Origin of the sequence: Micromonospora zingiberis (genome assembly GCF_004331455.1) — a bacterium.
GTDB lineage: Bacteria > Actinomycetota > Actinomycetes > Mycobacteriales > Micromonosporaceae > Micromonospora > Micromonospora zingiberis.
The window spans coordinates 1-55,746 of sequence record NZ_SJJR01000026.1 but is presented as its reverse complement, the minus strand read 5'-3'; the positions used below and the strand labels follow the sequence as shown (position 1 = coordinate 55,746).

Genomic DNA, 55,746 nt, shown 5'->3' with positions numbered 1-55,746 from the left:
CGGCAGCCCTCGGGCCTGCCGGTTGCACGGCGGCGTCCGCCGCACCGTCTCCACCTGACCCACTGCCGGGCACCGGCCCGCTCTGATCGGCCGAAGACCGGCCCGCTCTGGTCTACCGGCCCACACAGCGCCCGGCCACTTCGAGCGGCCGGGCGTCGGCCGGGCGGCGCGGTTGTCCTACTCGGGCGCGTGGCAGACGGCCTCGACGTTGTTGCCGTCCGGGTCGCGGACGAACGCGCCGTAGTAGGTCGGGTGGTATTCCGGCCAGACCCGGGGGGCGTGCAGCACCTGGGCGCCCGCCGCCACCGCCGCGTCGTGGAAGGCCCGCACCGAATCCCGGTCGACGGCGGTGAACGCGATGTGGCTCTCGGGCCCGGCGTCGCCGCCGGCCGGGCTGAGCCAGAAGTCCGGCTTGTCGCTGCCGTAGCCGACGGCCTGCGGATATTGCAGCATCCGGCGGGCGCCGAGGGCGGCCAGAACCGCGTCGTAGAACGTGATGCTGGCGTCGAGGTCACGGACCTGGATGCCGAGATGGTCGAGCATCTGCTGCCTCCGGCGGAGTGTTGCGGGAGTGGGGCTGTCGCCGAGGCTAGGACCAGGGTGTGACAGATCCGGCGGGACACCTCACGGCGGCAGGTCGTTGCCCCGACGCGAGTCGCCTGGTCTGATGCGCCCATGGGAGTCGCCGAGGTCAACCGCACCATCGAAGCCGCCGACTGCGCCGCCGGGGTGCCGCCGAGGCGGTGAGAAAACCTTCCCGAAAAAATCCCGCCGTCGTGTCGAATCCGGGTCGGGTCGCCCGAAGCGTCAGTGACAGTCGGTCCGAGAAGCGGCCCGGCACACCGGCGGACGGCCGGCAGGCTTCGCCTGATCGAGGAAACCAGGAAAGGCACGACGATGCGCTTCATGCTCATGCACAAGCTGGACGACACCAAGCCCGAGCTGTGGAACCCTGACCCGGCGTTCATCGCCCGGATGGGAACCTTCATGGCGGAGGCGAACCAGTCGGGCGTGCTGCTCGCCGGTGAGGGCCTGCGCCCGAGCAGCGTGGACGCCGGCCGGATCACCGTCACCGATGGCAAGAAGACCGTGACCGACGGGCCGTTCGCCGAGACCAAGGAACTGGTCGCCGGGTTCGCACTGCTCCAGGTCCGCGACAAGGCCGAGGCCATGCACTGGGGTCAGCGGTTCGTCGACCTCTTCGTCGAGTCCGGCGCCGAGGTCGAGGTGGAGATCCGCCGGGTGGCGGAGTGGGAGGACCTGGTGCCGCCGGCCTGACCGGCGAGCCATCGCCGATCGTCGGCGCACGGGCAGCCCGCGATCAGCTGTCCCGGCGGCGACGATCGGCGGCGCTCACCCTGGCCCGCCGCCGCTGACGCCCGGTTCGCCGGCCAGTTCGGCCGAGAGGCGATCCAGGTACGCGTCGACCTCGGCGGTGTAGTACCCGCGCAGGGTGGGGGGCAGCGCCGTGCGGGCCGTGTCGATCTGCGTCTTGATCGCGCTTCGTTGCGCCGGTACGCCGGAGGCGAGCGCGGTCTGACCCAGCTCGACCAACTCGTCCACCCGACGCATGTCGTAGCCACGTAGCGAGATGGTGAACGACGGCAGCTCCAGCCCCGTCGGATGCTGACGGGCGTCGAGGAACCGGCGACCGCCGAATCGGGCCAGGGCCGCCGCCACCTCGGCGGCCGGCTGCCGCACCGTGCCGAGATCGAGCAGGGCCAGCCCTTCCCGCCCGTCGATCGGACTACGCCCGGTGAGCGGCCGATCGACGGCGCCGGTCGCCGGCACGAGCAGTAGCGACGGCGACGAGCCGGCGACCGCTGCCGGTTGACTCAGGACGATCGCGTCGATCTCGTGCCACGGCACCATCCGGTTGAGGCCGGCGACCCGTAGGTCCAGCCCGTCGGCACCGATCCGGAACCGGAACGGTCGGAGCGCGGCGGTGACCATCCGTACACCGAACACCACCGCGGCCACGGCCACCGCGGCCGTCATGACAGTCGGCGAGTCCGCCCACCACAGCAAGGCCGGGCCGAGAAGAAGAAGTATCACGCCGAGCGGCAGCGAGGGACGGATCCGGGTCAACTCCATTTCGGCAAACTAGCCGAGCGGCACCTGGACCGCGACGTCGTGCTTCGGGTAGTACGACTCGAACTGGTCGGCGCCGTACTTGTCGCAGAACATCGCCACGATGTTCGCTACCTGGTCGGCGTCGGTGATCGGGGTGGCGCTCGAACTCAACGCGGTGCCGTCGACCGCCAACTGCACCATCGGGGTCTGCCGGACGTTCTTGTACCACTGGCTGTCCGAGCCGGTCACCGGCACCAGGAACACGTTGTCGTCCGCCTGCACGAACCACACCGGGCGGGCGATCTGCCGTCCGGTCCTGCGGCCGGTCACGGTCAGTTCGACCTCGCGTACGCCCGACAGTGCGTCACCCATCGCGTTGGTCATGGTGTCCTCCGGCAGCTTGCCCCCGACGATGCCCTCGTCAGTCAGGGTAGGGAGCGTGCCGGGCGGGCGTCGTCGGTTCCGGGACCTCATCCCCGAAACGGAAACTCCCGGTGCCGCGACGCGGCACCGGGAGTTCCTGTCAGCCGTGGGTCAGCTCAGCGGTGCGCCGCCGGGCTGGACCACGTTGTTCACCGTCAGGGTGTACGGCGCGTACTGGGTCACCTGCTCGGTCGGCTCGTCGTAGGCGACGATCGCGACCACCTTCGGGAAGGCCAGCAGGGCCAGCGTCGGGGCCGCACCGAGGGTGAAGCTCGACTTGCCGTTCACCTCGTACTGGTAGGCGATCTTGTTCTTCTCGTCCAGACCGACGAACCGGACGTTCCAGTTCGCCACCGGCGTCGGGAAGACCTCCGACGGCGAGTCGAACGGGGCCAGGCTCGACCCGTCGCTGACCAGCGTGCCGCCGACGGTGACGTCGTCGACCAGCAGGCCACCCTCGTTGACCCCGCCGTCGCTGACGTACCGGAAGCTGAGCAGGATGCTCTGCCCGGCGTACGCGGACAGGTCGAACGAGTGCGGCTCGAAACCGGCGGTGGTGCCGTTGAGCGCCGGGCCGAGCGGACCGCCGACCGTCTTGTCACCGGCGATCGGCGTGTACGACTTGCCACCGTCGGTGGAGACGCTGACGTAGCCGTAGTCGTAGCCGGCCTCGGCGCCGTACTTCGCGAGGAAGGTCAGCGTCGGGTTGGCGGCCGGCACGGTCACCGGAGTGACGGCGGCGACGTCGAGGCTGTTGCCGTTGCCGGACCAGAGCACCGAGTTGCCCGGACGGTCCGGGTCGTTGGCCACCGTCTGCCAGGCCAGCGGGATCGCCGGCAACGTCTTCGCGCCCTGGAACTTGACCGAGCGCAGGTCACCCCGGCCCAGCGGAGTGCCGTTGGCCTTGCGTAGCTGGACGTAGTCGGCGCCGTTGGGTGCCGCGCCCGGCGTCGCGTAGGAAGCCGGGTTGGCCAGGTTGACCGTGGCGTTGAGGCTGGCCGTGGTCACCCGCCGCTTGTCGACACCGAGCATGATGCCGAGCTTCGAGTTGCCCACGACCCGGTCGACCAGGTTCATCGTCTGGTAGTCGTGGATCACCTTGTACATGTCCTTGACGCCCTCGTCGGCGAGCGCCGCCTTCAGGCTGGCCAACCCCTGGAGGTCACCGTCGCGGTGCAGCCGGGAGATGAAGTCCAGGCCGTACCGGTCGTAGAGGAACAGGATGAACGAGTAGACGTTGCCGTAGTCGGCGAGCACCCCACTGGACGTGCTGCCCTCGTTCCACAGGTTGATCGAGTTCTCTGGGCCACCGCAGTCCCGGGGATTGGTGTTGTAGTCCGTCTGGACCGTACCGAAGCCCTGGAAGCAGTGGATGTGGCTGTCCGTGCCGGGCTGGTCGACCCGGGCCCGGGTGTCCACGTAGCCGGCGAGGGTCTGGACGAAGTCCGACAGTCCCTCGTTCAGCCACACCGTCTCGAACGGGTCGGCGTAGTAGTGCGCCAGGTGCTGCCACTCGTGGATGAACGTGCCCTCGTAGAGGTTCGGCCGCGCCGGCCGGGAGGTGCACAGGTCGTCGGTGGGCTCGTTCGGCGGGTTCGCGCCGGTGCGGTGCGCCCAGTCGAACGCGTCCACCGTCATGATGTTGCGGTCGAGTAGCTCGTTGAAGAGCGAGAAGTGGAACCCGGCGATGTAGCTGGGCGCCGCCGGGAAGTCGTAGAAGTTGTCGTCCCGTACGTTGTCGACCAGGGTGACCGTCCGGTTGCCGGCACCGCTGTAGTCACCGGCGATCTGCGCGTTGCTGCCGTCCCGCTCCGGCGGGGTGCTGAACGCGGCGACCGACTTCGGGTACATGTTCGTGTCGAACTCGTTGACCAGGTGCGCCACCTGCGCGTCGGTGACGGTCGTCGAGTTCGGAATCTGCCGGCGGCAGTCACCCTCCGGGAACTCGGTGTCGTTGGCGACCCACACCTCGATGTTGTCGCCCACCCCCCGCAGCGTGTACGGCTTCAGGTAGATGATGCCCTGGTAGTCGTCGAGCGCCAGCCACTGGCGTACGGTCCCGACCGGCGGCGTGTCCGCGGCGGCCTGCGTCCGGCGGGACTGCGCCTGCGGCTGGTACTGGGTCGGCAGCTCGACCGGCTTGCCGTTGAAGGTGAAATCCTTGCGGGTCAGCTCGCGGATGTCATTCGCGAGCCCGGTGGCCGGTGCCGGAGCGGGCTTGGCCGCTGCGGTGACCGGGCTGGCCGCCGCCGGCTGGGCGACGACGAGGAACGGTAGGACGATGGCGCTGGCTGCTATCCCCGCAAAGCGGCGTCGTGCCACGAAACCTCCTCATGAGTGGGAGAGCCGGGCCCTGGCTGAGCAGGCGCACCGGATCTACGCACGCTGATCGAGCGTCTTCGTATCCTCAACACACGGGCATCGATCAGGCAAGGGGTACACGCCCCTGGATGGCGTTCCGGCTGCTGCCGGCATCCACCCGGCGATCGGGTCGGCATCGTGCGCACGCCTCCGGCCCAGGACACCAGGGCCCTGGGCCGGAGTCATGCCCGGACTGTCGGTCTTGCGGATCAGCCGAAGTTCACGTCACTGCACCACATGTACGCCTGGTCCAGGTGCGATGCCTGCCAGATGACGAAGAGAATGTGGTGTCCGGTGTAGCCGGAGGTCGAGACGTTGAACGAGATGTTCTGCGCCGGTGCGTAGCGTCCGGTCTGCGTGATGAAGTCGAGGTTTCCCCACCCGAGACGCTGGGTGGTGGGGTTGAACCCCTGCTTGCTGACGTAGACCCGGAAGTAGTCGGCGCCGTGGCTGGCCTGGTCGTACAGCTGGACGGTGAAGTTGCGACTGATATTGGTCACCTTCCAGGCGCCCGGCTGGTTCAGGCTGTTGTTCCTGGAAAGGCCGTTGCTGCACAACTGGCCGTCCGGAGTGCGGGCCTGGAATTGCCCGCCGAGGCCGTCCCGCAGGGCGCTCATCCAGTTCCACATGGTGTCGGGGTTGGCCTGGAACGCCTGCCAACACATGGGGTCCTGTTGCTGCATGGCCGGGTTCATGTGATTGTTGCCCCAGGTCTTCCAGCATTGGTATGCACGAGACTGCGGGTTGATGATGGTGCCGTGGGCTTGGGCCGTGCCGGCCCAGGGCAGCATGCCGACCACCATGGCGAGTAGCAGGACGAGCGCTCGGACGGGCTGGCGGATGGCTGACCGGGATTGCCGGCCGGATTGATCGGGCTTGTGTGAACGCACGGTTCATCCTCCGTTCTAGGGCCTCCAAGGTCGAAATGGGAGCGCTTCCAACGCAGTATTGCACCTATCGCCCGAAACATCAACGATAGTCAATTGATATTGAGATGGGGAGAGTTTGGCCCGGCTCGTCGGCATGGGCCGGTCGTCATGGAATGTAGATTGACCAGCCTCAATGCGTAGTTCGTGGCTGATCTCCGCTGGTCGGACCGCGATCGCTCGTCCGCGCGCGGAGGGACGACACTGTGGACTTACCCTGGCTGGCTCGTATTCATGCGCCGACCGGTCCACCATCCCCACCGTCCGATCGATGAGACCTCGCCGATTGTCGATGGCCGGACCGGACCTTCGGCTGCCATCAGGGCCATTCAGCGGAACCTCCGGCGGGCCCGAATGCGGCATCGTGCCAGAGGTCGTCACGATCGCGGGACATCCGGCGGGTTCATCGGAGGGGGCTGCTGATGGCAGAGCTGCCGAACACAGGATCAGATTGGCGTACGCGCTGGGCGGCACGCGAGAACGCCAAGCGGCAGAACGCGTACCGCATGATGGCTGACGGGTGGTCCCGGCGAAACAGCGATCTCGCGAGCATGCGGTCCGCGGCGGTGAACTATCAGGCGCATTCACAGGCGCCGGCAGGTGTGCTGATCGATCTTCGTCGGGGCGAGGCGGTGTACCACACCATCCCGGCCGCCCAAATGATCGAGGCGCCGCAGTTCGCCAACCTGCCGGCGGTGACGCCCGATCTGGTGGCAAGCCCCGCCGAAGCGCTCACTCGGCCGTTGCCGGAGGGGATCAGGCTGATCGACGCCGGCACGGTGGTGGTCACCGACCGCCGGGTGGTCTTTCTCGGCGCCAGGGGCAAGCGCGAGTGGGCGTACGCCAAACTGGCCGGGCTGCTGCATGACCGCAGTTCGCCGTACACCCTCATGCACGTTGTCAACCGGCAGCGGATATCCGGCCTGTACCTGCCGTCCGCCAGCGCACCCGGCTTCCGCTTCAACCTGGCGCTGGCGCTGGCCGACGCCCGTAAGCAGCGGCCCGCCCTCATCGCCCAACTCGACGGCATGTTGGCGCAACATCGTCGTGCGCAGCCCGCGCCGCCCGCCCTCGTCACTCCGGCTGCGGCTCCCGCGACGGCGCGGATTCCCGGCGGTATGGCGAGCATTGCCGCGATGGTGCTGTTCGCGCTCTGCGCGTTCGGTGGCGTACTCCAGGTGGTCGCCGGGACCTCGGCGCCGCAGACCGCGTCACCGAACTCCTCCGCCGCCGGGGTTCGCATCGACGCCCTGCCGGTGCCTTCCGTGACCCCGGAGGCCGCCTCGGGCCTACCCACGCCGACGGCCCCCTCGTCGTTGTCGGGTTCCCCGACGCCGATCGATTCGCTGCTGCCGACGACGACCCCGACTTTGTCGGCGCCGACCAGGTCGCTGCCGCCACCGACCAAGGCGTCCGCGGCGCAGACCAAGGCTCCGGCCACGCCGACATCGGCTACGGCTCCCGCCGCCCCGACCTCAGCCACGCCGCCGGCGACCAGGAGCCCGAAGCCCAAGCCGACGACCGCGTCACCAACGCCAAAGAAGGTCGACCTCTGTGGTGCCCCGCAGAATCCGTACGGCTACAACTTCTGCGGCGGCTCGTACATCTACTCTCCGGCGTCCGGTGTTTGCTCGTACTTCAGGTGCATCGACAACTTCTTCAACGGCAAGGGTTACCTGATCCAATGCAACGACGGCATGGTCAGCATGTCCGGGGGCCGGCGCGGTGCCTGCTCCTACCACGACGGCGTCCGGCGCCCGGTCTACAAGTGACGGCCGGCGGTTGGCAGCGCGGCACTAGGTTCTGTCTCGGATCTTGGTACGAATCGGCCCCGATGAGGGCCGATTCGTACCAAGATCCGCGAGACAGAATCTAGCTCGACCCGTTCAACCGGGCGGCGACCGATCGCCAGTCCAGCGCCGCGGGCAGCGGTGCCAGGGCGACGCCGGCATCCTGGAGTATCCGTAGATGCCTTTCATAGCTCGGATGACTGGCCAACTGCGCTTTGACGTTGGGGAAGGCGTAGACCGGGATGCCGGCGCCGAGTGTCTCGTTGAGGATGCCGAGGGCGAGCGTGTCGTTGATGCCCTGGGCCCACTTGTTGATGACGTTGAACGTCGCCGGCACCACGACAACGGCATCTGCCGAGGGGTGAGGCTCGGGCTCGCCCGGCTTGCGCCACTGGACCCGAACGGGATAGCCGGTCTGCTGTTCGAGCGCCTGTCGCTCGATCCAGGTGGCGGCGGTCGGTGTCGCGGTCACGCAGACCGTCCAGCCATCCGCTTGCAGCAAGTCGACCAGTTCGCCGATCCGAAGGACGGGCGGAGCAGCGCAGACGACCAGGGCCAGCACCCGTCCGGTCATGTCAGCAGCCCGGCTCGCTCCGCCAATGGCCGCAGCCCCGGCGTCGCCGTCCGGCGCTCCTTGGCCAGCAGGTCGAGCAGCACCGTACGGGCCTGAACGTTCACCTGGACACATTCGGCGGCGACCCGTTCCGCTTCGAGGAGGTGAAGCACCGAGATGGCTCGGTCGCCAGCCGAGCCCAGCACAGCCTCGGCCATGTCGATGTGCACCTGAGCCCGCCGACCGGTCAACACGGTCGGCAGCCGGGACGTGTCGAGCCGGCTTCCGATCTCCAGGGCGAGTTCGCCGTTGCCGGCCCTGTTAGCGGTGGAGACCTCGTGAATGACGACATTCGTCGGGCCGAAGCCGGTCCAGAGCCGGTTCCGATCGGTTCCAAGAATGCTCGCCAACGTCTGGGCTCTGGTCAGGAAGTGTGCTGCCTCCTGCGAGTTGCCCTGGCCAGCGGCCATGACCGCCGCCAAGAGGAGCAGCGCACCATGGGCGGAGAGGAGATCGGGGCTGGTTACCTGGCCCGTGGCGGCCAGGTGGTCGATGCTCGTTCGGACGATCTGGTCCGCATCGGCGCTCCGGCCCGGCAGCCGCATCAGTCCGCAGGCCACCTGGTAGGCGGCGACCGCCGCCAGTGGCCTGTCGTTGGCGATCCGCGCGGCGGTGGAGGCACGGTCGGCGGCGAGGATTGCGGTGTCGCCGTCGCCCACCTTGACTGCCAACTTCGAGGCGGCGACGTAGGCGGCGGCCAGCATTCGGAAGGCTCTCGTGCGGTGGATCCCTGCGCTGCTCTCGGCGAAGGCTGTCGCTTGACTGAGTACGTCCGGCAGCAGTAGCGCAGCGGACGCGTAGCTCGCCCGCTGGTACTGGTTGTGCACCCTGCCGACCGCTCGTCGTACCTCCACGGCGGACAGCCCTGGTGGCGTGGCTGGGGCAAGGTATTCGGTGAGGAAGGTGCGCAGTCCGGTCAGCAGGTCAGATCTCATGGCGCCAGTGGCTGGGTCATGGCTCCGGTCTCGCATGGCCTGTCCTCGATGCCTAGCCACTGACACGTCGGCGAGCATGCCGTCGAGTTCATCCAGGCTTGAGCGCCACGATCGGACCTCCCTGCGCCTTTGTCGTCACTGTAGTAACGGTCTGCTGACGCGGCGAGTACGCAGATGCCTCATTCCTGCGCCATGGTGGCCTCGCGAACGCTGTAGTACCTGGTCAATGCGTTGTCAAAGCTTCAGTGAGGCCCGGGACGGGTGCTGGGCTCCGGTGACGTCGACCCGAGCGGCGTACGCCGTCCCCGCCCGTCTCGGTGCCAATAGCCAGGGAGGGACAGTTTCTGCGTACCTGCGTGTGGTGTGACGCCCGGGGCGACGGCGCCGGTCGCTGCCGTCGTCGCGACGCGCACGACGGACCGTGCGGGGGTGGTGCGGACCAGCTCGGATGCGGGCGAGATTTGTGCGCGCGGTGACGGGTCGGGTGCGGAAGGTTGCCATATTCTGATTGCTCGATCAGCGGCAGCGATTGGGTGGAGAGCGGATGCGTGACCTGCTCAGGTCGGCGGTGGGGGAGCGGTTGGGGCTCGCCGGGTACGACGCGGACTTCGCCGTGGCGGTGGACGCGGTGGACGGTCCGATCCTGCGGACCCAGCGGTTGCAGACGCTGCGGGAGCCGGGCAATCCGGCCTGGGAGGCGTTCGCCGAGGGGGCCTGGGACGAGGCGTTGCGGCTCGCGGCCGAGCCGGATCCGGAGACGGTACGGTTCTTCGACCAGCTCGACAAGGCCGGCTCGGGGCTGCGCCGGCTGCGGGTGGTGGACCGCCCGCTCAGTGCGTACCTGCTGTGGGAACTGCACGTGTTGCGGCATCGGGCCGAGGCGGGTGAGCGGATCCGGGTGCTCGGCGCGGACCGGCTGGCCGGGTTCGAGGACAAGCATGGCCGGATCCCCGAGCTGATGGTCCTCGGTGACCGCGTGCTGTACGAGGTGATGTACGACCCTTCGGGTACGCCGGTCGGCGCCCGGAAGGTGGTCGAGCCGGGGGTGGTGCGGGCCTGCCGGTTGCAGATCGAGTCCCTGCTGGACGAGGCGGAGCCTTTCGAGGCGTACTTCCGGCACGAGGTGGCGGGGCGGCGACCCGGCGGGTAGCGGCCATCGGCCGTCACCTGGGAGCGCTGCTGAACTGATCAAGTAGGACGGTCCGTATGCATGGTCATGCGGACGACGGAGTTGGTGGCCTGCCAGCGCAACGCCTTCGACTGGCTCGGGCCGGCCGGCGTACGCACAGTGGTGCACCGCTGGATGCGCCTGGTCGCCGCCGACGCGGAACTGGCGCCGTACCTGCTCGGGATCGACCGGCCCCGGCTCGCCACCCACCTCGCGGCGCAGCTGACCACGGCGCTGGGTGGCCCGGCGGGCGCGGCGCGGCCGGCGGGCGGGGCGTGGCGGCGGTTGGGGTTGACCGAGGAACAGCATCTGCGGGTGCTGGACTACCTGGCGGCGGTGTTGTGGATGCTGGACCTGCCGGTCGACACGATCACCGCCGCGCAGCGCATCGCCAGCGCGGAGCAGAACTGACCGCGTGCCCGGCGTCACCAGGTCGAGGCCGCCTCCGGACAGCGCAGCCGACGTCGGTGCCGCTGAGTAGGGTGCGGGGACCGCAGGTGAGAGGGGGCGACGATGCAGACCGAGCTGACCGTGCCGCCGGGCGTCGAGGCGGACCGGGTCATCACGGCCGTGCTGGCCGACCTGCGTTCCGGTGACCACCGGGGCGTGGTGGTCGACTCTCCGCCCGGGGCGGGCAAGTCGACCCTGGTGGTGCGGGCCGCCGTGGAACTGGCCGGCACCGGCGAGCCGCTGATGGTCATCGCGCAGACCAACGAGCAGGTGGACGACCTGATCGACCGGCTCGCCCGGAAGGCTCCGGAGCTGCGCGTCGGCCGGCTCTCCGCGAGCGACTACCGGCCGTCGGCGCGGGTCCGGGCGCACGAGCAGGTCCGGGTAGCCGCGAAGGTCACCGACCTCGCCGCCGCGGCCGTCGTCATCGGTACGGCCGCCAAGTGGGCCACGGTAAGCGAGGGTCGCTGGCCGTGGGCGATCGTGGACGAGGCGTACCAGATGCGTTCGGACGCTCTGCTGCGGGTGGCCGGCAGGTTCGAGCGGGCCCTGTTCGTGGGGGATCCGGGGCAGCTCGACCCGTTCTCCACCGTGGAGGTTGGTCGGTGGGCGGGGCTGACCTGGGATCCGATGCAGTCGGCGGTGGCGGTGCTGCTGCGGCACAACCCGCACCTGCCGGTGCACCGGTTACCGGTGTCCTGGCGGCTGCCCGCCTCGGCCGCGTCGGTGGTGTCGCGGGCGTTCTACCCGTTCACCGGGTTCCGGGCCGGCACCGCCCCCGCCGACCGGGCACTGCGGCTCACCGGTGCCGGGCGCGGCGACGCCGTCGACCGGGCGGTGGAGTTGGCGGTGGAGACCGGCTGGGCGCTCTACCAGTTGCCGGCGCGGCACACCCTGCGTACCGATGCCGAGGCCGCCGCCGCGTGTGCCGCGCTCGCGCTGCGGGTGCTGGCGCGCGGCGCGGTCGCGGTCTGCGAGCAGGCACCGGACGGCGCCCCGGTCACCGCGGACCGGATCGCCGTCGGGGCCGCGCACCGTGACCAGGTGGCGGCCATCCGGGCGCAGCTGGGTGAGGCCGGAGCGGGCATCACCGTCGACACCGCCAACCGACTCCAGGGCCGGGAGTACGAGCTGACCATCGTGCTGCACCCGCTCTCCGGCCGGCGCGACGCGACCGCCTTCCACCTGGAGTCGGGGCGACTCTGCGTGCTCGCCTCCCGGCACCGGCAGGCCTGTGTGGTGGTGGCCCGGGCCGGCATCGGTGAACTGCTGGACGCCCATCCGTCGACCGACGTGCCGCAACTGGACGTGCCGGTGAAGTTTCCCGACGGCTGGGAGGCCAACCAGGCCATCCTGACCCACCTGAGCGGGGCGGCGGTGCGCCGCTGAGCCCAGGGCTCCTCGGGGCCGCCCGGGATGTCGGTCCGGTCGGCTACCGTCGGTTGCCATGGGGGATCGGTCCGGCGGAGAGATGATCGGCCGGGAACATCCGGCCGGCCTGCTACGCGCGGAGGCCGACCGCGCTGCGGCCAGTCACGGTGGTCTCGTGCTGGTCGGCGGTGAACCGGGCATCGGCAAGACGACGCTGGTGACGGCCGCCGCCGACGAGGCCCGCCGGCAGGGCGCGTTGGTGCTCGGCGCCGCCTGCTGGGATTCGGCCACCGCCCCCGGTTACTGGCCCTGGTTGCAGGTGCTGCGTGGACTGCGCCGGTCAGCAGCCGACTGGGCGGTGGCCCGGGAGTCCGCCGAGCCGGCTCTCGCGCTGCTGCGCGGCGAGCCGGCGCTGACCCGGCCGGCTGTCGAGCTGACCCAGCCGGCTGTCGAGCCGGCGCTGCCGGCGGGCGGGCAGGACGGGGTCGACCAGGAGGCGTTCGTGCTGTACGACGCGGTCACCTCCGCGTTGGTGGCCGTCTCCCAACGCCGGCCGGTGCTGGTGGTCCTGGACGACCTGCACTGGGCCGACGCGGCGTCGGTGCGGCTGTTGCAGTTCGCCGCCCAGCACACCTGGTTCGAGCGGCTGCTGTTCGTCGGCACGTACCGGGACGCCGAGGTCGAGGCGGGTGATCATCCGCTGCGTCCGCTGCTGATGTCGCTGACCGCCAAGGCCACCACGATCACCCTCACCGGCCTGTCCCGGGACGAGGTCGGCGTGCTGATGGCGCGGGTCGCCGGGCGTGAGCCGACCGCCGACTGCGTCGAGGACGTGTACCGGCGTACCGGTGGCAATCCGTTCTTCGTCGAGCAGACCGCCCGGCTCTGGCACGTCGAGGGCGTGGTGAGCAGCACCGCTCCGGGCATCCGCGAGGTGGTCCGCAAGCGGCTGGACCACCTGCCCGCCGCCGTGGTCGACGTGCTCACCGTCGCCGCCGTGCTGGGCCGCGAGTTCCACGGCGCGGTCCTCGCGGCCAGCGGTGGCCTGCCGTCGACCCGGCTCGACCAGCTACTCGACATCGCGGTCAGCGCCCGACTCGTGCTCTCCGGCGGCGCCGCCCGGTACGCCTTCGTGCACGACCTGGTCCGCGAGACGATCTACGACGGGCTGCTGGACGGCGAGCGCGAGGAGCACCACGCCGCCGTGGTCCGCGCCGTCGACGAACACACCGCGCTCGGCGAGTGGCTCATCCCCGCCGACCTGGCTCGGCACGCCTGGCTCGCCGGTGATCGCCTCGATCCCGATCGCCGCGCCGAGCTGCTGCTCGCCGCCGCCCGCGATGCCCGATGTCGGCTCGCGATGGAGGAGTCGGCCGTGCACCTGCGTCGTGCGCTCGTGCTGACGCGCAACGACACGCAACGCGTCCGGATCATGCTTGAGCTGGCCGACCGGCTCTTCCACCCGGCCGATCGGGCCGAGGCGAGACAACTGCTCGCCGAGACCGCCGCGCTGGCGTTGGCGGTCGACGAGCCGGCCCTGCTCGCCCGGCTCGCGGTCAGCCTCTACCGCCACTGGCAGCGTGACGCCCAACTCGCCGTCGACACCGAGGCGTTGCTACGGGAGGCGTACCGCCGACTCGTCGGCGATTCCGACGCCGACCTCCCGGTCGACACCCTGGAAGCCGACCTGATCGCCGCGACCGAAGCCCGCGCCCGCAGCAGCCAGGACGACGAGGCGCTCAGCCTCAGTCTGTGGGCCCGCCACGACGCCGCCTGGGGGCCGGGCACGGCGGCCGACCGGGCGGCGCTCACCGCCGAGATCCGTGAGCTGGCCCGCCGTACCGGCGATCAGGAAACCGAGCTGTGGGCGACCTCGCTGCGCTGGGTGGCGCTGCTGGAACTCGACGACCCCCGCTACCAGGACGAACTCGACGCCTTCCTGACCGCCGCCCAGACCACCGGCAAGCCGCGGCACTGGGTGGCCACCAACATCGACGGGGGGATCACCAGCGCCTTCCGGGGTGACTTCGCCGCTGCCGAGGGCTGCTACGCCGAGTTGGGCCGGATCGACGGGTGGGAGTACGACGAGCACATCGGTCAACACCTGCACTGGTCGCTGGCGCTGCTGCGGGGCCGGGTAGACGAGGCGCAGGAGTTGCTCGACGGGCTCGACCCGGCCGAGAACGAGACGGTCGACCTGCTCCAGGCGATCACCGCCGCCGAACGCGGTGACCACCAGACCGTCGCCCGGCTCGTCGCGCAACTGGAAGCCGCCGGTGCCGCCTACCCACGGGCGATCGTCGCGCTCTGGCTGCGGGTTCGTGCCCAGGCCACGGTCGGCGACCCGGCGCGCTGCGCGGACGCGCGGGAGGCCCTGCTGCCGTACCGGGGGCAGTGGCTGGTCGCCCTGTTCGGCTGTGACATCCATGGTCCGGTCGACCATTGGCTGGCCGTGATCGACGCCGTGGACCAGCGGTGGGACGAGGCGGTGGCCGGGTTCTCCGCCGCCCGCGACAGCGCGGACCGGATGGGTTCCCGACCGTGGTCGGTCATCGCCCGTACGGCGTTGGCGGACGCGCTCACGGCCCGGGGCGGCCCGGACGACGCGGCGGTCGCGGCCAGCGTGCGCCGGGAGGCCGAGCGGGAGGCCCGCAGCCTCGACATGCGACAGGTGCTGGCCCGGCTCACCACCCCCGCGCCGAGCGGATCGGCTCCGGAACCGCCGCCGCCCGCTGCGGTGCCGGCCGGATCGGGGGCGCGGGTGGCCGCAGCCGGCTCGGGGTACGAGTTTCGTCGGGACGGTGCGGTCTGGCGGCTCACGTACGGCGGCACCACCGCGTACCTGCCGGATGCCAAGGGGCTCAACGACCTGCGCCTGTTGCTCGGCCGCCCCGGTGTCGACGTGCCCGCCGTCGAACTGCTCGACCCGGCGGCCGGGCCGGAACTCGTCGCCGCCCGCCGGCTCGGCGGTGACGAGATCCTCGACGAGGAGGCCAGGAACCGCTATCGGCGGCACCTGACGCTCCTCGACGACGAGATCGACCGGGCGGCGGCCCGGGACGACGAGTCGAAGGTGGCGGCCCTCGACACCGAGCGGCAGGCCCTGCTCGACCAACTGCGGGCCGCCGCCGGCCTGGCCGGGCGTACCCGCCGCATCGGCGACGAGGCGGAACGGGCCCGCAAGACGGTCACCGCCCGGATCCGGGACACCCTGCGCCGCCTCGACCAGCAACACCCGCCGCTCGCCGCCCACCTGCGGCACACGATCTCCACCGGTGCCGCCTGCCGCTACCTGCCCACCGAACCCGTACCCTGGCGCCTCTGACCGGGATCCCCGCGCCACGGTACGGGTCGGTGTGTGGGTCAGCGGCGGTTGTAGCGGTACATGGTCAGGGTGCCGAAGACCACGATGAACAGCGCGCTCCACGCCACCATCCACGCCATGCTCGATGCGTCCGTGGTGCCGCCCATGGCGGCCCGCACCGACGACACCAGGTGCGTGATCGGATTGGCCTTCACGAACGCCTGGAGCCAACCGGGCATGGTCGACGGGTCGACGAAGACGTTGCTGAGGAAGGTCAGCGGGAACAGCACCATCATGCTGACCCCCATCACGGACTTCTCGCTGCGCAGGACGAGCCCGAAGAACGTCCACACCCAGGAGAACGCGAACGAGAAGATCACCAGCAGGCCGATCCCGGCGAGGACGCCGAGCACGCCGCCGTCGGGTCGGAAACCGAGCACCAGCCCGACGCTCAGGATCACCACCGCCGCCAGCACGTAGCGGAGCACGTCTCCGACGATCATGCCGACCAGCGCGGCGGGCCGCCACACCGGCAGCGTCCGGAACCGGTCGAAGACCCCCTTCTCGATGTCGGTGTTCAGGCCGACCCCGGTGTACATGGTGATCATGACGACGCTGGTGACCATGATGCCCGGCAGGAAGAACTGCAGGTAGTCACGCGGGCTGTCGGCGAGCGCCCCGCCGAACAGGTACGTGAACATCAGCACCATGATGATCGGGAACGCCGTCACGTCGAAGAGCTGCTCCGGAACGTGCTTGATCTTCAGCAGTGCGCGCCAGCTGAAGGCCAGCGAGGCCGCCAGTGCGCTGGGCCGGGGCGGTCGCTTGCCCGGGGCGAGGACGGTCGCCAACGCCTCGGTCGACGGGACGTAGACCGTCGGCGCCCGACCGGTCGAGGTCGCGGTGTCGCTGCTCATCGGGCTGCCTCCAGGGCATCGTCGCGCTCGGCCTCGGCCGGCACGGCGGGATGGTCGGTCAGGGCCAGGAAGACCTCGTCCAGGCTCGGCTGGCCCAGCGAGAAGTCGTCCACCACGATCCCGGCGCGGGACAGTTCACCCAGCGCCCGGGCGGCCTGCGCGCTGGCGTCCAGGTCGCTGCCGTCCCCGCCGACCCGGGCGGTGATCGCCACCGGATCCGGCTCCAACTGCACCGGTACACCCAGCGTCGTCCCCAGCAGCCGCTCGGCCTCCGGCCGCTGAGCCGCGTCCCGCAGCCGCAGGTGGACCGTGCCGGAGCCGACCGACGACTTCAGCTCGCCCGGGGTGCCCTCCGCGATCACCCGGCCGTGGTCGACCACCGCGATCCGGCTGGCCAGCTTGTCGGCTTCGTCGAGGTACTGGGTGGTCAGCAGGACGGTGGTGCCGTGCGCCACCACCGCCCGGACGATCTCCCACACCTGGTTGCGGCTGCGCGGGTCGAGCCCGGTCGTCGGCTCGTCAAGGAACAGCAGGTCGGGCGTGCTGAGGATGCTCGCCGCGATGTCGATGCGCCGCCGCATGCCACCCGAATACTTCTTGACCTGCCGGCCAGCGGCGTCGGTCAGCCCGAAAGCGGCCAACAACTGCTCCGCCCGCTGCTGGGCGGCCGGCTTGCGCAGGCCGAGCAGCCGGCCCAGCAGGATCAGGTTCTCCGTGCCGGTCAGGTCCTCGTCGACGGAGGCGTACTGGCCGGTCAGGCTCACCCGGGCGCGAACCGCGTCGGCCTCGGTGACCACATCGTGGCCGAACACCCGGGCCTGCCCGCCGTCCGGGCGCAGCAGGGTGGCCAGGACCCGGACCGCCGTGGTCTTGCCGGCGCCGTTCGGGCCGAGCAGCCCGTACACGGCACCGGCGGGTACCGCCAGGTCCAGGCCGGCGAGCGCGTGGGTCTCGCCGAACGACCGGGTCAGCCCCGCGGCCTCGATGGCGAGGCCGGTGGCGCGTCTACTCATGATCTCGTTTTCCTTCCGCTTTCCGACTCCTGCGGGGCAAGGCACCGGCGGCACGCCCATGTCCTCAGCCCGCATGCTGCCCCACCACAGCGCACGCGTACGACATAAATTCCGCAGCGTGGCCGGTCGACAGCTACAACGACGGCGGCCGGCGGTGGTGGTAACCAGCTTCGCCCTACTGGCGCGAGACGGCGGCCAGCCGCCGCTAGATCAGATCTAGCGGCGGCTGGCCGAACGGACTCACCGTCCCTGACCGGCAGTGGCCTTGAGCCGCTGCCGACCCCCGTTACGCGGCGGAAACGAGCCGACCCACCCGACCCACCAGGCTGCAACCTTGAGCGCGCTTCAGGTCAAGCCTTAAAAGCGGAGGGCGGTCAGGCCGGGACGAAGTCGAAGGTGTCCGGGTGCGGGCCGGTCCGTCCCTCCTCGCCCCGGTCCAGCAGGGTGATCCGTTCCATGGTCGCCTCGTCCAGCTCGAAGTCGAAGAGCCGGAAGTTCTCCTCGATCCGCTTCGGGGTGATCGACTTGGGGAAGACGACGTCGCCGCGCTGGATGTGCCAGCGCAGCACCACCTGGGCCGGCGTACGGCCGAGCTGCTCGGCGATGTCGGCGATGGTCGGGTCGTCGAGCACGGCACCCTGCGCGATCGGCGACCACGCCTGGGTAACGATGCCGTTCTTCGCGCCGTAGGCCCGCACCTCGTCGTTGGTCATGTACGGGTGCGCCTCGATCTGGTTGACCGCGGGCACCACGTCCGTCTCGGCGGCCAGCCGTTCCAGGTGCGGCACCTGGAAGTTGGACACGCCGATGGACCGGGCCCGACCGTCGGCCTTGAACTCCTCCAGCACCTTCCAGGTGGAGACGAAGTCACCGTCGTAGCGGGTCGGCAGCGGCCAGTGGATCAGGAACAGGTCGAGGTAGTCGGTGCGCAGCGCGTCCAGCGAGGCCTGGAACGCGGTGCGGGCGTCGTCGGGGCGGTGGAAGTTGTTGTTGAGCTTGCTGGTGAGGTAGACGTCCTCGCGGGCCAGCCCCGCCGTGCGTACGCCCTGCCCGACCTCGGCCTCGTTGCCGTATCCCTGCGCGGTGTCGATGTGCCGGTACCCGACGTCCAGCGCGCGGCGTACCGCCTCGGTGGTGTCGGCCGGGTCGATCTGGAACACCCCGAAACCGAGCTGCGGGATGGTGTTGCCGTCATTCAGCGTGATGTCCGGAATCGTGCTCGCCATTGCACCGGCATACCCGCTGACGTCGGGATTCTCACGCCAACCCGCCGGTGCCGGCCTCGATCGACCGGGTTTCGGGGCTCAGCGCTGCCGCAGGGCGGTGGAATCGAGCCGGTAGCCGATGGTGTGGTCGACGATCCGGTCGACCAGTTCCGCCTTGCGCAGCCCACCGACGCCGCGCAACTCCAGGTGCGCGGCCAACGCCCGCAACTGCCGCAGCGACCAGCCGCCGAGGTACGCACCACCGTCGGCACGGCTGGTGGTGGCCGCCAGTCGCTCGCCGGCCCGGATCGGGTCGGCGGTGCCGTCCCGGCCGTTCACCGGGGCCGCCGATCGGGCTGGAGGTTGTCGAGGAACTCGGTGGCGAGTTGGCGTAACTCGTCGCGGACGGCGGGGACGGTGACCCGGTCGCGGAGCACCACCGGCACACCGCGTGGGGTGTTGGTGGCATAGAGGGTGACGTTCTCCCGCAGCGCGGTCGAAAAGACCGGCAGACCCAGGTTGCGTACCTGGTCCATGTAGCTCTGATGGGTGGCGATCGGCTGTCGCGACAACAGCTGGATCATCGTGAAGACCACGCCGGCCACGCCGGGCGCGACCTTCTGATGCCGGCGTACGGTGGCGAACCGCCGGGCGTCGGCGTTGTACTGCTCGACCAGCTCCCGCACGTTGCCGTGCAGGTAGTCGATGCCCAGGGTGGACAGGTAGTCGGCCTTGGCCGGGATGACCAGGTGGTCGCTGGCGATGATGGCCGACTGGGTGACCACGTTGAAGTTCGGCGGGCAGTCGATCAGCACCAGGTCGTACGGATCCAGCCCGTCGGCCAGCAGGCCCTCGGCGAGCGAGCCACGCACCCGGAACAGTTCGGCGTCGTACTCCTCGCCGCCGGCGACGCTGCGGGCCAGCGCCAGGTCGATGTCGACAAGTTGCAGATGCGAGGCGATCAGGTCGAGCCGACCGGCACCGGACAGCCGGGAATTGGCGGGACCGGGCGACACCACCAGATCACCCAGGGTGACTACCGGTTCGCCCTCGCGTAGGCCGTCGTACCAACGCTTCACGGTCCGGCCGTCGCGCAGCCGTTCCCGCCAGTCGTCCGGGTCGTAGAACCCGAAGGTCAGGCTGGCCTGCGGGTCGAGGTCGATGAGCAGCACCTTCATCCCACGGTTGGCCAGCTCGGCCCCGAGGTTGGCGGTCACCGTGGTCTTGCCGACCCCGCCCTTGTAGTTGATCACAGACACGACGTACATCGACGTACCTCCCCAGACCGGGAACGGTAGCCGATGTGGATCATCTGCCGCCGCGCACCGTTGGCGCTCCGTCACCATCGGCTGTCCGTAATGGTCGGCTTTGGGGTGGGCGACACCCGTGCGGCTGCCGTCGTGGATCTTCGGCTGTTAGGGTTTCCGCACGTCGAAGGCGCTCTGTGGGGGAGGAAATCGACGGTGGTTATGGCGTTCCGTGACGCGCTGGCCCAGATGTTCAAGGCACGCTTTCCGATTCTCTACGTCGAATCATCCGAGGAACAGCGGGTCATCGCCGAGGTCATCGCCGTCGCGCACGACGCCGCGCAGGTGCGTACGCCCCGGGCCGTGTGGACCTGGTCGCTGACCACCGGGCTCGTCCAGCCCGACGGCGCGCCCCGCCAGGGCACCACCGAACCCGAGGCCGCGCTCGACGCCGCGCTGCGGATCGACCAGCCGAGCGTACTCATCTTCAAGGACCTGCATCCGTCGCTCGGCGCCGGCGGTCGACCGGGCAGTCCGGGCCTGATCCGGCGGCTGCGTGACCTGGTGGCCGCGTTCAAGTCCGGTCCGGTGCCGCGCACCCTGGTCCTGGTCTCGCCGGTGCTGCACATCCCGGCCGAGCTGGACAAGGACGTGACGATAGTCGACTTCCCGCTGCCCACCGAGGCGGAGATCCGGCAGGTGCTGGACGGGATGATCGCCGCCAACTCCGCCAGCGGCCGGATCCAGATGGTGCTGGACGACCTCGGCCGGGAGCGGTTCGCCAAGGCCGCCCTGGGGTTGACCCTGCACGAGGCGGAGAACGCCTTCGCCCGGGCGATGGTCAACGACGGGGTGCTCGACAGCCGTGACCTTGAGGTGGTGCACGAGGAGAAGCGGCAGACCGTCCGCAAGTCGGGGCTGCTGGAGTTCGTCGACGCCGACGTCAACCTCGACGACGTCGGTGGGCTGGAGAATCTGAAGCGGTGGCTGGCCAAACGTGACGGATCCTGGCTGGCGGAAGCGGCGGCGTACGGGCTGCCCGCACCACGGGGCGTGCTGATCACCGGGGTGCCCGGCTGCGGCAAGTCGCTGACCGCGAAGGCGATCGCGGCCGTCTGGGGCCTGCCGCTGCTGCGGCTGGACATCGGCCGGGTCTTCGCCGGGCTCGTCGGCTCAAGCGAGCAGAACATGCGCACCGCCATCCGTACGGCCGAGGCCAGCGCCCCCTGCGTGCTCTGGGTCGACGAGATCGAGAAGGGCTTCTCCGGAGGGGCCGGCGACTCCGGCACCTCCACCCGGGTCTTCGGTTCCTTCCTGACCTGGATGCAGGAGAAGAACCAACCCGTCTTCGTCATCGCCACCGCCAACGACATCGAGGGGCTGCCCCCGGAACTGCTCCGCAAGGGGCGCTTCGACGAGATCTTCTTCGTCGACCTGCCGACCCGCGCCGAGCGGGCCTCGATCTGGCGGGTCCACCTCGCCCGACGGCTGCGCAACCCGGCCGTCGCCGGTGGACTCACCCTCGACGACCCGCTGCTCGCCGAGCTTGCCGAACTGAGCGAGGGCTACTCGGGAGCCGAGATCGAGCAGGCGGTGATCGGCGGACTCTTCGACGCGTTCTCCGAGCGTCGCCCGCTGCGCCGCGACGACCTGGTCCAGGCGGTGGTCAGCATGGTGCCGCTCAGCGTCACCCAGGCCGAACGGATCGACGCCATCCGAAGCTGGGCCGACGCGCGGGCCGTCGCCGCGACCGCCGCCGAGGACTGGGACGGTGGTGCGCGGCCCGGCGCCGACGCCCGCCGCAGCGCCGCCGTACCGCCGGGCTATGCCGATGGCGGGACCCTGCCCGCCCCGGGGCACGGGCCCGCCGCCGGTTACCGAAACGGTCCCGCCCTGCCGGGACCGGCCGGTGGTATCCCGCCCGGTCCGCGCGGCCAGGGCGGACGGGCGGTGGAGTTCTGATTTCCGCGCCGAAGAGGACGCAGGAGCGACGATGAGTATCTCGCTGGTACTACTGCCGCTGGCCGTCGCTGCCGTGGCGGCGGCCCAGGGCGTCTCCGCTGCACGTGACCGGCAGGGCCGGATGGTCTGCCAGGTGCAGACCCGGATGCGGGACGAGACGCTGCTCGCCGCCGCACTGCACGACACCGCTGCGGTGGTCAGCGTCGACCGGGACGCGATCACCGCCGACTGGACGGGCGTGCGGGCGAGCTTCCAGCGTGGTGCGGACGGCATCTGGTCGGCGCACTTCACCGGCGAGGTGGACGAGGAGCAGGCCGTCGAGGTGGTCCGGGCCGTCGACGCCGCGTACGGGCGGCAGGTCCAGCAGGCGGTGCTGGAGCGGCTGCGCCAGCAGGCTCCCGCCGCCGGACTCCGGCTGGAGTCCGAGCAGGTCACCGAGGACGCCAGTGTGCGTCTGGTGTTCGCCGTCGAGGGCAGGTCCTGATGGCCGGGCGACCGCGAATCGTGATCACCGTGGACAGCTCGGGCATGGTGAGCGCCGAGACCCGGGACATCCTCGGCGACCGGTGTCTGGACTATGTCGGTGTGCTGGAGGACCTGCTGACGGCCACTGCGGTCAGCAGCGCCTACACCGCCGACCACGCCCGTACCACCACGACAGTGCGACAGGAGGACCGTGATGTCGAGCGCGCCTGAGCCGGGATGGCCGCATTCGCCGGCTGGCCATCCGTCGGCGGGTCATCCGTCGGCCGGTCATCCGCCGGCGGGTCATCCGTCGGCTGGGCAGACGCCACCGCCGGCCGCGAGCTTCTCGTGGCGACTGAAGCACAGTTGGTGGCTGCTGTTGCCGGTGCTCGGCCTGAGCTGTCTCGGTGGCGTCGGCTTCCTCTACGTGGGTCTGCGTGCCCGGCGACCGGCCTGGTGGATCGCCGGCATCGGCTACCTCCTGATCGGCTGGACCGCCTTCATCCTGACCGGTGAGGCCCAGCGGGGCAGTGGTCTCGCCGACTGGATGGCCGGCCTGGTGCTGGTCGTCTGGATCACCAGCATCGTGCACGCCTTCATGATCAACTCGGCCTGGCTGCGCTGGCGGGCGGGCTACCGCCCCTGGTACACCGAGCAGCGACCCGGAGGGCCCAGCGGCGCGTACCCACCTGGCACGCTCGCGCCGCCACCCGGCCTCAGCCCGGCCACCCCACCGGCCCAGCCGACCTCCCCGGGGTTTGCGCCGGTCGGGTCGGCGCAGCAGGCGGCGGCCTACTACGGGCCCGGACCGGCGGCAGCAACCGGGCCCGCGCAGGGGGCGGGGCCGGTCGGCCCGCTGGATGTCAACGCCGCCCGGCTGGACGATCTCGCCGCGCTGCCCGGCTTCGACCCGCAGCGCGCCCGGCAGGTGCTGACCGAGCGGGACCGGCGCGGCGGCTTCGGCAGCCTGACCGAGTTCACTGCCGCCGCCGGCCTGGCTCCGCACGAGTACGCCCGACTGCGTGACCTGCTGGTCTGCCCGCCGCCCGGACGACCTGCGGCGGGGCAGCCGCCGCAGGGGCGCGTACTGGATGTCTGAACCCGGCCCGGCTGCGCGCCGCGCGGCGGAGACGGTGTCGCTGGCCCGGTTCCTCGCCGCCACCCGGGCCGAGGGACCGGGCGAGCGGACCGCCATCTGGGTGCAGGGCTGCGCCATCCGCTGTCCCGGCTGCTTCAACCCACAGCTGTGGAGCTTCCGGGGCGGCACCCGGGTCAGCCCGGTCGAGTTGGCCCGCCGGGTGCTCGACGCCGGCACCGACGGGCTGACGCTGCTCGGCGGGGAACCCTTCGACCAGGCGGCGGCCCTGGCCCGGGTGGCCGCTGCGGTGAGCGCGGCCGGACGCTCGGTGATGACCTTCACCGGCTACACCCGAGCGCAGTTGGCGGCGGCGGTCGACGCCGGCCGCGACGACGTCGCCGCGTTGCTCGCGGCGACCGACCTGCTGGTGGCCGGCCCGTTCCAGGCCGACCGGATCGACACCAACCGCCCGTGGGTGGGCTCCACGAATCAGGAGTTCGTGCTGCTCAGCGATCGTTTCCCGGGCCTGTTGGATGAGCTGTCGGGCAGCCCGGACCGGGTCGAGGTCACAGTGGACCGGGCCGGGCGGATCGCGGTGAACGGCTGGGCCGAACTCGATGCCCTCGACGAGCTGTTGGCGGGCCTACGCCGGTAGCGGTGTGCCGAGGTGGCCCGGTGACGACAGTGGAGCCCGCGCCGGCCAGGGCAATCCCCGGGGCAGGTGGCGTGCTGAGCCGAACGTCTACCGGCCTCGGCTGAACAGGCACTTTGACTTGCCGCCCGGGTGCACCAGGATTGCACAAACATCCGGCGCACGGGGGTGCGGGGAGCCGGATACCCAAAGAGGAAGGACGTGGCACATCGTGGTGCCTTTCTCAGGCCGGAGGGTGTTCGCCGCGATCGCGGCCAGCACGCTCTTGGGCACGGTGGCTCTGGTCAGCCCGGCGCAGGCCAGCCCGAACAACAACACGGTCGCAAAGCTGACCAAGGCGGTGACGGTCAAGGGGGTCCTCAAGCACCTCGACAAGTTCCAGTCCATCGCCAACGCCAACAACGGCACCCGCGCCTCCGGCACCCCGGGCTACGACGCGAGCGCCGACTACGTGGCCGGGCTGCTGAAGAAGGCCGGCTACCAGGTGAGCCGGCAGCAGTTCGACTTCGCGTTCTACGAGGAGTTCGGCTCGTCGTTCGCCCAGGTCACGCCGACCCCCACCACGTACACCGACGGGGTCGACTACACCCTGATGGACTACTCCGGCGCCGGTGTCGCGCAGGGGCTCGTCGTCCCGGTGGACCTTGCCCTCAGCCCGCCGCGTGCGTCGTCGTCGGGCTGCGAGGCCAGTGACTTCGCCGGCGTGGACGTGGTCGGCAAGATCGCTCTGGTGCAGCGCGGCACCTGCGCGTTCGGCGACAAGGTCGCCAACGCGGAGGCCGCCGGTGCCATCGGCGCGATCGTGATGAACCAGGGCAACGGCACGCCGGAGGCCAACGCGGACCGCTACGACCTCTTCGCCGGTACCCTCGGCGCCCCGGTCGGCATCCCGGCCGTCTCGGTGTCGTACTACACCGGTGAGCAGTTCGCGGCGACGACCGGCCTGGTCGTGCGGATCGAGGCCGACACCACGTCGGAGATCCGCAGCACCGAGAACGTCTTCGCCCAGACCAAGCAGGGCCGCACCGACAACGTCGTCGTGGCCGGGGCACACCTCGACTCGGACCCGGCCGGGCCGGGCTTCAACGACAACGGCACCGGCAGCGCCGCGCTGCTCGAGGTCGCGCTCCAGATGGCGAAGGTCAAGCCGTACAACGCGGTCCGCTTCGCCTGGTGGGGCGCGGAAGAGGCCGGCCTGATCGGCTCGCAGTACTACGTGGACAGCCTGACCGAGCAGCAGGTCGCCGACATCGCCCTCTACCTCAACTTCGACATGATCGGCTCGCCGAACTACGTGTTCGGGGTGTACGACGGTGACGACTCGGCGCAGGAGGGTGCCGGCCCGGGGCCGGAGGGCTCGGCGGCGATCGAGAAGGTGTTCGAGAAGTTCTTCGCCTCCCGGAAGCTACCCACGGTGCCTTCCGACTTCACCGGTCGGTCGGACTACGGCGCGTTCATCGACGTCAACATCCCCGCCGGTGGCCTCTTCACCGGCGCGGAGGGTGTCAAGACGGCTGAGGAGGTCGCGCTCTTCGGTGGGGTGGCGGGGGTCGCCTACGACCCGTGCTACCACCAGGCCTGTGACAGCCGTACCCCGGTCGCCGACGGCGCCGACGCGGCGGTCTACAAGTCGCTGGGCAAGAAGTACAAGCTGCACGGCAACGTCAATGTGTTCGCGCTCGACGTCAACTCCGACGCCGTCGCCGCCGCGGTGATCACGTTCGCGTTCGACACCTCGGCCGTGAACGGCGTGCCGGGCAAGGCGCCCGGCAAGGGCAAGGGCAAGGGCAAGTCGCACGGCCACAAGCACGGCCACAAGCACCACTGGAAGTAGACATCTGCCCTGACCGGGCCGGGTACCCGTCTGGGACCCGGCCCGGTCGCGTCGGCCGGGTCACTCCGGCGGGCGGGCGGACCGGGTCAACCGCCAGTACTGGCGCTTGCCCTCGTCGCGGACCACCACGCCGTAGCGGCCGAGTTCCGCGCGTAGTTCCCGGGCCTCGTCGCGCCGGTCCCGGTCCACCGCCTCTTGCCGGGCCCGCAGCAGCGCGTCCGCGCCGGCCGGCAACCCGGGCAGGTCGGGCACCCAGCGCCGGTACTCGTCCCGGTGCGGGTCGGTATCCGACCAGGGCCAGCCGTGCTTGCGCAGCGCCTCGGCCAGCTGGTCGGTCGGCAGGTCGGACCGCTGCCGGGCCAGCTCACCGGCGTCCCCGTCGAGCAGCACCAGATCCCGGCCGTCGACGAACGCCGCCCGGGCCTGCGCTCGGGTGACCTCCTGCTCGGTGCCGCCCTGGCGCAGCCGTACCCGGGTGCCGTCCACGGTGACCTGTACCCGTTCGGCGGTGCCCATCGTGGCGATCACCAGCCCGGCCAGCGTGCCGAGGCCCACCCCGCCGCCCAGGGCGTACCCGTCGGGCAGGCCGTCGACCAGACGGAACAGCCCCTGCGCGGGCGCCCATGCCAGGCCGGCCACCCAGCCCGCCCCGGTCGCCAGCAACCCGCCCGCCACCGCACCGGCCACCGGGATTCCCGCCCAGAGCACCAGCAGCTCGCTGGCGCCGCCGCTGACCACGGTCGGCGTCCCGTACGCCGTCACGCCACCTCCCGACGCATCGTGCGGACCAACCCGGCGGCCAGCGGCAGGGCCAGCCACAGCAGCAACGACACCCCGAGCCGCCCCCACTGCCCGGCGGTCACCTCGGTGCCGAACAGCGGTTCCATGGTGCGCCCGGTGTCCAGCCACTCGGCGACCCGATGCAGCGGCCGGACCAGCTCACCCACGATCGACCAGGCGATCGGCAACACCAGGTAGGCCACGATCGCCAGCGGGGTGTGCAGGAGCAGCAGGCCGAATCCCGCCCCCATCAGCACGCTGGCCACCTGGAACACCACCGCGTGCAGGATCAGCGATCCCTCGATCCGCCAGCTGCCCGCGCCGCCGGTCGCGTCGGCGATCAGTGTTCCGACGGCGGCGAGGGCGAGGCTGGCCAGCACCGAGGCCAGCGCGGCCAGCACCACCGCGACGAGCTTGGCCGCGATCACCCGATACCGGCGGGGTACCAGCGCGAACGTGGTCAGCGCGGTGCGCTGTGACCACTCGCTGGTGATCGAGAGGATGCCCAGCACCGGCAGCAGCACCCCGACCGGCAACAGCGACGGGATGAAGAAGTTGGCGAAGGTCTGCTCGGCCTCGGGTGCGTACAACAGTTGCAGGGTGACGATGCCGGCGGCGACCAGCCCGATGGTGATCAGCAGCCAGCGGCCGGCCCGGGTGTCGAGGAGCTTGCGCAACTCGACGGCGCTGAGCCGGACCAGCGACGGGCGGCGCTCCGCCGCCCGGACAGTGGGGCCGGCGTGGCGGGCGAGGGTGGTGGTCATCGGACGGTCTCCTCGGTCGGCTGGGCGGTGGCACCGGTCGCGGTGGACCGGCTTGCGTCGGGCGGGGCGACCGTCGGGTGGCCGCCGGCCTCGGCGGTGAGGGTCAGGAACAGCTGCTCCAGACCGCCGGCGCTGGCCGGCCGCAGCTCGGTCAGGGCGACCCCGGCGGCTGCGGCGGCCAGCCCGACCGCCTCGCTGTCGGCACCGACCAGCAGCCCGTCGGTACCGTTGCTGACCGGCAGGCCGGCCTGTTCCAGCGCACCGCGCAACGCCAGCCGGTCCCGGGCGCGTACCAGCGTGCCGGTGCCGGCCAGCAGTTCGTCCTTGCCGCCCTGCGCCACGATCCGGCCGCCCCCGATCACCACCAGCCGGTCCGCGACCGCCTCCACCTCGCGGAGCAGGTGGGAGGAGAGCAGCACGGTGCCGCCCCGGTCGGCGAAGTCGCGCAGCAGGCCGCGCATCCAGAAGATCCCCTCCGGGTCCAGGCCGTTGGCCGGCTCGTCCAGCACCAGCACCTGAGGTTCGCCGAGCAGCGCGTGCGCCAGGCCGAGCCGCTGGCGCATTCCCAGGGAGTACGCCCGGACCCGGCGCCGGGCCGCGCTCTCGCCCAGGCCGACCCGGTCGAGCACCTCGCCCACCGCCCGCGAGTGGATCCCCATGGTGGCGGCGGCCACGGCCAGCGTCTCCCGGCCGGTCCGCCCGGCGTGCTGCGCGGAGGCGTCGAGGAGCACCCCGACGGTGCGACCCGGGTTCGGTAGCTGCTGGTACGGCCGCCCGGCGACGGTGGCGAAGCCGGAGGTCGGCGGGGTGAGCCCGCAGATCATCCGCATGGTGGTGGACTTGCCGGCCCCGTTGGGGCCCAGGAAGCCGGTCACCGTGCCCGGCTCGCAGTGGAACGAGACGTCATCGACGGCGGTGTGCCGTCCGTACCGTTTGGTGAGCTGCTCTACCGCGATCATGCCGGTCAGCCTGCCCGGGCCACCCGGCCGACCGCAGCGGCCGAGGGACTGCTGTCACGTCGACCAAGGTCGACACTCAGGTCTCGACTTTGGTAGCTGGTCCGGCCTCCGCCGGCTGCCTACCATTGCGCCTGTGAGCAGCGCCGTCGTCCCCGAGCATCCCGGGTTGCTGCCCGGTGCGCTCGACCCCACACGGCCCCGGCCCCGGCGTACCACCCGGGATTGGCTCGTCGACAGCCTCTGCTTTCTGATCTCGCTCTGCTGGGTGCTGATCGCCACGCTCGACGCCGCCTCGCCGGAGCCGACCTTCGCTGAGCGGTTGCCGCACGACTGGATGATCGCCGCGGACGCGTTGATCGGGCTGATCTGCGCGGTGGCGCTCTGGTTCCGTCGCCGCTGGCCGCTCGGGCTGGCCCTGGCCACGCTGCCGTTCTCCGCGTTCTCGATGGCCGCGGCCGCCCCGATACTGATCATCTACTTCACGCTCGTGGTGCATCGGCGCACGATGGTGGCCCTGGCGGTCACCGCGGCCGGGCTGGTCACCAACATGTTCTTCGCGCTGTTTCGTCCGGACCCCATCATCTCGTACTGGCCGGCCACCCTGTGGGGGGTGGTGATCACCCTGCTGGTGCTGGCCTGGGGGATGTTCGTGCGGGCCCGCCGGCAGTTGGTGTTGTCGCTGCGGGAGCGCGCCGAGCGGGCCGAGGCCGAGCAGCAGCTCCGGGTGACCCAGGCCCGGCAGCTGGAACGCACCCGCATCGCCCGGGAGATGCACGACGTACTGGCCCACCGGATATCGCTGCTCAGCCTGCACGCCGGTGCGCTGGAGTTCCGTCCCGACGCTCCGGCCGAAGAGGTGGCCCGCGCGGCCGGCGTGATCCGGGACAGCGCCCACGCCGCCCTACAGGATCTGCGCGAGGTGATCGGCGTGCTGCGGTCCGAGAGTTCGCTGACCGTTGACCCGGAACGTCCCCAACCCACCATCGCGGACCTGCCGTCACTGGTCGCCGAGTCCCGGGCGGCCGGGGTCCGGGTCGACCTGCGCGACGAGGTCTCCGCCGCCGACCGGCTGCCCGTCGCGGTGGGCCGGACCGCCTACCGGATCGTGCAGGAGGGGCTGACCAACGCCCGCAAGCACGCCCGTGGTGCCGCGGTTATGGTCGGGGTCAGCGGTGCGCCGGAGGGCGGGTTGACCGTGGAGATCCGTAACCGGTGGCCGGTGGGCGAGCCCGTCGGCGACGCCATCCCCGGCACCGGTACCGGGCTGGTCGGCATCGCCGAGCGGGTCAACCTTGCCGGTGGGCGGCTGGAACACGGCCGCGACGCGAGCGGCGACTTCCGCCTGGCCGCCTGGCTGCCGTGGCCGGCGACGTGACCGGCGGGCCGATGGGCGAGGACGCCCCGCCGAAGGTGACCGGCCCGCCGGCGCGCCCGGTCCGGATCCTGATCGTGGACGACGACGCCCTGGTACGCGCCGGGCTGTCGATGATCCTCGGCGGTACGCCCGAGGTGGAAGTCGTCGGGGAGGCGGCCGACGGCAGCGAGGTGCTGGCCGCGACCATGGCCTGCCGGCCCGACGTGGTGCTGATGGACATCCGGATGCCCCGGCTGGACGGGCTGGCCGCCACCGAGCTGCTGCGGGCGTTGCCCAGGCCGCCCGAGGTGCTCGTGCTGACCACCTTCGACGCCGACGAGCATGTGCTGCGGGCGCTGCGGGCCGGCGCGGGCGGTTTCCTGCTCAAGGACACGCCGCCAGCGGAGATCGTGCGGGCGGTGCGCCGGGTCGCGGCAGGGGAGGCCACCCTCTCCCCGACCGTCACCCGCACCCTGATCGCGCACGTCACCGCCGGTACCGCCGCCGATCCGCGCCGGGATCGGGCGCACCAGTTGCTCGCCGGGCTCACCGAACGGGAGCGGGCGGTGGCGGTGGCCCTCGGTCGAGGTCGCACCAACGCCGAGATCGCCGCGGAGCTGTTCATGAGCGTCGCCACCGTGAAGGCGTACGTCTCCCGGCTGTTGACCCGCCTGGACCTCAACAACCGGGTGCAGGTCGCGTTGCTCGTCCACGACGCCGGGCTGGTCTGAACGCACAGCAACGGGATGGGCGAAAAAGGGAGTTGAACCATCCCGCCACGGGGGCCGTACCAATGCGCGAGGTGCGGTGCTCAAGCGCATCGCCACCGGAGTTGCGGGAGGCCTGCCGTGCGAGTTGATGAGCAGTCGACGGACCCCATCGATCAGATTCTGGGTGATTTGCCGGTGCCGACGCCGCTGACCCCTGAGGACGTCCGACTGGCGGTCCGGGCGGTCGTGGTACACGCGGCGGAGGAGTGGCCCTCCGGGGCGCTGTGCCGCAACGACGGCGCCCGGTTCCCCTGCCGGCTGCACCGCTGGGGTCGACGGGTGCTGCTGAACCATGGGCTAAACGAGCGGCAGCTCGATGCGCTCATCCGGCACGGCAACCCGTTCGTGCACGTACCGTTCCCGTTCCTGGTGAACGGGCCCAACCCGGCGCGTCCGGCGGCGGCCCGTCCGCCAGCCGGCGAACGGACCACGCCCCACCCGGGCCGGGCTGGTGTTCTTCCGGGGCGAACCGCCGGGTATCCGCCACGCCAGGACCGTGCCGCCGGCTATCCGGCGCGCGGTCCGGTTCCCCGGGTGGCGGCTCCGGCGGTGCGGGCCGGCGTCCGGACCGCCGGCCCCGGCCGGCCGGTGGCACCCCCCGCCACCGCGCCGCGCTGGCCGCGGGCGAGTTGAGAGGGCTCGCCCGACGGCACTACGACGCCGGCCCGGGGCGCGGGTCATTCCCCGCCCTGCGCCCGGGCCGGCGTCGCGTAGCCCGGTGTGCGGCGGAAGCCCGGCAGGGATTCCGTGGTGGGGCGCCGAAACGTCGCATCCGACCACACCGAGGGTGATGTTCCCTGGCCGGGGCGGACCGGTAACGTCAGCGCGGGCGACGACGGGGAGGCGGCGTGGCGCGCGGTGGCATCTTCTGCGTCGAGGGTCAGTGGCATCGGGACCTCAATGAGCGGGGCTCCGTGCTGCCCACCCTCGAACTGCTCGAACGGTTGGGGCGGATCCGCTACATCCACAAGGACGCCGCCACCCGCGACGAGCTGTTCTACTTCATCGACCGCTGGCTGCTCAAGCAGTACGCCGACCACCGGTTGGGCTTCTTCGCCATGCACGGCGAACCGAACCGGCTGTGCCTGACCGACTGGCACTCGGTCGAACTCACCGAGGTGGCCGAGCGGATGGCCGGGCGCTGCGAGGGGCGGCGGCTCTACTTCGGCAGCTGCTCGGTGCTGCGCGCCCCCGAATCCGTGCTGCGTGACTTCCTTGCCGTCACCGGTGCGGCGTTGATCTGCGGGTTCACCCGCGAGGTGGACTGGGTCGAGTCGGCGGCGTTCGAGACCGTGCTGCTCGACGTGCTCGCCAACGGCCAGCGGCACAACGCCGCCGAGCTGCGGATGGGCTCGGCGCACTGGGCGCCGCTGGCGTCGTACCTCGGGTTCCGGGTCATCTACGCCAACGGACGGGCCTGGCGGCCGTCGGTGCGACCGCGGGTGCCCAGCCAGTCGTCGGCGGACCGGTCCGGCTGACCGTGCGGCTGCGCCGCCGATCCACGCGTGCGGCTGCGCCGCTGGCCGGGCTGGTAGAAACGAACGATGGCACGCACGATCGCACGTAACACCCGGGTCGACCGGGACGGCCTCATCGAGTTTCTCCGCCCCCGCCACCGGGTGCTGCTGATGACCACCCGCGCCGACGGTCGCCCGCAGTCCTCGCCGGTCGCCGCCGGGGTGGACGCCGCCGGCCGGCTGGTCGTCTCCACCTATCCGGAACGCGCCAAGGTCGCCAACATCCGCCGGGACCCCCGGGTGTCGGCGTGCGTGCTGTCCGACGACTGGAACGGCCCGTGGGTGCAGATCGACGGCACCGCCGAGGTGCTCGACCTGCCCGAGGCCCTCGAACCGCTGGTGGATTACTTCCGCAGCATCTCCGGTGAGCATCCGGACTGGGACGAGTACCGGCAGGCGATGTTCCGGCAGGGCAAGTCGCTGATCCGGGTCACCATCACCTCGTGGGGCCCGGTGGCCACCGGGGGCTTCCCGGCCCGGCTGGCCGACTGAGGTCGGCATCGCCACCGAGTTCGGTGGCGAATGAGCCGCGGGCGGGGTGCGGACGATCGCCCGCACCCCGCCCGACCGGTCAGGCCCGCGCCGTCGCGTAGGTGGCGCAGCCGATCAGTTCCATCGACACCTGGAGCCGCTCCAGGCTGATGTTCTTGGCGATGGTGTCCTCCGGGCTGTGGTACGGAGGCTCCAGCAGCGCCGGAGACTCCTCACCCCGCCAGGAGAAGTTCGCGCTGGCGATGCCGACCTCCTGGAACGACTGGTGGTCGCTGGCGCCGCGCTGGGTCACCGGGGAGATCTGCGGCTCGTAGCCGAGCCGGCGGGCCGCGCCGGTGACCTCGTCGGTGGCCCGGTTGCTCTGGCCGGTGAAGGAGAGCAGCCAGTACCGGGTCGCCGGGTCCCAGCTGGTGGCGACCATGTCGTTCTGGTAGACGGCGAGGATCCGGTCGCGCTCGGCCTGCGGCAGCTCGCGTACGTAGTAGCGCGAGCCGATCAGGCCCTGCTCCTCGGAGCCCCAGAGGCCGAACCGTACGGTGGCGTTGATCGGGATCGCCTTCAGCACCCGGGCCAGCTCCAGGCAGAGCACGGTGCCGGAGCCGTCGTCGTTGGCGCCCGGCGCGCCGATCACCGAGTCGTAGTGGGCGCTGACCATCACCACGGGGCCGTTCGGACCCGACCGGCCCTGCCGCTCGGCCAGCACGTTGTGCGAGGTCAGCCCGCGGTGCGCGGTGGTGGCGACGGTGAGGGTGAGCGGGCCGCCGGCCAGCAGGTCCCGCAGCCGGTGCTTCTGCGCCTGGGCCACCCCGACCACCGGGATCGACAGCGGCGAGCTGGCCGAACCGGGCAGGGTGGGGGAGAACGCCGACGCCCGGCGGGGTTCCACCAGGTCGGCCGGCAGGAAGACCACCGCGACCGCGCCAGCGGCCACGGCCCGTGCCGCCACCGCCTCACGCTGGGACGCGACGTAGTCCACCAGCACGATCTTGCCAGCGACGTCGGCGCTGAAGTCGGCGGCCGAGCCGGCGCGTACGTCGACCACCGAGGCGGTGACGCTGGTGTCCAGCGCCGCGTGGCCGCTCGCCCCGACCTGCCAGTTGAGGTCGGTCGGCAGCCCGGCCGGCGAGCTGAGCTGGGCGAGGAACTTGTCGGCCACCGGGAACGGCTGAAGGGTGGTGTCGTAGCCGAAGTGGTCGAGCTGGCTGGCGATGTAGTGCGCGGCCCGGCGCTCGGACTCGGTGCCGCCGATGCGCGGGCCGATGTCCTCCGAGAGCACCTTCAGGTGCTCCAGGGCGCGGCGGGGCGACAGCTGCGCGATGACCTTCCGGTCGTCCGGGGTGAGCGCTGGCGGCCGGTGCGCGCCCGGTCGCTGGTCGTCGGAGGCCCATGCGGGGGCGGGCAGCGCCACGGTGGCGGCACCGCCCAGGGCGACGGTCAGCATGCGCCGCCGATTGAGGATGCTGGATCCGATGGAGTTGGACGATTCGTGCGAGGGTGTCACGGAGTCGTCGAATGAAGACAAGACAGCGCCTCCTGATGTGAGGTCAGAACCGGGCGCAAGGGGGTGTGCGACCCGGGTCACAGCCGCTCGAATCTAACCCGCGAGCTGCCGTTCCTCAAGATCAGAGGATCAGTAGGCGACAGTGAAGCGCATATTCCGGAATTGTGGATTCTCGATTTCGTCGACCACCGCGACGGCGAGATCCTCGTAGCTGACCACGCTTCGGCCCTCGGCGTCGGTCACCGGGCGGTCGGTTCCGGTACGGTATCGCCCGGTACGTTCGCCCGGATGGAACTCCAGCGGCGGCGGCGAGACGTACGTCCAGCTCACCCCGTCGGCGCCGGACCGGTACAGCTCCAGCGCGTCCGCCTGGCCCAGCGCCGCGTCGCGGTACTCCTCCGGAAAGTCGGGTTCGTCCAGCAGTTGGCGCCCGGCTGGCGACAGCAGGGTGGCCCCGCCGCCGACGTGGATGATCCGCGGCGCGGCCGGCATCGCACGCAGCCCGTCGATCAGGGTGCGGGCCGCGTCGGGCCAGAGCGTACGATCGCCGCCGCCGATCGCCACCACCAGCGCGTCCGCATCCGGCGCCAACTCCCGTACGCTGCGTTCGCTGGTGGCGTCCCCGGTGACCACCCGGATCCCGGCCGGCAGGTACGACGTGGCCTCCGGTCGGCGCACCGCCGCCACCACCCGGTGCCCCCGGTCGAACGCCTCGACGGCGATCCGCGAGCCCGCGGTGCCGCCCGCCCCGAACACGACGATGTCGCTCACGATTCCAGGCTATGGAGCGGGCCGGGTCGCCGTCGGTGGAACGGCGATCCCGGTGCCGTACCCGTGGCTGCTCAGTCGACCAGCGCGGAGTAGACCAGCTGGCGCAGCTGGGGCCGGATCGGCCAGCTGCTCGACGGCATCAACTGGGTGAAGAACATGGCGGTGAGCTGCTCCGCCGGGTCGATCCAGAACGCGGTGCTGGCCACCCCGCCCCAGTAGTACTCGCCGACGCTGCTCGGTACCCGACTGGGGATCGGGTCGTCCACCACCGCGAAGCCGAGGCCGAAGCCGATTCCGTCCAGGGTCGTCTCGGCGAACCCGCCGGTGGACAGGGTGCCCAGGTCCTGCCCGCCGGGCAGGTGGTTGCGGGTCATGAAGCGCACCGTGCGGGGGGCGAGCAGGCGTACCCCGTCCAGTTCGCCGCCGCGCAGCAGCACCTGGGTGAAGCGGTGGTAGTCGGCGGCCGACGAGATCAGACCCCCGCCGCCGGAGAGCAGCGTCGGCTTCTCGTACGCCATCGCGCCGAGCGCGTCGTAACGTACCGCCCGGCCGGTCGCCGGGTCGGCCGCGTAGAGCGCGGCGAGTCGGGCGCCGTCGGCGCCGTCGACGTACCAGCGGGTGTCCTCCATGCCCAGCGGGCGCAGGATCCGCTCGGTGAGGAACGAGTCCAGGCTCTGCCCGGAAACCACCTCGATCAGCCGGCCGAGCACGTCGGTGGCGACCGAGTAGCCCCAGGCGGTGCCGGGCTGGAACAGCAGCGGCAGCTCACCGAAGACCCGGCAGGCTTCGGCGAGGTCGACGTCCGCCGGCGGGTACAGGTCGTAGCCGGCGGCCCGGTACAGGCCGTCGACCACCGAGGTCTGCATGAAGCCGTACGTCAGGCCGGCGGTGTGGGTGAGCAGGTGCCAGACCCGGATCGGCTCGATCGCCGGCACGGTGTACGGCTTGAGCGTCGAGCCCTTCGAGTAGACCCGCATGTCGGCGAACTCGGGCAGCCAGCGGCCGATCTCGTCGGTCAGCTCGAAGCGGCCCTCCTCCCAGAGGACCATCGCCGCCAGCGAGGTGATCGGCTTGGTCATCGAGTAGATCCGCCAGAGGGTGTCGGCCTGCACCGGGGCGCCGGCCTCACGGTCCCGTAGCCCGTACGTCGAGCAGTGCGCGACCTCGCCGCGGCGAGTGACCACCACCTGCCAACCGGGCAGCCGACCGTCGTCGACGTACCTGGCGAAGTGTTCGTCGATCCGGGCCAACCGCGCCGGGTCGAAGCCCACCTGTGCCGGGTCGATGCTACGTGCGATGCTCACCCGTCCGAACCTACCGGCCGGTACGCGCGCCGGGAAGGTCGCCTGTCGGTGTGGCTGGCTAACCTCCTGGAATGCCGGAGCCGATCGAGGACGTCACCTACCACGACGAGGACTGGTACGCCGAGGACCTGGCTGACCGCCATTTCGTCGGCTGCACCTTCCACCGGGTCGACCTGACCGAGGCGACCAGTCGAGGCGCCTCCTTCTCCGCGTGCACCTTCGGTGACGTGCGGTTCAACGTGTCCCGGCACACCGACTCGGCGTTCACCCGTTGCACGTTCATCCGGTGCAACCTGTTCGAGGCCGAGTTCACCGGTTGCAAGTTCGTCGGCAGCACGTTCGACCGCTGCGACCTGCGTCCACTGACCGTCACCGGCGGCGACTGGTCGTTCGTCACCCTCTCCGGGGCCGATCTGCGCGGCACCCGGTTCACCGGGGTACGGATGCGCGAGACCGACCTGGCCGGTGCCAACCTGACCGGGGCGACGGTGAGCGGAAGCGACCTGTCCGGCGTGCACTGGCGGGCTGCCCGACTGTCCGGTGCGGACCTTCGGGGCAGCGACCTGACCGGGCTCGATCCGGCAGTGGTGCAGCGCGCGGGCACCATCGTCGATGTCGTGCAGGCCATGGCCCTGGCCCAGGCGCTCGGCTTCGACGTGCGCGGCTGACGGCGGGACATGACGCTGCCGATCGACTGGCGCGAAGGGTGTCCGTAATGCCAATGTGAGTCGGCCCCGCGTCTGGGCCGAGCATGCCGGTGCGAGTCCGGTCCGGCAGAAGTGGAGAGTCGGTGGCCGAGAAACCCGCCGCACCGACCGCCGCGACGTCCCGCCCTGCCCGGGGGGTCCGCCGCGACGGAACTGCCCAGCACCGCTCGACGACCCATCGGCAGCCGTCCGGGCCGGAGGGTGCGACCCGGGCCGCCCGCCGGTTGGCGCGGACCCGCCGACGGCGCCGGTACGCGGTGGAGGCGGTGGCCGCCTTCGCTGGGCTGCTGGTCCTGGTCGCGTACGTGAACTGGTGGTCGGAACCGGGCCCGGAGGAGCCGGCGGAGCCCGACGGCCTGCCGGCGGTGGTCGGACGCCCCACCCTGCCCAGCCCGGTGCCCACCGCCGCCGCCGTGCCCGGGCTACAGCCCCGTGAGCGCTCACCGAGCCCGAGTCCGAGTCCCAGCGCGAGCCGGGCCTCCTCGGCGCCGGCGGCCGCGACGATGACCCTCGCGGTGAGCCGCGCGGACATTCCCGACACCGTGGACCTGACCGAGTCTGGCCGGCGCGACTGGGTGCACTGGGGGCTGGGCGGCGCCACGGCCACGGTACGCAAGCGCGACGGCTCCGCCGAGATCCGTGACCTGGGCGGCAGCGGCGAACGCAGCGGCTGGGACGGCAACCAGGAACTGCTCGGGTGGCGCGACGGCGTGCCGGTCAGGTCCGTCGACGCCACGCCCGACGGGGTCTACACCTGCGGCACGGACAACGGCTTCCAGTTGGCCATCGCCGCCGACGGTCAGCCGCGAACCGCCACCGTCTATCTCGGTGTGTGGATGGCTCGGGGCCGGCTGGACCTACGGTTGTCCGATGGTGGCCCGGGGCGTACGGTGCGGCTGGAGGAGCGGCACACCAGTCAGTCCGCCCAGGTCACCGTCCGCTTCCAGGCGCCGAAGGGAAGTCGCCTGGTGCTCTCCTGGACGGTGGAGGAGGCGTTCACCCCGCACTGTGGCAACGTCGGCCTCCAGGCGGTGGCGCTGCGCTGATCCGTCGTTGCCCGGCCGGGACAGTTTGTCCGTCGCGACGCCGCAGGCGGCTCGTAACGTCCTGCTGTCCGTGTTCCACCGTCCTGTGTGGAGGCCAGGCCGATGAACAGCAGCAGTACCCTCCGTCCGACCACGCCCACCGGCGAGCGGGCCGGGGCGGCGCTGCGGGAGATCCCGCTGCCGCCGTACGTGACCGCCGAGGACGCGCAGTTCGCCGTCCGGGCCGTCGTGGTGCACGCCCCCAGGAGGTGGTCCGGGGGGACGGTCTGCCGCAACGATGCCAGCCCGCACCCGTGCCGCCTGCACCGCTGGGGCACCCGGGTCCTGGCGCTGCGCGGCCTGCGGGCCGCCGACATCGCCGCGCTGATCGAACGCGGTGACCCGGCGGCTCCGCTGCCGCCCCGTACCCCCGCCTGAACGGCGGGCCCGGTGCCGCGGGCCCGCCTCGCAACGTGGCGGGCCGGGCGCGCGGCGGTGCACCGGGCCCACGGCGAGTCGGTGGCGGGCCTGCTGCGAGGCGGTGTGGCGGGCCTGGCGCAAACGGAGTGTGATACCCGATCGGGGGTCACTCATGCGTGCCAGTCAATGGAAGTTCGCCTATTTGACGGATGCCTCTGCGCCGGGCACCGTGGGCAGTGGAGGGGCTCTGAGCTGCCCCGATGCGACGGTGGTTGACTGCCGTCCGGCGGATGCCGGCAGTGGCCAGCCCTGGTCGTGGCCGTACGTCCGGCGTGCGGGCGGTGGTTCGATCCGCCCGCGAGGCGGCGCACCGTGCGCCCGTGCCGGAGCCGACCGAAAGCCCACGAGGAGTCCCGTCATGCTCACGATGACCGACAACGCCGTCCTGGTGATCCGTGACCTCGCCGCCCAGCAGGACGTCGCCGAGGGCGGTGGAGTCCGCATCGCCGCGGACACCCAGGCCGGATCGCTCACCGTCGAGCTGGTCGCCGCGCCCGTCGCGGGTGACCAGGTGGTCGACAGCCAAGGGGCGCGGATCTTCCTCGACCCCGACGCGGCCGACCTGCTCGGGGACGCCTCGGTCGACGCCTCCGTAGACGACGAGGGCATCGTGCAGTTCGGGTTCACCGAGAAGGAGTAGACCGCCGGTCAACCGACGCGGCGGGACTCCCCGCCGCGCGGTGCGCGGGAGCGTGGCGGAGGCGACGGCCCGGCCCGCCGGGCACCGCCCCGGGCCGGTCGGCGCAGCGCCTCCAGCACATGGGCGAAGTGGTGTGAGGTGCTCCACGCCAGGCAGTTGGTCATCGATCCGGCCCCGGCCACCCGTCGCGCCCGCCGGAAGATCTCATGGTCGCCCCAGGAGAAGTTCGCGCCGCCCGGCGGCCAGTGCGGCGCCGACACCAGGGCGCGACACAGGTCGGCCGTCCGCTCCTCGCCCCGCCCGCCCCGCCGCGACCAGCGGTAGATCCACCAGACCTCGTCGCCGGTGTAGCGGACGGTCGGCAACCGATCGCCGGGAAGCTCCACGCCCGGTGCCACCGGTGCCACGCCATAGTCGCCGAAGCCGACGCCGAGGTCGGCCAGCCGCTGCCAGAGCAGCCAGTCCCAGCGGTACAACCGCACCGGCTCATCGGTGGGCAGCCGGGACAACGCCGACGGCATGCCGCCGGCCACCACGCTCACCGAGCACCACGAGTGCCGGCGTGCCCAGGCCAACGCCCGGCGGGCCCGGGGCTCCGCCGCCCGTACGTCGGCGGGGCAGCCCAACTCCCCGCAGTCGACCAGCAGATCGCACTGTTCGGGGGTTAGCCGGGCGTACCGCCAGATCCGTTCCACGATCGCGGTGGTGGCGTCGGGTCCCGCCCGGTCCTGACCGATCCGCAGCCACACCACCGCCCGCCCGGTGTACGCCCTGGCCGCGACCCCGTGCGTCGCCAGCCGCCGATCGTCGTCCGTCAGGCAGATCACCGGCATCAGCGGCATGTCCCAGCGGGCCAACTCGGCATCGACCCCGTCGGGCAGGGCGCTGACGTCGACGGCCGGCACCAACCCGGCCGGTAGTCGACCGAGCAGGTCCACCACCGAGTCATCCACCATGGACAGTCGCAGGATCGGTGCGACCAGCGGGGCGTGGACGCCGTCGAGGTGACCGAGCGCCGCCAGCTCACCCCGCCGGGCGGCGAGCACGGGGCGGTAGACCGGTTCGGTCACCCGGCCTCCGCGGGCGTGCATCATAATTCAATGTAGCCAGCGGATTTCCCAGCTCACAGGGCAAACGGCGCGAAAATCCCCGGACCGGTGTCAACTGCCGGACTATCGTCACCCGGTGCCTGATCGACTGACCCGATACCGATCCGCCGACGAAGACAGCCTCCGCTGGCACGACTTCCCACTGCGTCCAGGCGACATCGTGATCAGCACCCGTTCCAAGAGTGGGACCACCTGGATGCAGATGATCTGCGCGCTGCTGGTGCTGCGTACCCCGGATCTGCCGGCACCGTTGAGCTTGCTCTCACCCTGGCTGGACTGGCTGGTCGAACCAGCCGGTCAGGTGTACGAGCGGCTGGCCGCCCAGCAGCACCGCCGCTTCATCAAGACCCACACACCACTGGACGGCGTACCGGCCGACCCGCTGGTGCACTACCTCGTGGTGGCCCGACATCCGCTGGACATGGCGGTCTCTCTGCACCACCAGAGCGCGAACCTCGACCGGGCCCGGCTGGCCGAACTCACCGGCCAGAGCGGGGTGCCGGAGCCGGAGCAGCGCCGACCGTCGATCGAGGAGGCGCTCGTACGCTGGATCGACGCGGATCCCGACCCGCGCGAGGAGTTGGACTCACTGCCCGGCGTGCTGTGGCACCTGCGCGACGCGTGGGCTCGACGCGAGCACCCAACGTCCACCTCGTCCACTACGACGACCTCGCCGCCGACCTGCCCGGGCAGATGCGTCGCCTCGCCGAACTGCTGGATCTCGACCCACCCGGTCCCGACCTGGTCGAGGCCGCCACCTTCGACCGGATGCGCGAGCACGCCGACCGGCTCGCCCCGGACCCGGCCGGGGTGTTGAAGGACCGCCGGGCCTTCTTCCGCAACGGTCGCTCCGGCCAGGGCAGTGCCCTGCTCGGTGCCGCCGGTCGGGCGCGTTACCAGGCCAGGGCTGCCGCGCTGGCGCCGCCCGACCTGCTCACCTGGTTGCATCGCGGTCGCTGACCGGGACGGCACCGACGCCGCAACCACCAGCGCGGCGGGCGCCCCGGCGGCGAGGCCCAGAACGGGCCGGCGCCCCGGCACGGCGGAGGCCGTGCCGGGGCGCCTCGAACGTCAGCGGGTCCGGTCAGTCGTCGTACCGGTCGTCGTCGTCGTCATCGTCGTCGTCGTTGTCGACCGGCTCCTGCTCGGCCTTGACCACCGCGCCGGTCTCCCGGTCGATGTCGATCTCGTGCTCGGTGTCGCCCTTGACGATCTCGACCTCCCAGACCGGTCGGCCGTTCTCCCGGTCCCGGTCGATCTCGGTGATCCGACCACCGCCGGCCTGCGCCAGGGCGAGCTCGCCGGCCCGCTCGGCGCTCACCGCGTCCTGGCCGCTGCCCGGCGTCGCGCTGCCGGTCGAAGCGGTCGGGCTACCCGGCGCGGCCGGGGTGCCGGTGGCCGTCGGGTCGGTGGTGGCGACCGTGCCGCTGCTGTCGTCCGGCGTGGCGTCGTCGTCCGGAACACCCGCGGTCGTCGGGGCGCTGGTCGCGGCGGTCAACGTGGCCTGCCGGCTCCGGTCGGTGTCGGCGGCGGTGACACCCAGGAACACCCCGGCCGCGGCGAGCACCGCCGCCGCACCGCCGACCGACGCCAGAATCAGGGGGTTGCGCTTCATCGTCTGCACCTCTCCTCGGTTGTTGCATCGAGGATCGGTCCCGGCGCGATAGCCGCGCGCTGTGCGAACGCTAAGCCCCGGTTAAGCCGCACCGGGTGCCCGCCGGTCAGTCCTTCGGCGGGCCGAGCAGGAGCACCACCTGGGCGCCGCCACCGGGCCGCTCGCCCAGTTCGAGCCGGCCGCCGCTGGCCTGGGCCGCCCGGCGGGCGATGTCCAGGCCGAGGCCGGTCGATCCGGCCTGGCTGGCCCCCCGGCGTACGGAGTCGGCCGCGATGCCCGGGCCCTGGTCGGCCACGGTCAGCGCGACGTGGGTGTCGGCGGGCGCGAGCCGGACCACGAAGGCGGTGCCGTCCGGGGTGTGCGCGAAGACGTTGCCCAGCAGCGCGTCCACCGCCGCCGCCAGTTCGTCGCCCGGCACCCCGACCGGCAGCGGACCCGGTGCCAGGTCCAGTTCCACCGCCCGGCCGGTGTCCTCGGCGAGCACCGACCAGAAGGCCACCCGGTCGGCCACCGTGGCCACCGCGTCGGTGACCACCACCCCGTCGGCGGGGGTACGCCAGCGGGCCTGCCGGATCAGCCCGGTGACGGCCCGCTCCAGCCCGTCCACCGCCTCGGTGACCCGGGCGGCGTCCTGCGGGTCGCGCAGCGACTCGGCCTCCAACCGCAGCGCGGTCAACGGGGTGCGTAGCCGGTGGGACAGGTCGGCCACCTGTTCCCGCTCCTGCACCAGCAACTCCTGGATCCGGCCGGCGAGGTGGTTGAGCGCGCCGCCCACCTCGCGCAGCTCCGCCGGGCCGGCGGGACGCACCCGGGCGTCCAACTCGGCGTTGGCCAGCCGGTGCGACACCGCCGACAGTTCCCCGATGGGCCGGACCAGGGTGCGGGCCAGCCGGTCGGCCATGGCCAGACCGATCACCACCAACACCACCCCGAGCAGGGCCAGTACCAGCCAGGCCCGCCCCACCCCGGCGGTCATCTCGGCGTACGGCACGACCGTGCGGATGACCGCCGTGCCGTCCGTTCGACCCTGCACCGCGATCACCACCTCCCGGCCGTCGGAGGTGTCCGCGGTGAGGCTCTGCCCCCGCCCGGCCAGCTGTACCGCTGGCGTGGGCGAGGCGGGCGAGCCGAACACGGTGCCGTCGGGCAGGAACACGCTGACCGGTCGACCCGACTCGGCGACGAGCTGTTCGACGGTCAGCCGGATGGTGTCCGCGTCGGCGGTGCCCACCACCGTGGCGAGACTCTGCGCGTCGGCGGTGGCGCGTACGGTGGCCCGGTCCTCGGCGGCGGTACGCAGCAGCAGCGCCAACGGCACCAGGAAGGCGATCACGATCAGTACGCTGACCGCCGCGACCAGCAGCGCCAGCCGCGCCCTCACCCGCCCACCTCCGGGGCGACCAGGCGTACCCCGACCCCGCGTACGGTGTGCAGGTAGCGCGGCTGCTGGGCGTTCTCGCCGAGCTTGCGGCGCAGCCAGGACAGGTGCACGTCGACGGTCTTGTCCGCCCCGCCGTAGGGGATCTGCCACACCTCGGTCAGCAACTCCCGCTTGGTCACCACTTCGCCGACCCGGCCGGCCAGGTGCCGCAGCAGGTCGAACTCGCGGGGGGTCAACTCGACCGCTGTGCCGTCCAGGCTGACCTGCCGCGACCGGGGGTCGATCCGCAGCCCGCCGACGACCAGGGTCGGATCCTCGTCGGCCGGCCCGCCGGGGCCGCGGCGCAGCACCGCCCGGACCCGCGCGTCGAGTTGGGCGGCGGTGAACGGCTTGACCACGTAGTCGTCGGCGCCCGCGTCGAGCACCCGGACGATCTCCCGCTCGTCGTCACGGGCGGTGGCCACGATGACCGGTACCGCGCTGACCGCCCGCAGCATGCGTAGCAGTTCCCGGCCGTCCAGGTCGGGTAACCCGAGATCGAGGACGACCAGATCCGGCCGGTCGTCGAGGGCGTCGCGCAGCCCGGCCATCGCGGTGGAGGCGGCCGCCACCGCGTGGCCCCGCTCGCGTAGCGCCCGCACCAGCGGGGTACGGATGGTCAGGTCGTCCTCGATCAGCAGCAGGCGGGCCACAGCAGGCAGGGTATCCCCGCCACGGCCGGACCGCGCCTCGCGTTAACCCTCCCTTAGCCTGGCCCGAAGGTCGCGCCAACCGCAGATCGGGGATAGTCGGGTGATGGGCCGTCGTACCTTCCTCGCCGTCGCCGGGTGGCTGGCCACCGCGGTCGTCGCCATGCTGATCGGGGTCGCCGCGATCCAACTGGTGGGGGAGAGCCTCACCGGTACGCCGGGCGGCGTCCGTAGCCAGGAGGAGGTGGCCCGCGCCCTGGCCGAGCCGACACCGGCGGCCCCGCCCGGCGCCGCGACCTCCGCTCCGCCGAGCCCGTCCGGCACCCCGCCGAGCCCCAGCGCGGAGCCCGGCAGCCGGCGCGGCTTCACCAGTCCCGGCGGCAGCGCGGTCGCCGAATGCGTACCGGGCGGGGTGTACCTGGTGTCCTGGACGCCGCAGCAGGGCTACCGGGTGGACGACTACGACCGGGGACCCGACGACGACGTCGAGGTGAAGTTTGTCGGCCCGAGCGGCGAGTACGAGTTGTCGATGCGCTGCGTGGCCGGCGTGCCGGTCCTCGAACCCGACGACGACTAGGTTCTGTCTCGCGGATCTTGGTACGAGACGGCCCCCGTGAGGGCCGTTTCGCACCAAGATCCGCGAGACCGAAGCTAGCCGCTGCGCCGCAGGTCAACGCCATGATCAGGGGCGCTGGTGTCCATGATCGGACAGCCCTTCACGTGGCTGCCGGGCGGTGACGCGACATACCTTCGAGGGCACAAACAGTGCGATCGTGTCCGATCGCCAACTATGCCGCTATCGGGGCGCCTACCCCTCGACTATTCAGTGTTGAACCTCCCGGTCACGGCGGCCGGGAGGAATCACTCGTTTCGGAGCAGAATCGCCCAACCCGTTGCAGGTGGCGGCCAGCCGGAAAGGAATCTGATGTCCAGCGCGAGAGCAAGAGGCAGATCGTGGGTTCAGCCTGTGCCGGAGGAGGGGGTCACGGACCGCGCCGACGCCGAACAGACCAGCTGTGCTGGCGCCGGCATGCCACTGACCGCGCGGGTGCTGTTCGCCGTGGTCAATGCCCAGGGCGTCCTGGTTCGCGGGCTGGGTGCGGCCACCGCCAACCGGCTGGGCACCGGGATGTACCAGGTGGTCTTCGACCAGGACGTGACCGGAGCCAGTTGCGTCGGCACCGTCGGTCTGGCCGGCAGCAACGGGCTGGCACCCGCCGGGCAGATCACCGTCGCCGGCCGCACCGGTATCCCGAACGCCATCTTCGTGACCACCCACGACAGCGCCGGCGTCTCCGCCGACCGGCCGTTCCACCTGGCCGTGCACGCCTGACACCAGCGGCAGGCACCGCTCGGGGCCGAGGGCGCGCACGAGCGCGCGGCGCCGTTCGACCCGAGGATCGAAACGTCGCCGCGCTCGGCCGTCTCCCACCGTCGCAGCCGTACGGCGGTACGTCAGCGGGGACCTGGCGTCGCCGGACCTTGCCGGCCGGTGGTGTCGATCCCCGTTCGACTGCCTGGCAAACCCTCGAACCGTGGTCAATTCCACCATTTGCGAGTCCCGGCGTGGCGCGGTCGGTCCCGGGGTATGTGCGGGGCATGGAGCACTTCACTATCGCGACCGTCGCCGAGAAGAGCCCGGACTTCCGGCGCGTGCTGTGGACCGGGAAGCAGACCCAGCTGGTGATCATGACGATTCCGGCCGGTGGCGAGATCGGCGAGGAGGTCCACGAGGACATCGACCAGATCCTCACCTTCGTCAGCGGCACCGGAGAAGCCCGGGTCGCCGGCGAGAAACGTGAGGTGGTGCAGGGCGACCTGGTGGTCGTGCCCGCCGGCACCAGGCACAACTTCGTCAACACCGGACCGAACCCGCTGGTGCTCTACACCGTCTACGGTCCGCCGGAGCATGCCGATCAGGCGGTGCACCGGACCAAGGAGGAGGCCGACGCGGCCGAGGCCGCCGGGGCGGACGAACCACCGACCTCCTGACCTCGCTGGCGGCCGGGGCCACGTCGGTTCGCCGAAGCGGCCCCGCCCCGGCGTGATGCGCCCTGGCTAACGGGTACGCGCACCGGATGCAGCAGCCGCCGATCTCCGACTACGGATTCCTGTCCGACTGCCGTTCCGGCGCGCTGGTCGGCAGGGACGGCTCGGTCGACTGGTGGTGCCCGAGCCGGTTCGACTCCTCGTCGGTCTTCGCCCGCCTGCTCGACCCCGATGGTGGCCACTGGCGGCTCGCACCAGTCGCCGTCGGGTCCGCCGGGCACCGGGTGCAGCGGTCGTACCAGCCGGACACGCTGGTGCTGCGTACCGTGCACCACACCCCGGAGGGCAGCGTCGCGGTCACCGACGCGCTCGCCGTCGAGCCCGGAGCCCGGGCCCACCAAATCGGCCTGCACTCGCCAGCCGTGCTGCTGCGCGTTGTCGAGGGGCTGTCCGGCCGGGTGCCGATGGTCCTCGACTTCCGGCCCCGACCCGAGTACGGCCTGATCACGCCGTACCTGCGGGAACGCGCCGACGGGGCGGTGCTGGCCGGTGCCGGCCCGGTCGAACTGGTGCTGCGTTGCGACGGGTTGCGACTGCACACCGACGGCGATCGGGTGCGGCACACCTTCGAGATCGCCGAGGGACAGGTGCTCGGCTTCGACCTCGCGTACGCCGCCGCGTACGGCGATCCACCGGCCGAGCTGGACCCGGTCCCGACCGTGGCCGACACGGTGCAGGCGTGGCAGGCGTTCCGGGAGAGCCATCGGTACGAGGGCCGCTACCCGGAGCTGGTTCGGCGCAGTGCCACCGTGCTCACCGGTCTGACGTACGCCCGCAGCGGCGCGGTGACCGCCGCGGCGACCACCTCGTTGCCCGAGCTGATCGGCGGCGACCGCAACTACGACTACCGCTTCTCCTGGCTACGGGACTTCGCGATGACGCTGCGCGCCCTGTGGGTGGCGGCCTGCCCGACCGAGTCGTCCCGGCTGTTCGCCTGGGCGACCCGTTCGATCGGCCGGATCGGCGCCGGCCCGGTGCCGGTGCTGTTCGGCCTGGAGGGAGAACGGGACGTCTCCGAGCACCGCTGTCCCCACCTCGCCGGCTACGCCGGCAGCGGGCCGGTACGCATCGGCAACGAGGCCTGGCGGCAGCGGCAGCTGGACGTGCCCGGCGAGGTCGTCTCGGCGATCTGGCGGCTGCGCGACTACCTCGGCGACGAGTTCGACACCGAACTGCGCGAGACGGTCGTCGGCCTGACCGAGCAGGTCGCCGCCACCTGGCAGATGCCGGACCGGGGCATCTGGGAGCCGCGCGACAGCGAACGGCACTACCTGTCGTCCAAGGTGCTCTGCTGGGTGGCGATGGACAAGGCGGTGCGGCTCGCGCCGCGCCTGGGAGAGCGGGCCGACGCCCGGCGCTGGGCGGCCATCCGGGACGAGATCCGGTCCACGGTGCTCCGCGAGGGCTTCCACGAGGGCAGAGGGATCTACACCGGTGCCTTCGGATCGCCGGAGCTGGACGCCGCGACGCTGTATCTGCCGGTGGTGGGTTTCCTGCCCGCCGACGACCCGAGGATGCGGGCCACCATCGCGGCGGTGGAGCGGGAGCTGGGCGGTGGCGACGGGTTGATCCGCCGCTGGGACGGCGACCCCGCCGGCTTCCTGCTCTGCTCGTTCTGGCTGGTGGAGTGCCTGGTGCTGGCCGGCGAACGGGACCGGGCCGCGCGACTGTTCGAGCAGGTCACCGGGCACGCGAACGACCTGGGGCTGCTCAGCGAGCAGATCGACCCGGGCAGCGGCGCACACCTGGGCAACACCCCACAGGCGCTGTCGCACATCGGCCTGGTCAACGCCGCATGGCGGTTGACCGAGCCGACCAGCGACTGAGCCGCCGCCAGCCGCTGTCGCCAGCCGCCGCCGTCCGCCGCCCGCCGCTGCCGTCCGCCGCTGCCGCCCGCCGCCGTCCGCTGTCGCCAGAACGCCAGCTGCCGCCAGACTGCGGGTAGCCGGACGCCGTCAGCGGGGTCAGGTGCGTTCAGCCGGGCAGTACCGGCACGCCGGAGACGTCCACGGTGTCCGGGTACTTCACGCCCGCGCCGGTGTTGAGCACCACCACCCGCTCGCCGGCCCGGATCCAGCCGCCGGCCCGCAGCTTCCGCGCGGCGGTCAGGCAGGCGGCCCCCTCCGGGCAGAGCAGCAGCCCTTCCCGGGCGGCGAAGTCCCGCAGATCGGCCAGGATGTCCGCGTCGTCCACGGCGATCGCGGTGCCGGCCGTCGCCCGCAGCGCGGACAGGATCAGCTCGTCGCCCAGCGGCGCGGGCACGGTGATGCCGAACGCCACGGTGTGCGCATCCGACCAGGGCCGGGCCCGATCCTCACCGGCGGCGAAGGCGCGCACGATCGGCGCACAACCGGTGGACTGCACCGCCACCAGCCGGGGCAGCCGGTCCTCGATCCAGCCCAGCTCGCGCAGCTCGCCGAGCGCCTTGTGGATGCCGATCAGGCCCACCCCACCGCCGGTCGGGTAGATGATCACGTCGGGCACCTGCCACCGAAGCTGCTCGACGATCTCGTACCCCATCGTCTTCTTGCCTTCCAGGCGGTACGGCTCGCGCAGCGTACCGGCGTCGAAGATGGTGCCGGCGGAGGCGGCGACGAGCGCGGCGACCTGGCGCCCGGCGTCGCCGATCAGCCCGTCGACCAGGCGCAGGTCCGCGCCGGCGGCCACGCACTCCCGGCGGCAGATGGCCGGCGCGTCCACCGGCATCGCGATGGTCGCACCCATGCCGGCCCGGGCCGCGTAGGTGGCCCAGGCGGCACCGGCGTTGCCGTTGGTCGGCATGGCGATCCGGCGAATGCCCAGCTCGCGGGCGCGGCTCACGCCGACGGCGGCGCCGCGTGCCTTGAACGAGCCGGTCGGGGTCAACCCCTCGTCCTTGACCAGCAGCTCGTCGACGCCGATCCGGGTGCCGTACGCCGGGGCGCGCAGCATCGGCGTCCACCCCTCACCGAGGGTGGTGACGTGCCGGGGATCGGCCACCGGCAGCAGCTCCCGGTACCGCCACAGGTCGGCCGGGCGCAGGCCGAACCGCTCCGGCTGGAGCACCCCGGACACCGTGGCGAGGTCGTAGCGGGCCAGCAGCGGGGAGCCGCAGTCACACAGGTTCTGCGGTACACCGGCATCGTGTTCCCGGCCGCAGCGCGGGCATTCGAGATGGGTCAGGTACACGATGCTCCTCGCCGTCTCAGCTCGCGTCGATGCTGCGCCACGCCCGGCTGCGCTGCCCCGGCTCGTAGACCGAGTCCAACCGCTTCGCGACCACCCCGGGCAGGCCCTGCTCGCGGGCCGTGCGTAGGGCGTCGGCGCCGGTACCCGGAAACCACGGCGGAGTCTGCCAGTGCGGGCCGGCCAGAGCCAGCCCCTCCAGCAGCTCCCGGCGCTGCCGATACGGCAGGTTCGTGCTGGTCGAGCCCTCCAGCCAGAGCAGGTCGACCAGGAGGTACTGGGCGTCGCTGGTGCCGCGTCCGCCCCGGGCCGGCCGGACCCGCCCGGCACGGTCGATCCGGACCAGGATGCCGTCCAGTACGGCCTCGGTGGGGGCCAGGGTCTCGGCCATCGCACGCAGCCACGCGTACTCGGCGGTGATGTCCGCGCCCGTGTCGGAGCAGAGCCGCAGCCGACCACCAGCGACGTACGCCAGCGCCCGGACGCCGTCCCAGCGCAGCTCGTACCCCCAGCCGGCCTGGTCGGCGGGGAGCCGGGCGGCCGGCGTCGGGCGCATCGGCGCGACCGGTTCGGGCATGCTGGTCCACCCCGGCGGCGCCGGATCGGTGCGTCGCACCATCCAGTCCCGGCCGTCCCGGCCGCCGGTGGCGAACAGCACGTACCGGCCGGACGTCCGGTCGCCGTGCAACTCCACGACCACCTCGCGGTCCTGCCACTTCTCGCAGTGGTAGCTGCCCCGGTCGTGGATGACCATCCGCCCGCCGCCGTACTCGCCGGCCGGGATCTCACCGGAGAAGTCGAGATACTCCAGCGGATGGTCTTCGGTGTGCACGGCGAGGTGGTTGCGGCCGGGTTCCCGGGGCAGGCCGCGCGGCACCGCCCAGGAGGCGAGCACCCCGTCGTGTTCCAGCCGCAGGTCCCAGTGCAGGCTGCGGGCGTGGTGCTGCTGGATCACGAAGCGGCGCCGGTCGCCGCCGGCCCGACGGTGGGAACGTTCGGACGGCACCGGTTCCGGGGTACGCGCCGCGTCGCGCTTGCGCCGGTACTCCTCCAGCCGGTCAGCCACACCCGTATTCTCCGGCAAACCCGGCCGGTGCGCTCCGTCGCCGGCCGGGTTGCCCGGCCTGCGTCGTCCCTGGCCTGCGTCGTCCCTGGCCTGCGCCGGCCCTGGGTTCCGGTCGGCCGGCGGCCCGTTCCCGGGCATGGCGGGGGTGATCGGGGGTAGAACGGTCGGTATGGATCACGCTGACCACCCCATCGCCGTTCTCCCCGGCGACGTCCGGATTCCCCTGCTCGGCTTCGGCACCTGGCAGGCCACCGGCGAGGCCGGTTTCAGGGCCGTGCTCGACGCGCTCGACGCCGGCTACCGGCACATCGACACCGCCACCATGTACGGCAACGAGAAAGAGGTCGGCCGGGCCGTACGGGAGAGCGGGCTGCGCCGGGAGGACGTCTTCCTCACCACGAAACTGCCGCCCGAACGGGTCGGCCGGGAACGGGAGACCATCGAGGAGAGCCTGCGTGCCCTCGACGTCGACTACGTCGACCTGTGGCTGGTGCACTGGCCGCCGAGCGCGCCGGGCGACCTGATCCCGGTCTGGCGGGAGATGTTGGCCGCGCGCGACGCCGGTCTGGCCCGCGCGGTGGGCGTGAGCAACTTCAGCACCGCGCAGATCGACGAGCTGATCCAGGCCACCGAGGAGAACCCGGCCGTCAACCAGATCCGGTGGAGCCCGTTCCTGTACGACCGGCAGCGGCACGCCGAACATCGTGACCGTGGGGTGGTGCTGGAGGGCTACAGCCCGTTCAAGGCCAGCGACCTGTCCGACCCGGTGCTGACCCGGATCGCCGGGGCGCACAACGTGTCACCCGCCCAGGTGGTGCTGCGTTGGCACATCGACCACGAGATCGTGGCGATTCCGAAGTCGGTGACGCCGGAGCGGATCCGGGCCAACGCGGACGTCTTCGGCTTCTCGCTGACCGCCGAGGAGATGCGCGACATCGACGCGCTCGGCAACGTCTGACCGCTGCGGTGGTGGGGTGTTAAGAAGGGCCCCTTCCTATGCACGAGGCGTTAGGAAGGGGCCCTTCCTTTCATCTGCACTGGGTGCCGTTGAGGGTGAAGTTGGTGGGGTTGGCGTACCCGCCGCTGAGGGCGCCCTGGTAGCCGAAGCTGGCCGTGCCGCCGGGCGCGATCGTGCCGTTGTGTCCGACGTTGCGGGCGGTCACGGATGATCCGCTCTGGTTCACCGTGGCGTTCCAGGAGTTGGTCACCTGCTGCCCGGCCGGCAGCGAGTACGCCAGCGTCCAGCCGTTGATGGTGCGCGACCCGGTGTTGGTGATCTGCACGTCGGCGGTGAAGCCGTTGTTCCACGAGTTGGCCGTGTACTTCACCGCGCAGGCGCCACCACCCGGCGGTGGCGTGGTGGGCGGGGGCGTGGTGGGCGGCGGGTTGTTGCCGCCGCCGTTGACCGCGGCGGAGAAGTTGGTCACCGCCAGGCCCGCCCCGCCCTGCCAGGGCTCGAAGCCGGCCTGGATGCTGGTCAGGTACCACGAGTTGGTGATCGCACCCCGGTTGCGGGTGTCGTTGATGAAGGCCAGCAGGTTGAGGTTCGCGCTGCTGATCGCGGACGGCGCCAGGTACGAGATGACGTTGTTGCCGCCGTTGTTGCCGCGCCAGACCTCCCAGCTGCGGCCGTCGATCGTGGCGGTGCCGACCGGTGAGCCGATGGGCTGGATCGGGCCCTGCCGGTTGAGCCAGATCATGATCTCCATCTGGTTCACCCCGTCCCGCTTGGGCGACGGGTCGAGCCAGATGTCGTACGAGGCGTTGTAGGTGGCTCCGCTCACGTACCGGTAGTTGATGCTGCTGCTGGCGCTGCTGATCTGGCTGACCTGGATGGGCAGGTTGGTGCCGGGGGAGCAGTTGGTGTAGTGGCACCCGACGAAGATCGACGGGTACGCCGTGGGGGCGCCGTTGGTGGGACTGCTGCCGTTCTGGGTGGTGATCTCGAAGCCCGTGCTGGTGACGTTGATGCACTGCTGGGCGGTGGTGCCCCAACGGTTGTTCTGCACCACGTACCGGTTCTGGATGACGGTGCTGCCGTACTGCTCGCAGATCACCGTGTCGGCGGCGGCGGTGCCGCCGAGGGCCACGGCCACGATCGAGCCGGCGGCGAGCAGGCCGGCGGCCATGAGCGCTCGCAGGGTACGTCTCATGATGCTCCTTGCGCTGCGGCGTCAGGCGGGACGCCGGGACGGGTTAGGACGAAAGCGGTGGGGAGCGCCGGAAGCTGATCGATGGGGCGGGAGCGCTCCCATTCTCATCGTCACATTTACATCCTTGAAACAATGGGCGCAACCGGCGGGGTGGAATGCGACAAAAAGTGAGGTGTGTCACGGGTGGTACGAGCGGTGCCCGTTGCTGCCCCGGTGGCCGAGGTCGGAGTTGCCCAACCGGCGGCGTCGAGAGCGTCGAGGGCTTGCCGGGCGGGCCGAATTGCCTCTGGTGTGGGCCGATTGCGCCGAGTAGTGTCTTGCCTTCAACGCGTTCCGAACCCCCCTCCGGGAGGCGTACACCCCCATGCGTGGCTCCCCCCTGCGCATCCTCGTCGTCGGCGCGGGCATCGCCGGCCTGGCCGTGGCCCGGGCACTGCGCCTGGCGGGCTTCCGGCCGGATGTCACCGACAAGGCGCCACCGAGTGAACTCGACGACGCCGGCCTCTACCTCCCCGGCAACGCCGCCCGGGCGCTGCGGCGGCTGGACCTGGACGGTCCGGTCCGCCCCTTCGGCCAGGTCATCCACCGGCAACGCTTCCTCGACGCGGCCGGGCTGCCGCTGTGCGAGGTCGACCTCGACGCGCTCTGGGCCGGGGTCGGCGAGTGCCGGGCGCTCTCCCGCTCCGACCTGCACCGGGTGCTGCTCAGTGGTGCCGGTGGAGCCGTCCGGCACGGCGCCGAGGTGCGCAGCATCGACCTGCTGCCGGCCACCGTCGGCGTCACCTTCGTCGACGGCACCCAGACCGAGTACGACCTGGTGATCGGCGCGGACGGGCCGCGTTCCTCGATCCGTGCCCTGGCCGCGCTCGGCGGCCCCCCGCGCCCCGCCGGGCAGGTGGTGTACCGCAGCATCGTGCGCCACGGCCCGGTGGTCGACGAGTGGACCGCGCTGCTCGGGCAGCGCTGCGGCATCCTCGTGGTACCGATCGGCGCCGGCCGGCTGCACTGCTACGCCGACGAGGCCGGCACCGAGCTGCCCGCCGACCCACGGGCTCGGCTGCGTGAACTGTTCGGCGAGTACGGCGGCCCGGTGCCGGAGGTGCTCGACGCACTCGACGGGGTGCACGTCACGACCACCGACGAGGTGGAACTCGGGCGCTGGTACCGGGGCCGGGTGCTGCTGGTCGGCGACGCCGCCCACGCCACCGCCCCGACGCTGTCCCAGGGTGCGGCGATGGCCCTGGAGGACGCGGTGGTGCTCGCCGAGTCGCTGCGCGCCGCGAACAGCGTGGAGGCGGCGCTGACCGCGTACGAGAGCCGCCGCCGGCCGCGTACCCGGTGGGTGCGGGACCGGACCCGGGACCGCAACCGCACCCGCGACGTGCCGCCCGCGCTGCGTGATCCGCTGCTGCGCGGGCGGGGCGACCGTATCTTCGGCGAGCATTACCGGCTGCTTCTCGGCCCGCTTTGATCCACGCCCGGTGACCCCACGCGGCGCTGTCACCTGCCGGGGACTATCCTCCTTGCGGATGACGGCCCGCCCAGACAGCGTGCCGAGCGGGACAACCCAGAACCGGAGGCCACTCGTGACCACCGTCGCACCCAAGCCGGTCGTGACCCGGCCCTGGCCGGTCCGGGAGCCGGTCAAGGGGTCGGCCATCGCGCGGCTGCTGCGGACCACGGACGCGAAGCAAATCGGGATCATGTACATGGTCACCGCGTTCGTGTTCTTCATGATCGGTGGCCTGATGGCCCTGATCATGCGGGCCGAGCTGGCCCGGCCCGGGCTGCAGTTCCTGTCGCCCGAGCAGTACAACCAGCTGTTCACCATGCACGGCACGATCATGCTGCTGTTCTTCGCGACGCCGATCGTGTTCGCGTTCGGTAACTACGTCGTGCCCATCCAGATCGGCGCGCCGGACGTGTCGTTCCCGCGGCTGAACAGCTTCGCGTACTGGCTGTACCTGTTCGGCGGCACCATGGCCACCGCCGGTTTCCTCACCCCGGGCGGGGCGGCCGACTTCGGCTGGACCGCGTACACCCCGCTGAGCACCACCGAGCACGCCCCCGGCGTCGGCGCCAACATGTGGGTGGTCGGTCTGGCCATCTCCGGTCTGGGCACCATCCTCGGCGCGGTCAACCTGATCACCACGATCCTGACCCTGCGCGCCCCGGGCATGACGATGTTCCGGATGCCGATCTTCACCTGGAACATGCTGGTCACCAGCCTCCTGGTGATCCTGGTCTTCCCGCTGCTGGCCGCCGCGCTGTTCGCGCTCGCCGCCGACCGGCTCCTCGGCGCGCACGTGTACAGCCCGGAGACCGGTGGGCCGATGCTCTGGCAGCACCTGTTCTGGTTCTTCGGCCACCCCGAGGTCTACATCATCGCGCTGCCGTTCTTCGGCATCATCAGCGAGATCATCCCGGTCTTCTCCCGTAAGCCGATCTTCGGCTACAAGGGCCTGGTCGCCGCCACCATCGCCATCGCCGGCCTGTCGATGAGCGTGTGGGCGCACCACATGTTCGCCACCGGCCAGGTGCTGCTGCCGTTCTTCAGCTTCCTGAGCTACCTGATCGCCGTGCCGACCGGTATGAAGTTCTTCAACTGGATCGGCACCATGTGGCGGGGGCAGATCAGCTTCGAGACGCCCATGCTCTGGTCCGTCGGCTTCCTGGTCACCTTCCTCTTCGGTGGCCTGACCGGCGTACTGCTGGCCGCCCCGCCGCTGGACTTCCACCTGCACGACTCGTACTTCGTGGTGGCGCACTTCCACTACGTGCTCTTCGGCACGATCGTGTTCGCGGTCTTCGCCGGCATCTACTTCTGGTTCCCGAAGATGTTCGGCCGGATGCTGGACGAGCGGCTCGGGAAGATCCACTTCTGGCTGACCATGATCGGCTTCCACACCACCTTCCTGGTGCAGCACTGGCTGGGCAGCGAGGGCTTCCCCCGGCGGTACGCCGACTACCTGCCCGGCGACGGCTTCACCACGCTGAACATGATCTCCACGATCGGCGCGTTCATCACCGGTATCTCCACGCTGCCGTTCATCTACAACTGCTGGAAGTCGTACAAGGCCGGCCCGGTGGTCGAGGTCGATGACCCGTGGGGTCACGGCAACTCGCTGGAGTGGGCGACCAGTTCCCCGCCGCCGCTGCGCAACTTCGACCGGATGCCGCGGATCCGCTCCGAGCGGCCCGCCTTCGACGCCAAGTTCCCCGAGCTGGCGGCCGGGCAGACCATCGCCGGCCCGCCCGAGGGTGGCGCCAAGCCGCTGACCAGCGAGTCCGACGGTGGCGCCAGCTACCAGGAGGACGTGGCCAGCGACATCGACCGCCGCTGACCCAGCCAGCCACACGACGGGCGCCACCCCACCCGGGGCGGCGCCCGTCGCCTTTCCCCACATCACCGGACCTCGCCTCACGTCGCGTCGCCCCACGTCGCGTCGCCTCGCGTCGCCTCGCGTCGCCTCGCGTCGCCTCGCGTCGCGTCGCCCCACGTCGCGTCGCCCCACGTCGCCTCGCGTCACGTCGCGTCGCCTCGCGTCGCCTCGCGTCGCCTCGCGTCGCCTCGCGTCGCCTCGCGTCGCCTCGCGTCGCCTCGCGTCGCCTCGCGTCGCCTCGCGTCGCCTCGCGTCGCCTCGCGTCGCCTCGCGTCGCCTCGCGTC

General features: G+C 71.5%; 55 protein-coding genes and 1 pseudogene (1 of these 56 only partly in view). 31 read left to right on the top strand and 25 right to left on the bottom strand.

What is annotated here, in order from left to right:
- Positions 1 to 58: the 3' portion of a hypothetical protein gene (locus E0H26_RS26325; RefSeq protein ID WP_131308408.1), read on the top strand. It extends 1,049 nt beyond the left edge of the window; only the last 58 of its 1,107 coding nucleotides appear in the window; its start codon lies off the left edge, out of view; the stop codon is at positions 56 to 58.
- Positions 59 to 177: 119 nt separating this feature from the next.
- Here the strand turns inward: E0H26_RS26325 and E0H26_RS26320 are convergent, their stop codons facing one another.
- Entirely contained in the window at positions 178 to 543 is a 366-nt protein-coding gene (locus tag E0H26_RS26320) for a VOC family protein (RefSeq protein ID WP_131308405.1), read from the bottom strand.
- Between the two features lie 363 nt (positions 544 to 906).
- On the opposite strand from E0H26_RS26320, the gene E0H26_RS26310 reads away from it, so the two are divergent.
- Positions 907 to 1,278: a YciI family protein gene (locus E0H26_RS26310; protein WP_240742390.1), complete on the top strand. Its 372-nt coding sequence runs from the start codon at positions 907 to 909 to the stop codon at positions 1,276 to 1,278.
- Between the two features lie 75 nt (positions 1,279 to 1,353).
- On the opposite strand, the gene E0H26_RS26305 is transcribed toward E0H26_RS26310, so the two are convergent.
- The 4 genes from E0H26_RS26305 to E0H26_RS26290 all read right to left on the bottom strand — a co-directional run bounded on the left by E0H26_RS26305 (position 1,354) and on the right by E0H26_RS26290 (position 5,747).
- Positions 1,354 to 2,094: a DivIVA domain-containing protein gene (locus tag E0H26_RS26305; protein WP_131308400.1), complete on the bottom strand. Its 741-nt coding sequence runs from the start codon at positions 2,092 to 2,094 to the stop codon at positions 1,354 to 1,356.
- Between the two features lie 9 nt (positions 2,095 to 2,103).
- Complete coding sequence (locus E0H26_RS26300; protein ID WP_131308397.1) at positions 2,104 to 2,457, bottom strand: nitroreductase/quinone reductase family protein; 354 nt, start codon at positions 2,455 to 2,457, stop codon at positions 2,104 to 2,106.
- A gap of 150 nt (positions 2,458 to 2,607) precedes the next feature.
- Positions 2,608 to 4,818, bottom strand: a complete 2,211-nt coding sequence (locus E0H26_RS26295) for a choice-of-anchor J domain-containing protein (RefSeq protein ID WP_240742389.1) — start codon at positions 4,816 to 4,818, stop codon at positions 2,608 to 2,610.
- Between the two features lie 248 nt (positions 4,819 to 5,066).
- Positions 5,067 to 5,747 carry a lytic polysaccharide monooxygenase auxiliary activity family 9 protein gene (locus tag E0H26_RS26290; RefSeq protein ID WP_206025372.1) on the bottom strand — a complete coding sequence of 227 codons (681 nt, stop codon included), beginning with the start codon at positions 5,745 to 5,747 and terminating at the stop codon, positions 5,067 to 5,069.
- Between the two features lie 458 nt (positions 5,748 to 6,205).
- Between E0H26_RS26290 and E0H26_RS26285 the strand changes: the two genes are divergently transcribed.
- A complete protein-coding gene (locus E0H26_RS26285; RefSeq protein WP_131308394.1) occupies positions 6,206 to 7,555 on the top strand; it encodes a hypothetical protein in 1,350 nt (449 codons plus the stop codon).
- 100 nt (positions 7,556 to 7,655) lie between these two features.
- Here E0H26_RS26285 and E0H26_RS26280 read toward each other — a convergent pair whose 3' ends face one another.
- On the bottom strand, positions 7,656 to 8,147 hold the full coding sequence (locus tag E0H26_RS26280) for a flavoprotein (protein WP_131308391.1): 492 nt from the start codon (positions 8,145 to 8,147) through the stop codon (positions 7,656 to 7,658).
- Complete coding sequence (locus E0H26_RS26275; RefSeq protein WP_131308388.1) at positions 8,144 to 9,013, bottom strand: transcriptional regulator; 870 nt, start codon at positions 9,011 to 9,013, stop codon at positions 8,144 to 8,146. The genes E0H26_RS26280 and E0H26_RS26275 overlap by 4 nt, the downstream gene beginning before the upstream one ends.
- Before the next feature lie 652 nt (positions 9,014 to 9,665).
- Here E0H26_RS26275 and E0H26_RS26270 point away from each other — a divergent pair.
- The 4 genes from E0H26_RS26270 to E0H26_RS26255 all read left to right on the top strand — a co-directional run bounded on the left by E0H26_RS26270 (position 9,666) and on the right by E0H26_RS26255 (position 15,435).
- Positions 9,666 to 10,271 (top strand): DUF6879 family protein, encoded by a 606-nt coding sequence (locus tag E0H26_RS26270; RefSeq protein ID WP_131308386.1) that lies wholly within the window; start codon positions 9,666 to 9,668, stop codon positions 10,269 to 10,271.
- 60 nt (positions 10,272 to 10,331) lie between these two features.
- A complete protein-coding gene (locus E0H26_RS26265; protein ID WP_240742388.1) occupies positions 10,332 to 10,700 on the top strand; it encodes a globin family protein in 369 nt (122 codons plus the stop codon).
- A 102-nt stretch (positions 10,701 to 10,802) separates the two neighbouring features.
- A complete protein-coding gene (locus tag E0H26_RS26260; RefSeq protein ID WP_131308383.1) occupies positions 10,803 to 12,128 on the top strand; it encodes an AAA domain-containing protein in 1,326 nt (441 codons plus the stop codon).
- A gap of 58 nt (positions 12,129 to 12,186) precedes the next feature.
- The gene (locus E0H26_RS26255; protein WP_131308380.1) at positions 12,187 to 15,435 is read left to right on the top strand and encodes an ATP-binding protein; all 3,249 of its coding nucleotides are present in this window, start codon (positions 12,187 to 12,189) and stop codon (positions 15,433 to 15,435) included.
- Between the two features lie 38 nt (positions 15,436 to 15,473).
- Here the strand turns inward: E0H26_RS26255 and E0H26_RS26250 are convergent, their stop codons facing one another.
- The 5 genes from E0H26_RS26250 to E0H26_RS26230 form a co-directional block, all read right to left on the bottom strand.
- Positions 15,474 to 16,331: an ABC transporter permease gene (locus E0H26_RS26250; RefSeq protein ID WP_131308377.1), complete on the bottom strand. Its 858-nt coding sequence runs from the start codon at positions 16,329 to 16,331 to the stop codon at positions 15,474 to 15,476.
- Positions 16,328 to 17,344, bottom strand: a complete 1,017-nt coding sequence (locus E0H26_RS26245; protein WP_131308374.1) for an ATP-binding cassette domain-containing protein — start codon at positions 17,342 to 17,344, stop codon at positions 16,328 to 16,330. The genes E0H26_RS26250 and E0H26_RS26245 overlap by 4 nt, the downstream gene beginning before the upstream one ends.
- A 374-nt stretch (positions 17,345 to 17,718) precedes the next feature.
- Positions 17,719 to 18,570 (bottom strand): aldo/keto reductase, encoded by an 852-nt coding sequence (locus E0H26_RS26240; RefSeq protein WP_131308371.1) that lies wholly within the window; start codon positions 18,568 to 18,570, stop codon positions 17,719 to 17,721.
- A 78-nt stretch (positions 18,571 to 18,648) separates the two neighbouring features.
- Positions 18,649 to 18,888, bottom strand: coding sequence for a Rho termination factor N-terminal domain-containing protein (locus E0H26_RS26235; protein ID WP_131308368.1), 240 nt, complete (start codon positions 18,886 to 18,888; stop codon positions 18,649 to 18,651).
- Positions 18,885 to 19,817, bottom strand: a complete 933-nt coding sequence (locus E0H26_RS26230) for a ParA family protein (RefSeq protein ID WP_131308365.1) — start codon at positions 19,815 to 19,817, stop codon at positions 18,885 to 18,887. The genes E0H26_RS26235 and E0H26_RS26230 overlap by 4 nt, the downstream gene beginning before the upstream one ends.
- A gap of 201 nt (positions 19,818 to 20,018) precedes the next feature.
- Here E0H26_RS26230 and E0H26_RS26225 point away from each other — a divergent pair, with 201 nt between their 5' ends.
- The 6 genes from E0H26_RS26225 to E0H26_RS30160 all read left to right on the top strand — a co-directional run bounded on the left by E0H26_RS26225 (position 20,019) and on the right by E0H26_RS30160 (position 25,787).
- Positions 20,019 to 21,758 (top strand): AAA family ATPase, encoded by a 1,740-nt coding sequence (locus E0H26_RS26225; RefSeq protein ID WP_240742391.1) that lies wholly within the window; start codon positions 20,019 to 20,021, stop codon positions 21,756 to 21,758.
- Between the two features lie 31 nt (positions 21,759 to 21,789).
- On the top strand, positions 21,790 to 22,242 hold the full coding sequence (locus E0H26_RS26220) for a hypothetical protein (RefSeq protein ID WP_131308362.1): 453 nt from the start codon (positions 21,790 to 21,792) through the stop codon (positions 22,240 to 22,242).
- Positions 22,242 to 22,454 (top strand): DUF2997 domain-containing protein, encoded by a 213-nt coding sequence (locus tag E0H26_RS26215; protein WP_131308359.1) that lies wholly within the window; start codon positions 22,242 to 22,244, stop codon positions 22,452 to 22,454. The genes E0H26_RS26220 and E0H26_RS26215 overlap by 1 nt, the downstream gene beginning before the upstream one ends.
- Positions 22,438 to 23,322 carry a ComEA family DNA-binding protein gene (locus E0H26_RS26210; protein ID WP_131308356.1) on the top strand — a complete coding sequence of 295 codons (885 nt, stop codon included), beginning with the start codon at positions 22,438 to 22,440 and terminating at the stop codon, positions 23,320 to 23,322. The genes E0H26_RS26215 and E0H26_RS26210 overlap by 17 nt, the downstream gene beginning before the upstream one ends.
- Positions 23,315 to 23,956 carry a 4Fe-4S cluster-binding domain-containing protein gene (locus tag E0H26_RS26205; protein ID WP_131308353.1) on the top strand — a complete coding sequence of 214 codons (642 nt, stop codon included), beginning with the start codon at positions 23,315 to 23,317 and terminating at the stop codon, positions 23,954 to 23,956. The genes E0H26_RS26210 and E0H26_RS26205 overlap by 8 nt, the downstream gene beginning before the upstream one ends.
- 208 nt (positions 23,957 to 24,164) lie before the next feature.
- Positions 24,165 to 25,787, top strand: a complete 1,623-nt coding sequence (locus tag E0H26_RS30160) for a M28 family metallopeptidase (RefSeq protein WP_240742387.1) — start codon at positions 24,165 to 24,167, stop codon at positions 25,785 to 25,787.
- A gap of 60 nt (positions 25,788 to 25,847) precedes the next feature.
- On the opposite strand, the gene E0H26_RS26195 is transcribed toward E0H26_RS30160, so the two are convergent.
- Genes E0H26_RS26195 through E0H26_RS26185 form a run of 3 tightly spaced genes read right to left on the bottom strand, consistent with a single transcriptional unit; the run spans position 25,848 to position 28,290 of the window.
- Entirely contained in the window at positions 25,848 to 26,549 is a 702-nt protein-coding gene (locus E0H26_RS26195) for a YqeB family protein (RefSeq protein WP_131308347.1), read from the bottom strand.
- Positions 26,546 to 27,331, bottom strand: coding sequence for an ABC transporter permease (locus E0H26_RS26190; protein ID WP_131308344.1), 786 nt, complete (start codon positions 27,329 to 27,331; stop codon positions 26,546 to 26,548). The genes E0H26_RS26195 and E0H26_RS26190 overlap by 4 nt, the downstream gene beginning before the upstream one ends.
- Positions 27,328 to 28,290 carry an ABC transporter ATP-binding protein gene (locus E0H26_RS26185; protein ID WP_165521988.1) on the bottom strand — a complete coding sequence of 321 codons (963 nt, stop codon included), beginning with the start codon at positions 28,288 to 28,290 and terminating at the stop codon, positions 27,328 to 27,330. Before E0H26_RS26185 ends, E0H26_RS26190 begins: the two co-directional genes overlap by 4 nt.
- A gap of 133 nt (positions 28,291 to 28,423) precedes the next feature.
- Here E0H26_RS26185 and E0H26_RS26180 point away from each other — a divergent pair, with 133 nt between their 5' ends.
- From E0H26_RS26180 to E0H26_RS26160, 5 genes are all read left to right on the top strand, one after another.
- Complete coding sequence (locus E0H26_RS26180; RefSeq protein WP_131308341.1) at positions 28,424 to 29,665, top strand: sensor histidine kinase; 1,242 nt, start codon at positions 28,424 to 28,426, stop codon at positions 29,663 to 29,665.
- The gene (locus tag E0H26_RS26175; protein ID WP_131308456.1) at positions 29,641 to 30,375 is read left to right on the top strand and encodes a response regulator; all 735 of its coding nucleotides are present in this window, start codon (positions 29,641 to 29,643) and stop codon (positions 30,373 to 30,375) included. Before E0H26_RS26180 ends, E0H26_RS26175 begins: the two co-directional genes overlap by 25 nt.
- Before the next feature lie 174 nt (positions 30,376 to 30,549).
- Positions 30,550 to 31,047 (top strand): hypothetical protein, encoded by a 498-nt coding sequence (locus E0H26_RS26170; protein WP_240742386.1) that lies wholly within the window; start codon positions 30,550 to 30,552, stop codon positions 31,045 to 31,047.
- Positions 31,048 to 31,262: 215 nt separating this feature from the next.
- A complete protein-coding gene (locus tag E0H26_RS26165) occupies positions 31,263 to 31,892 on the top strand; it encodes a DUF6642 family protein (protein WP_131308336.1) in 630 nt (209 codons plus the stop codon).
- A 66-nt stretch (positions 31,893 to 31,958) separates the two neighbouring features.
- On the top strand, positions 31,959 to 32,423 hold the full coding sequence (locus tag E0H26_RS26160; protein ID WP_131308333.1) for a PPOX class F420-dependent oxidoreductase: 465 nt from the start codon (positions 31,959 to 31,961) through the stop codon (positions 32,421 to 32,423).
- A gap of 79 nt (positions 32,424 to 32,502) precedes the next feature.
- On the opposite strand, the gene E0H26_RS26155 is transcribed toward E0H26_RS26160, so the two are convergent.
- From E0H26_RS26155 to E0H26_RS26145, 3 genes are all read right to left on the bottom strand, one after another.
- The gene (locus E0H26_RS26155; protein WP_131308330.1) at positions 32,503 to 33,864 is read right to left on the bottom strand and encodes a M28 family peptidase; all 1,362 of its coding nucleotides are present in this window, start codon (positions 33,862 to 33,864) and stop codon (positions 32,503 to 32,505) included.
- Between the two features lie 189 nt (positions 33,865 to 34,053).
- On the bottom strand, positions 34,054 to 34,695 hold the full coding sequence (locus E0H26_RS26150) for an NAD(P)-dependent oxidoreductase (RefSeq protein WP_131308327.1): 642 nt from the start codon (positions 34,693 to 34,695) through the stop codon (positions 34,054 to 34,056).
- A gap of 71 nt (positions 34,696 to 34,766) precedes the next feature.
- On the bottom strand, positions 34,767 to 35,999 hold the full coding sequence (locus E0H26_RS26145; protein ID WP_131308324.1) for a serine hydrolase domain-containing protein: 1,233 nt from the start codon (positions 35,997 to 35,999) through the stop codon (positions 34,767 to 34,769).
- A 71-nt stretch (positions 36,000 to 36,070) separates the two neighbouring features.
- Between E0H26_RS26145 and E0H26_RS26140 the strand changes: the two genes are divergently transcribed.
- From E0H26_RS26140 to E0H26_RS26125, 4 genes are all read left to right on the top strand, one after another.
- A complete protein-coding gene (locus E0H26_RS26140; RefSeq protein WP_131308321.1) occupies positions 36,071 to 36,667 on the top strand; it encodes a pentapeptide repeat-containing protein in 597 nt (198 codons plus the stop codon).
- 122 nt (positions 36,668 to 36,789) lie between these two features.
- Entirely contained in the window at positions 36,790 to 37,752 is a 963-nt protein-coding gene (locus tag E0H26_RS26135; RefSeq protein WP_240742385.1) for a hypothetical protein, read from the top strand.
- 102 nt (positions 37,753 to 37,854) lie between these two features.
- Positions 37,855 to 38,169, top strand: coding sequence for a hypothetical protein (locus tag E0H26_RS26130; protein ID WP_131308318.1), 315 nt, complete (start codon positions 37,855 to 37,857; stop codon positions 38,167 to 38,169).
- Positions 38,170 to 38,569: 400 nt separating this feature from the next.
- The gene (locus tag E0H26_RS26125) at positions 38,570 to 38,851 is read left to right on the top strand and encodes an adhesin (RefSeq protein WP_131308315.1); all 282 of its coding nucleotides are present in this window, start codon (positions 38,570 to 38,572) and stop codon (positions 38,849 to 38,851) included.
- A gap of 8 nt (positions 38,852 to 38,859) precedes the next feature.
- Here E0H26_RS26125 and E0H26_RS26120 read toward each other — a convergent pair whose 3' ends face one another.
- The gene (locus tag E0H26_RS26120) at positions 38,860 to 39,921 is read right to left on the bottom strand and encodes a beta family protein (protein ID WP_240742384.1); all 1,062 of its coding nucleotides are present in this window, start codon (positions 39,919 to 39,921) and stop codon (positions 38,860 to 38,862) included.
- Between the two features lie 235 nt (positions 39,922 to 40,156).
- On the opposite strand from E0H26_RS26120, the pseudogene E0H26_RS30370 reads away from it, so the two are divergent.
- Positions 40,157 to 40,360: pseudogene (locus E0H26_RS30370) on the top strand (sulfotransferase domain-containing protein); the annotation flags it as partial.
- A 293-nt stretch (positions 40,361 to 40,653) separates the two neighbouring features.
- Complete coding sequence (locus E0H26_RS30365) at positions 40,654 to 40,920, top strand: hypothetical protein (RefSeq protein WP_276320419.1); 267 nt, start codon at positions 40,654 to 40,656, stop codon at positions 40,918 to 40,920.
- A 124-nt stretch (positions 40,921 to 41,044) separates the two neighbouring features.
- On the opposite strand, the gene E0H26_RS26110 is transcribed toward E0H26_RS30365, so the two are convergent.
- From E0H26_RS26110 to E0H26_RS26100, 3 genes are all read right to left on the bottom strand, one after another.
- Positions 41,045 to 41,575 (bottom strand): PepSY domain-containing protein, encoded by a 531-nt coding sequence (locus E0H26_RS26110; protein WP_131308312.1) that lies wholly within the window; start codon positions 41,573 to 41,575, stop codon positions 41,045 to 41,047.
- Positions 41,576 to 41,681: 106 nt separating this feature from the next.
- On the bottom strand, positions 41,682 to 42,956 hold the full coding sequence (locus E0H26_RS26105; protein ID WP_131308309.1) for a sensor histidine kinase: 1,275 nt from the start codon (positions 42,954 to 42,956) through the stop codon (positions 41,682 to 41,684).
- Positions 42,953 to 43,648, bottom strand: coding sequence for a response regulator transcription factor (locus tag E0H26_RS26100; protein WP_131308306.1), 696 nt, complete (start codon positions 43,646 to 43,648; stop codon positions 42,953 to 42,955). Before E0H26_RS26100 ends, E0H26_RS26105 begins: the two co-directional genes overlap by 4 nt.
- 103 nt (positions 43,649 to 43,751) lie before the next feature.
- Between E0H26_RS26100 and E0H26_RS26095 the strand changes: the two genes are divergently transcribed.
- The 4 genes from E0H26_RS26095 (at position 43,752) to E0H26_RS26080 (ending at position 47,520) form a co-directional block, all read left to right on the top strand.
- Positions 43,752 to 44,222, top strand: coding sequence for a septum formation initiator (locus E0H26_RS26095; RefSeq protein WP_131308303.1), 471 nt, complete (start codon positions 43,752 to 43,754; stop codon positions 44,220 to 44,222).
- Positions 44,223 to 44,612: 390 nt separating this feature from the next.
- Complete coding sequence (locus tag E0H26_RS26090; protein WP_240742383.1) at positions 44,613 to 44,978, top strand: hypothetical protein; 366 nt, start codon at positions 44,613 to 44,615, stop codon at positions 44,976 to 44,978.
- A 266-nt stretch (positions 44,979 to 45,244) separates the two neighbouring features.
- Positions 45,245 to 45,637: a cupin domain-containing protein gene (locus E0H26_RS26085; protein ID WP_131308298.1), complete on the top strand. Its 393-nt coding sequence runs from the start codon at positions 45,245 to 45,247 to the stop codon at positions 45,635 to 45,637.
- 86 nt (positions 45,638 to 45,723) lie between these two features.
- Complete coding sequence (locus E0H26_RS26080) at positions 45,724 to 47,520, top strand: glycoside hydrolase family 15 protein (RefSeq protein WP_131308295.1); 1,797 nt, start codon at positions 45,724 to 45,726, stop codon at positions 47,518 to 47,520.
- A gap of 148 nt (positions 47,521 to 47,668) precedes the next feature.
- Here the strand turns inward: E0H26_RS26080 and E0H26_RS26075 are convergent, their stop codons facing one another.
- Positions 47,669 to 48,862, bottom strand: coding sequence for a threonine synthase (locus E0H26_RS26075; protein ID WP_131308292.1), 1,194 nt, complete (start codon positions 48,860 to 48,862; stop codon positions 47,669 to 47,671).
- A 16-nt stretch (positions 48,863 to 48,878) separates the two neighbouring features.
- Positions 48,879 to 49,925 (bottom strand): DNA polymerase ligase N-terminal domain-containing protein, encoded by a 1,047-nt coding sequence (locus E0H26_RS26070; RefSeq protein ID WP_131308289.1) that lies wholly within the window; start codon positions 49,923 to 49,925, stop codon positions 48,879 to 48,881.
- Positions 49,926 to 50,094: 169 nt separating this feature from the next.
- On the opposite strand from E0H26_RS26070, the gene E0H26_RS26065 reads away from it, so the two are divergent.
- Positions 50,095 to 50,883, top strand: coding sequence for an aldo/keto reductase (locus E0H26_RS26065; RefSeq protein ID WP_131308286.1), 789 nt, complete (start codon positions 50,095 to 50,097; stop codon positions 50,881 to 50,883).
- A 70-nt stretch (positions 50,884 to 50,953) separates the two neighbouring features.
- On the opposite strand, the gene E0H26_RS26060 is transcribed toward E0H26_RS26065, so the two are convergent.
- The gene (locus E0H26_RS26060) at positions 50,954 to 52,078 is read right to left on the bottom strand and encodes a glycoside hydrolase family 12 protein (RefSeq protein WP_131308283.1); all 1,125 of its coding nucleotides are present in this window, start codon (positions 52,076 to 52,078) and stop codon (positions 50,954 to 50,956) included.
- Positions 52,079 to 52,442: 364 nt separating this feature from the next.
- Between E0H26_RS26060 and E0H26_RS26055 the strand changes: the two genes are divergently transcribed.
- Together E0H26_RS26055 and ctaD are read left to right on the top strand one after the other, a co-directional pair.
- Positions 52,443 to 53,549 (top strand): FAD-dependent monooxygenase, encoded by a 1,107-nt coding sequence (locus E0H26_RS26055; protein ID WP_131308280.1) that lies wholly within the window; start codon positions 52,443 to 52,445, stop codon positions 53,547 to 53,549.
- A gap of 115 nt (positions 53,550 to 53,664) precedes the next feature.
- On the top strand, positions 53,665 to 55,422 hold the full coding sequence (gene ctaD, locus E0H26_RS26050; RefSeq protein ID WP_131308277.1) for an aa3-type cytochrome oxidase subunit I: 1,758 nt from the start codon (positions 53,665 to 53,667) through the stop codon (positions 55,420 to 55,422).
- Positions 55,423 to 55,746: the final 324 nt, after the last annotated feature.

Excerpts from the sequence above, each read along its gene's own strand:
- E0H26_RS26320 (WP_131308405.1), bottom strand. The coding sequence starts at position 543 with ATGCTCGACCATCTCGGCATCCAGGTCCGTGACCTCGACGCCAGCATC.
- E0H26_RS26310 (WP_240742390.1), top strand. The coding sequence starts at position 907 with ATGCTCATGCACAAGCTGGACGACACCAAGCCCGAGCTGTGGAACCCT.
- E0H26_RS26305 (WP_131308400.1), bottom strand. The coding sequence starts at position 2,094 with ATGGAGTTGACCCGGATCCGTCCCTCGCTGCCGCTCGGCGTGATACTT.
- E0H26_RS26300 (WP_131308397.1), bottom strand. The coding sequence starts at position 2,457 with ATGACCAACGCGATGGGTGACGCACTGTCGGGCGTACGCGAGGTCGAA.
- E0H26_RS26285 (WP_131308394.1), top strand. The coding sequence starts at position 6,206 with ATGGCAGAGCTGCCGAACACAGGATCAGATTGGCGTACGCGCTGGGCG.
- E0H26_RS26280 (WP_131308391.1), bottom strand. The coding sequence starts at position 8,147 with ATGACCGGACGGGTGCTGGCCCTGGTCGTCTGCGCTGCTCCGCCCGTC.
- E0H26_RS26270 (WP_131308386.1), top strand. The coding sequence starts at position 9,666 with ATGCGTGACCTGCTCAGGTCGGCGGTGGGGGAGCGGTTGGGGCTCGCC.
- E0H26_RS26265 (WP_240742388.1), top strand. The coding sequence starts at position 10,332 with ATGGTCATGCGGACGACGGAGTTGGTGGCCTGCCAGCGCAACGCCTTC.
- E0H26_RS26260 (WP_131308383.1), top strand. The coding sequence starts at position 10,803 with ATGCAGACCGAGCTGACCGTGCCGCCGGGCGTCGAGGCGGACCGGGTC.
- E0H26_RS26255 (WP_131308380.1), top strand. The coding sequence starts at position 12,187 with ATGGGGGATCGGTCCGGCGGAGAGATGATCGGCCGGGAACATCCGGCC.
- E0H26_RS26250 (WP_131308377.1), bottom strand. The coding sequence starts at position 16,331 with ATGAGCAGCGACACCGCGACCTCGACCGGTCGGGCGCCGACGGTCTAC.
- E0H26_RS26245 (WP_131308374.1), bottom strand. The coding sequence starts at position 17,344 with ATGAGTAGACGCGCCACCGGCCTCGCCATCGAGGCCGCGGGGCTGACC.
- E0H26_RS26240 (WP_131308371.1), bottom strand. The coding sequence starts at position 18,570 with ATGGCGAGCACGATTCCGGACATCACGCTGAATGACGGCAACACCATC.
- E0H26_RS26230 (WP_131308365.1), bottom strand. The coding sequence starts at position 19,817 with ATGTACGTCGTGTCTGTGATCAACTACAAGGGCGGGGTCGGCAAGACC.
- E0H26_RS26225 (WP_240742391.1), top strand. The coding sequence starts at position 20,019 with ATGGCGTTCCGTGACGCGCTGGCCCAGATGTTCAAGGCACGCTTTCCG.
- E0H26_RS26220 (WP_131308362.1), top strand. The coding sequence starts at position 21,790 with ATGAGTATCTCGCTGGTACTACTGCCGCTGGCCGTCGCTGCCGTGGCG.
- E0H26_RS26215 (WP_131308359.1), top strand. The coding sequence starts at position 22,242 with ATGGCCGGGCGACCGCGAATCGTGATCACCGTGGACAGCTCGGGCATG.
- E0H26_RS26210 (WP_131308356.1), top strand. The coding sequence starts at position 22,438 with ATGTCGAGCGCGCCTGAGCCGGGATGGCCGCATTCGCCGGCTGGCCAT.
- E0H26_RS26205 (WP_131308353.1), top strand. The coding sequence starts at position 23,315 with ATGTCTGAACCCGGCCCGGCTGCGCGCCGCGCGGCGGAGACGGTGTCG.
- E0H26_RS26190 (WP_131308344.1), bottom strand. The coding sequence starts at position 27,331 with ATGACCACCACCCTCGCCCGCCACGCCGGCCCCACTGTCCGGGCGGCG.
- E0H26_RS26185 (WP_165521988.1), bottom strand. The coding sequence starts at position 28,290 with ATGATCGCGGTAGAGCAGCTCACCAAACGGTACGGACGGCACACCGCC.
- E0H26_RS26160 (WP_131308333.1), top strand. The coding sequence starts at position 31,959 with ATGGCACGCACGATCGCACGTAACACCCGGGTCGACCGGGACGGCCTC.
- E0H26_RS26155 (WP_131308330.1), bottom strand. The coding sequence starts at position 33,864 with ATGCTGACCGTCGCCCTGGGCGGTGCCGCCACCGTGGCGCTGCCCGCC.
- E0H26_RS26140 (WP_131308321.1), top strand. The coding sequence starts at position 36,071 with ATGCCGGAGCCGATCGAGGACGTCACCTACCACGACGAGGACTGGTAC.
- E0H26_RS26130 (WP_131308318.1), top strand. The coding sequence starts at position 37,855 with ATGAACAGCAGCAGTACCCTCCGTCCGACCACGCCCACCGGCGAGCGG.
- E0H26_RS26125 (WP_131308315.1), top strand. The coding sequence starts at position 38,570 with ATGCTCACGATGACCGACAACGCCGTCCTGGTGATCCGTGACCTCGCC.
- E0H26_RS30365 (WP_276320419.1), top strand. The coding sequence starts at position 40,654 with ATGCGTCGCCTCGCCGAACTGCTGGATCTCGACCCACCCGGTCCCGAC.
- E0H26_RS26110 (WP_131308312.1), bottom strand. The coding sequence starts at position 41,575 with ATGAAGCGCAACCCCCTGATTCTGGCGTCGGTCGGCGGTGCGGCGGCG.
- E0H26_RS26095 (WP_131308303.1), top strand. The coding sequence starts at position 43,752 with ATGGGCCGTCGTACCTTCCTCGCCGTCGCCGGGTGGCTGGCCACCGCG.
- E0H26_RS26085 (WP_131308298.1), top strand. The coding sequence starts at position 45,245 with ATGGAGCACTTCACTATCGCGACCGTCGCCGAGAAGAGCCCGGACTTC.
- E0H26_RS26080 (WP_131308295.1), top strand. The coding sequence starts at position 45,724 with ATGCAGCAGCCGCCGATCTCCGACTACGGATTCCTGTCCGACTGCCGT.
- E0H26_RS26065 (WP_131308286.1), top strand. The coding sequence starts at position 50,095 with ATGGATCACGCTGACCACCCCATCGCCGTTCTCCCCGGCGACGTCCGG.
- E0H26_RS26060 (WP_131308283.1), bottom strand. The coding sequence starts at position 52,078 with ATGAGACGTACCCTGCGAGCGCTCATGGCCGCCGGCCTGCTCGCCGCC.
- E0H26_RS26055 (WP_131308280.1), top strand. The coding sequence starts at position 52,443 with ATGCGTGGCTCCCCCCTGCGCATCCTCGTCGTCGGCGCGGGCATCGCC.